Consider the following 55,710-nt stretch of genomic DNA (forward strand, 5'->3'; position numbering starts at 1 on the left):
TGGGGCGGTCGCCTCCTAAAGTGTAACGGAGGCGCGCGATGGTGGGCTCAGACCGGTCGGAAATCGGTCGTCGAGTGCAATGGCATAAGCCCGCCTGACTGCGAGACTGACAAGTCGAGCAGAGACGAAAGTCGGCCATAGTGATCCGGTGGTCCCGCGTGGAAGGGCCATCGCTCAACGGATAAAAGGTACTCTAGGGATAACAGGCTGATTTTGCCCAAGAGTCCATATCGACGGCAAAGTTTGGCACCTCGATGTCGGCTCATCACATCCTGGGGCTGGAGCAGGTCCCAAGGGTATGGCTGTTCGCCATTTAAAGTGGTACGTGAGCTGGGTTCAGAACGTCGTGAGACAGTTTGGTCCCTATCTGCCGTGGGTGTTCGAAGCTTGAGAGGATCTGTCCCTAGTACGAGAGGACCGGGATGGACGTACCTCTGGTGGACCTGTCGTGGCGCCAGCTGCGCAGCAGGGTAGCTATGTACGGAATAGATAACCGCTGAAAGCATCTAAGCGGGAAACTAACCTCAAAACAAGGCTTCGCTGAGGATCGTGGAAGACTACCACGTTGATAGGCCAGGTGTGGAAGTGGGGCGACCCATGAAGCTTACTGGTACTAATAATCCGATCGGCTTGATCGTTTCTCAGCAAAACTCATTCGATTACCTTGCAACAACGCAAGGCTGACAATGTCTTCTTCGCAATCCTTCTATCCGCCTGGTTGACCTGGTGGCTATGTCGGAGGTTCCCCACCCGATCCCATTCCGAACTCGGTCGTTAAGCCCTCCAGAGCCGATGGTACTTCGTCTTAAGTCGCGGGAGAGTAGGTCGCCGCCGGGTCTACCAGTCGGATAGAAAGTATTGCACTCGATCCCAAAAGATCGATCCTCGAAACACCTTCCTTCACACACCACCCTGCCGCGGGATGGAGCAGCCCGGTAGCTCGTCAGGCTCATAACCTGAAGGTCGCAGGTTCAAATCCTGCTCCCGCACCCAAACTTGCAAAAAGCCCCGCATGCCAAACGCTGCGGGGCTTTTTGACGTTCAGATCCAGGCCGCCGCTAAGGGCGCCGATGCCGGCGCGGCCTCACGTCGTGCCTGATAGGCATGGCATTGCCGAAGTTGCCGGAGCAACCAGAGCGATGGCAAGGGCGCACAAGCCTCACGCCAGCGGCGCCGGCCTTCCGGAGCCATCTTTCCCGGAGTTCATCCGGCCGCCCTGATCCTGACGCAATTCGCTACAAATGTAGCGCTACAGATGTAGTGGACAGGGAATGCTGCAATGATCGAGACGCTGCCCAGGCGGGAGCGCGAAGTGTTCGAGACCCTGTGTCGCCTTGAACAGGGGACGACCGGCGCGGTCCGCGCCGCCCTGACCGATCCGCTCAGTGATTCCGCTGTTCGGACCCTGCTGGCCCGTCTGGAAGCCAAGGGGCTCGTCGGTCGGGAACCAGGCGAGGGCGGGGTGGTCTACCGCCCCGCGCCGGAGCCGGAGGCGCTGGCGACGGGGGCTCTGCGTCGAATGGTCGACACCTTCTTCGCGGGTTCGGCGGCCAGCGCGGCGACGGCATTGCTGGGCCTGACCCGTTCCCTGAAACCGGAAGAAATCCAGGCTCTTCGCCGGGCGATCGACGATGCCGGGGACCGGGACGCATGACCGTCACCCTGTTTATCGAACTCCTTCTCAAGTCCGGCCTGATCGCCGGTGTGGGGCTGCTGATCTCGGCGGCGTTGCGCGGGCGTCCCGCGACGGAGGCGGTGGATATGCTGAGGGCTACCGTTTTGCTGCTGCTGGCCTTGCCGGTTTTGATGCTGGTGCTGCCCGCGCTGTCGGTGCCCCTGTTGCCCGCTTCGGAGCCGGTGACGGCAATCGCCACGGCGCCGCTGTGGAGCGGGAACATCGGTCCGGTCGGCGGCGTCGCCTTTTCCGCCTCGGTGTTCGATCCGTCGCCGAGCCTTGTGGCGCCGGCTGTCTGGGCTGTGGGTGTGACGCTGGTGCTGGGCCGCTTTGCTCTGGGCCTTCTGACGCTTTTTCACTGGACCCGGGCCGGCAATCCCGTGACCGCATCCCGCTGGACGACCACGCTGGACGCCCTGTCCAGCGGACGGCGCCCCCGTTTGATCGCGTCGGCGTCCACGCCCGCACCTCTGAGCTGGGGGCTGCCGCCCGGGGTGGTGCTCATCAGCGAGGAACTCGCCGCCCGTCCGGAATGCGCTCAGGCTGTGCTGGCTCATGAGCTGGCTCACATCCGCCGCGGGGACTGGCTGTTCCTGCTGCTCTCCCGCGCGGCCGTGGCTCTCTTCTGGTTTAACCCGTTGGTCTGGTGGCTGCATTCCCGGCTGGCGGCCCGAACGGAAGACGCCGCAGACGCCGCGGCGCTCGAGCATCTCGAACCGGGCGCCTACGCCCGCACCCTCGTCGGTCTCGCCGCCGAGTTCGGCCAGCTCCCGGCCACCTCTTCCGCTCTGGGCATGACCGGCCCCGCCCGCTCTCTTTCCAAAAGGATCGCACGCATCATGAAAACGCCTCGCTCCCTGCCGTCCCGTCCGCTGTTCCTGGCCCTGACCGTTGGTGGTCTGGTGGCTGTGGCGACGCCTCTGGCCGCCGTTGAACTGACGGAGAACGTGCCGCCTGACAGCCCGGTATCCGCATCGTCGCAGGAGACCACGACCGTGATCGTGCGGGACGGGGAGACCCTGCGGCTGGTCGCGCCTCCGGCCCCGCCGGCTCCCCCGCCGCCGCCGGCGCGGACCGCTCCGCCAGCGCCACCGGCCCCTCCGGCTCCACCCGCCCTCCAAAAGGGGGCCGCTGTCTTCGCGACGCCGCCCGCGCCTCCGGCCCCTCCGCCGCCTCCGCCTCCGCCTCCGGCGCCGGTCAGGGCCTATTGGCAGGACGGCCGTCAGGTGACACGACAAGAAGCCACCCGTGAAGCGGCTCGTTCGGTCCGCGCCGACGCCGCGCGGGCGAGAGCCGAGGCTGACCGCGCTCGCGCCGAGGCCCGTGCACAACGCCCGGAAATCGCCGCTCAGGTCCGCCGGGCCGAGGAGGCCGCCAGCCGCGCCCGTGACGCCGCGGCCGTCGCCCGTGAACACGCCGCCGCCGCTCGCGTCGAGGCGGCCAACGCTCGAGCCGATGCGCGCGTGAACATGGCTTTGGGCGCGGATCAGATGGAACAGGGCGCTCGCGAAATGCGGCGGGAGGCCGAGCGTCTGCGCGATCCGGCCTATCGTCAGCGCGTCATTGCGCGCCAGCGGGCGGATGGGCACCCGGTGACCGACGCTGAACTACAGGCCCTGTCGCCCACCCTGTTGCGGCGGGCGGACGAGATGACCGCCCGCGCCCGGGACCTGCGAGCCCGATCGCGCGAGGCCTGATCGGAAGGCCTGAAAGCAAGGCGGCCCCGCCCGGGTTCGGGCGGGGCCGTTCTGTTATGGGCGTTGTGCGTCCAGGAAGCGGACGGCGTCGGCGTCGCGGGCCGACAGATCCGGGTAGTCCGGATCGGAGCCGACGTCGGGCACCTTGCGCCAGGAGCGGGCGCACTTCGGATGGTCCGATTTCTTGAACTGGAACGAGATGCCGCCGTCGATCACAGAGTCGACGCGGATGGTCGCCATGCTGGTCCGGAAAACTTCTGCCGGATCAATCCCATCAAATGCTGCATAATCCTCGGCGGTCAGGCCGACTTCAGGCGCAGCATCCAACGCTGAACCAATGGTCTTGTCCCGGCGATACTCTTCAAGCGACCCGGTGACGAGGTCGAGCACCCGTACAACCTTGGCCCAGCGATCCGCTTCCGCCACGTTCTCCCATTCCGCCGGCGTCTGCGGGATGACGCGGGCGCAGTTGGAGCCGGCGTCGGGGAAGCGGGTGGTCCAGGCCTCTTCCATCGTGAACGGCGTCAGCGGGGCCAGCCAGGCGGTGAGGCGGGCGAAGACTTCGTCCATCACCGTGCGGACGGCGCGACGGCGGATGCTGTCGGGACGGTCGCAGTAGAGGCTGTCCTTGCGAACGTCGAAGTAGAGGGCCGACAGGTCGTTGGAGCAGAACTCCAGCACCGGGCGGACGACATCCTGGAAGCGGTACTCGCCGTAGGCGGCGCGGACCTGAGCATCCAGTTCGTGCAAGCGATGCAGGACGAACTTCTCCAGCGGCGGCATCTGGTCGTAGGGCAGGCGCTCGGCCTCGTCGAAACCGGCCAGGGCGCCCAGCAGGTAGCGGACGGTGTTCCGCAGCTTGCGATAGGCGTCGACGGTGGTCTGGAGGATCTGCTTGCCGATCCGCTGGTCTTCCGAATAGTCGACCAGCGCCACCCACAGACGCAGGATGTCGGCGCCCGACTCCTTGATGACGGTCAGCGGATCGGTGGTGTTGCCCTTGGACTTCGACTGCTTCTCGCCGTTCTCGTCGAGGGTGAAGCCGTGGGTCAGGATCGCCTTGAACGGGGCGCGACCACGGGTGCCGCAGCCTTCCAGCAGCGACGACTGGAACCAGCCGCGGTGCTGGTCCGAGCCTTCCAGATACAGGTCGGCGGGCCAGTGGGCCGGGCGATCGCCGGTGTAGCCGTTCCCGGGCAGGCGCGGGTCGAGGGTGAAGGCGTGGGTCGAGCCGGAGTCGAACCAGACGTCCAGAATGTCCTCGACCTTCTCGAAGCGCGAGGCGTCGTGGGCGCCCAGGAACTCGCTGTCCGGGGCGGTGAACCAGATGTCGGCGCCGTGCTCGGCGACGGCCGCGACGATGCGGGCGTCCACCTCGGGATCATGCAGCGGCTGGCCGGTCTGCTTGTCGATGAACATGGCCAGCGGGGTGCCCCAGGCGCGTTGACGGCTGACCAGCCAGTCCGGACGGCCTTCGACCATCGAGCGGATGCGGTTGCGCCCGGCAGCCGGGTGGAAGGCGGTGTCGTCAATGGCTTGCAGCGCGGTCTCGCGCAGGGTGTCGCCGGACTTCAGAGGCTGGTCCATGCGGATGAACCACTGGGGCGTGTTGCGGAAGATGACCGGCGCCTTGGAGCGCCAGCTGTGCGGGTAGGAGTGCTCCAGACGACCGCGCGCAAGCAGGTTGCCGGCCTCGATCAGCTTCTCCATCACCGCGCCGTTGGCGGGACCGAACTTGCCGGTCTTCTTGCCCTCGGTCTCCAGCACCTTCAGGCCGGCGAACAGCGGGACGGAGGGGTAGTAGGCGCCGTCCGGGTCGACGGTGTCCGGCACCTCGTGATGGCCGTGGGCCTTCCAGACCTCGAAGTCGTCTGCGCCGTGACCGGGGGCGGTGTGCACGAAGCCTGTACCCGCGTCGTCGGTGACGTGGTCGCCGGCGAGCAGGGGCACGGAGAAGCCGTAGCCGCTGTCCAGCGCGGCCAGCGGGTGGGCGCATTCCAGACCCGACGGGTTCAGGTCGTCCACACGCGTCCAGGCTGCGATCTTCGCGGCCTTGAAGACATCCTCGGCCAGCTTGTCGGCGACGATCAGGCGGTCACCCGGCTTGGCCCAGGGCTCGAACTCCAGCCCTTCTTCCATGGCCGTGACCTCGTAGAGGCCATAGGCGATCTCGGGGCCATAGCTGATGGCGCGGTTGGCCGGGATGGTCCACGGGGTCGTGGTCCAGATGACGATCGACGGCGTGCCGGCGCGGAAGCTCAGCAGGTCGTCTGGATGATCGTCCGAGGCGCCGGTGACCGGGAACTTCACCCAGATCGTGGGCGAGACGTGGTCGTGGTACTCGATCTCGGCGTCGGCCAGAGCCGTGCGCTCGACCGGCGACCACATCACCGGCTTGGAGCCGCGATAGAGCTGGCCAGAGTTCTTGAACTTGTGGAACTCGGCGACGATGGCGGCCTCGGAAGCGTAATCCATCGTGGCGTAGCGGTTCGCGAAGTCGCCGGTGATGCCCAGACGTTTGAACTGGTCGCGCTGCAGGTCGATATACTCGCCCGCATACTCGCGGCAGGCGGCGCGGAACTCGTCCTTGGAGACCTCGTCCTTGCGGCGGCCCTTGGCGCGGAACTGCTCCTCGATCTTCCACTCGATCGGCAGGCCGTGGCAGTCCCAGCCGGGGACGTAGTCGACATCGTAGCCCAGCAGGAAGCGGCTGCGGACCACGAAGTCCTTCAGCGTCTTGTTCAGGGCGTGGCCGATGTGGATGTCGCCGTTGGCGTAGGGTGGGCCGTCGTGCAGGACGTAGAGGGGGGCGCCCTCCGATTGCCGCTGCTTGCGCAGGGCGCCGTAGAGGTCGCCCCACTGTTCGAGGATCAGCGGTTCCTTCTGGGGCAGGCCGCCGCGCATGGGGAAGGGCGTCTCGGGCAGGAAGACGGTCTCGCGGTAGTCGCGGCCGGTGGGGGTGTTGTTGTCGGCGTCAGCCATGAAGTCGGTCTCGTCGTGTCGATCGTTCGCGTGGATTTCGATGGGATATCCCGACGTGCGCGGGGCCGACGGCCCTGCAGCGCTACGCCGGGCGGCTAATCGAAATCGGGAGACGGACGCGGACGGTCATGGTGCAGGCGGTCTAGCAGGGGCTTCGCCGCCGCGCCACTGATGAAGCGCCGCGCGGGCGTCGGCGGCGTCCTGATCGATCTGGACCTTGAGGGCGTCCAGGCCGTCGAACTTCAGCTCGCCGCGCAGGAAGGCGACCAGTTCGGTCTCGACCGTCTGGCCGTAGAGGTCCTCGTTGAAGTCGAACAGCCAGACCTCGAGCAGCGGGTCCTCGGTCGGATACATGGGACGGACACCGAGGTTGGCGACACCGTCGATCACACGGCCGTCCGGCAGGCGGGTGCGGGTCGCATAGACACCGTAGGCCGGGCGCATATAGCCGCCGAGGCTGACATTGGCGGTCGGCACGCCGATGGTGCGCCCGCGCTTGTCGCCGTGGATGACCTCGCCCTGCACCGCGAAGGGGCGGCCCAGAATGGCGGTGGCGCGGGTCATGTCCCCGGCCTTGAGCGCCTCGCGCACGGCGGAGGAAGAGAGCTTCAGCCCGTCGGCGTCATCCAGCCGCTCGGCGACAGAGACGGTGAAGCCCGCGGTCTCGCCATAGCGACGCAGGGCTTCCGGAGACCCGGTCCGGCCCTTGCCGAAGGTGAAGTCGAAGCCTACGGCGGCGTGGGCGATGCCCAGACCATCGCCGAGCACATCGCGGGCGAACTGCTCGTCCGACATGGCGGCCATCTCGCCGTCGAAAGGCAGGAGGTAGAGGCGGTCGACGCCCAGTGGCGCGAGGGCGCGGGCCATCTGGTCCGGTGTCATCAGGCGGAAGGGAGCGGCGTCGGGCTGGAACCAGCGGCGCGGGTGCGGGTCGAAGCTGACCACGGCGAGGGGCGCGCCCAGACGGGCCGCGGCCTCGCGCGCGCCGGCGATGACGGCCTGATGCCCGCGATGGACGCCGTCGAAGGCGCCGATGGCGACGGCCGCGCCCCGCTGTTCCGGGGGCAGGTCGCGCCAGCCTCGGACGATCCGGATCAACGGGCCGACGGTTTACGGCGACGCGGGACGCGGACGGTGGCTATGCCGTCCATGATCAGCTTGTCGTCGACGAAGCCTTCGCAGTTGAGCTCGACCCGGGCGCCTTCCTGATCGACCGACACGACCGTGATGCGGATGGTGACCACATCGTCGATCCGCACCGGCAGGTGGAAGGACAGGGTCTGCGAGATGTAGATCGAGCCGGCGCCCGGCAGGATGGTTCCGACCACGGCAGAGCCGAACGAGGCCGACAGCAGGCCGTGGGCGATGCGGCCGCGATAGGCGGTCCGGGAGGCGAAGGCTTCATCCAGATGGACCGGATTGAAGTCATCCGACGCCTCGGCGAACAGGCGGATTCGCTCCTCGGTCGCGTGGATCACCTTTTCGGCGATCATGCCGACGCGAAGCTCCTCGAGGATGTAGCCGCCCGAGGGATGTTTATGAACGAGATCAACCATGAATCGGTGTTAGCGCCCGTGCGACGGAATGACCATCCTCACCATGCGAGATCGAGCATGGCGTAGCGCGCATATGTCGTTTCAGCCTTCAAAAGCTCTGCCGCGCGGGCCGGATCGAGCTTTTCGTCGGCGCCGCGCGCCTTGTCGCCATGGATGCCCTGGGCGATGAAGAGGCAGTCCATCGCCTGTTTGTCCGCCCCCAGAACATCGGTGATGACCCCGTCGCCGATGCACAGGACGCGCGAACGGTTGACCGGTCCGCCGAGCAGGTCGGCGGCTTCCTTCAGCGCCCGGTCGTAGATGGGGCCGTAGGGCTTGCCCGCCATGGTGACGCGACCGCCGAGGTGTTCGTACAGGTCGGCCAGCGACCCGGCGCACCAGATCAGACGATCCCCGCGCTGAACGACGCGGTCCGGGTTGACGCAGATCATCTCCAGCCCGCGCGCGGCGGCGGCGGTGAGGCGTTCGCGGTAGTCTTCGGGGGTCTCGACCTCGTCGTCGTAGAGGCCGGTGACGGAGATGAAGGCGGCTTCGTCGCCGTTCGGAACGGTGGTCAGGCCCAGACCCTCGTACAGGGGGGCGTCGCGGTCGGGGCCGATCAGCCAGGCGGGGCCGGGCGCGCGTCTGGCCAGTTCGGCGCGGGTGGCGTCGCCGGAGGTGACCACGGCCTTCCAGCTTTCGCGCGGCACGCCCAGATCGTCCATCTGGGTGATGACGCCGGGGCCGGTGCGGGGGGAGTTGGAGATCAGGATGACGTGCCCGCCCTCGCGGTTGAAGCGCGCCAGCGCCTCGCACGCCTCGGGCCAGCTTTCGCGTCCGTTATGGATCACGCCCCAGACGTCGCAGAGCAGGATGTCATAGTCCCCGGCGACAGCGCCGAGACCGGTGAGGGCGTGGGGAGGGGTCATGTCGTCGGAGATAGCCGGTTGGGAGCCGCGGGTGAAGGGCGAGCGGCTACACGCGAAATTCCGGGTGTGAAGAGTGTAATCCGTGCAATCCGGAAACGCTGAAAAAGTGCACTCACAAAAAAAAGCAGTGCACATCGTGCACTTTTTCCCGCGGCGCGGGGGATGAGGCGAGGCGCTCAACCTGAGTGGTTTGATTGTCAAAGACCCGACTGCGCGCAGTGTAGCAGGGCCATGCGTCAAATTTGGTCGTAGGGTGCCGAAGAGGGCTCAGGCGCCGGGTCTTGCGCTCGTCCTTCCCACCCGGTGGGGGGCTGGGCGCTCAAGCTTTTCGCCGCCAGAAGACGGGCGGCGCGGTCCGGCTGGACTACGCGAGGGAAGCGTCGGTCAGCCGAAGCGGCGGCGTTGTTCGGCGCTGCGGAGGGTGGAGCGCAGGAATTCGGCGGGCGGGTCGGTTTCGGCCAGCACCTGTTCCTTGATGGCGCGGGGTTCGCCGAAGAGGTGGCCCTGACCCATGGAGACGTCGAGCTCGAGGATGTCGACGATCTGACGCTCGCTCTCGCACTTCTCGGCGATGACCTCGATGCCGTAGCGGCGGGTCAACTGGGCGAAATCGGCGGCCTGGATATCGCGCAGCGACGGGATGGCCGGGCCGTTATCGAGGTCGAGCAGTTGCTCGATCAGCAGGTCGGCCGAGACCTTGAGGAATTTGACGTCCGAGCGTTGCAGGTCGGCGAAATCGAGGTCGAGCGTCTGGACCTTGTCGATCGAGAAGCGGAAGCCGAGATCGGCCAGCTTGGCCATGTTGCGGGCCTCGACCGCGCCGCGCGCGTCGAAGACAGCCTGACCCAGTTCAAAGATCAGGGCCTGATTGAGGTCGCGGTTCTCGGACAGGAAGTCGAGGAACTGCGGGAAGAAGGTCTCGTCGCCCAGAGAGGACAGCGCCACGTTGCAGAACACGCCGACCTTGCGATCCTGACGGGCCAGACGGCGCACGATCTGGGCGCAGCGGAACAGCAGCAGGTTGTCGATGGCGGGAACCAGACCCTCGCCTTCGGCGACCGACAGATATTCGGCGGGCATCATCACCCGGTCGTCGGCGGCGCGCAGACGGGTGAAGCTTTCGTAGAAGATGGTCCGGCGCTGGGGCAGGGAGACGACCGGCTGGAGGTAGAGGTCCACGCGGTTCTCGGCGAGGGCCTCATGGATGGTGGCCAGCAGGACGTTCGATTGCTGCTGATGGCGGGCCTCGAAGGCGCTGGCAGGCGCAGGGCGGCTCATCCGCTCGTCGAGAGAGACGCTCATCTGCTGGATCAGGGTCTCCAGCATACGGACCTCGCCGGACAGCTGCTCGGTCGAGGTCAGGGCGCCGGCCTCGATGGCCTGGGCCAGTTCGGTCAGCGCGCCCTGGGTGGACTCCATCGCGTCGGCCAGCAGGCGGTGCGCCTCGCGGACCTGATCAATCTCTTTCTTGAGCGCGGCGCGCTGGGTCCGGCCGACCAGCATGACGTGGGCGGCCAGAAGCAGGCCCCCCGCGCCGAGGGCGCCGGCCACGCCCGCCCCGCCGCCGAGACCCGCGCGCCAAAGGAAGGCGCCGACGGTCATCGCCAGGAACAGGTAGCCGAAGAACAAAAAGCCGTTGGTAATGGCGCGCATGGGTTACGGAGTTTCCGCCTTCCCGGATGGAATCGCCCGAGTATCGGGGTATCACGACGATACGCATAGGGTCCGGACACGGATTCTCCCCACGCATTCGAGGTTAACGATGGAATTGTTCGATCTGACCGGCAAGGTCGCGGTGATTACCGGCTCCTCCAAGGGTATCGGCAAGGCGATCGCCGAGCGGATGGCCGAGCACGGCGCCAAGGTGGTGATCTCGTCGCGCAAGGCCGGGCCGTGCGATGAGGTCGCGCAGGCCCTGAACGCCAAGCACGGTGAGGGCACGGCGCTGGCGATCCCGGCCAACATCGCGTCCAAGGAAGAGCTGCAGCGTCTGGTCGATGAGACCAACGCCACCTTCGGCAAGATCGACATTCTGGTCTGCAACGCGGCGTCGAACCCCTATGCCGGGCCGATGGCGGGCATCTCGGACGACCAGTTCCAGAAGATCTTCCACAACAATGTGCTGGCCAATCACTGGCTGACCCAGATGGTCGCGCCGCAGATGCTGGAGCGTAAGGACGGCGCGATCCTGATCATTTCGTCGGTCGGTGGTCTGCGCGGCAACGCCCTGATCGGCGCCTATAACGTGTCCAAGGCGGCGGACATGCAGCTGGTCCGCAATCTGGCGGTCGAGTACGGCCCGTCGAATGTGCGGGTGAACTGTATCGCGCCGGGCCTGATCCAGACCGACTTCGCCCGCTATCTGTGGGAGAACGAGGAGGTGCTGAAGGTGACGGTCGAGCCGAACCCGATGAAACGCATCGGTCAGCCGGACGAGATCGCGGGCACGGCGGTCTATCTGTGCTCGAAGGCCGCGGCCTATGTGACCGGCCAGACGCTGGTGGTGGACGGCGGGCTGACGATTGCCTGGTGAGGGCGACAAGGTCGGTTTCGGCCAGGATCTGATCTGGCGGCTGGAGGGGGCGGGCTTCGCCGCCTTCGTCGGCCTGATGCGGATGCTGGGCGTGGAGCGGGCGTCGAACGTCGGCGGCGCCCTGCTGCGCGCGCTGGGCCCGAAGGTCGGCACCCACAAGACGGTGACCCGCAACCTGCGCATCGCCTTCCCCGACATGTCGAAGACGGAGCGCGAGGCGCTGGCGCTGGAGGCATGGGAACGGATCGGCCGCAGCTTCGCGGAGACGGCGGTGATGGACCAACTGACCCCCGCGAGCGGTCGGCTGGAGATCGTCGGCAAGGAACGGCTGGAGGCGATCCGCGACAGCGGCAAGCCGGTGGTTTTCGTGTCGGGCCACCTGTCGAATTTCGAGGTGATGGCGGCCGTGCTGGTGGCGTCAGGGGCGCCGGTGCAGGTGACCTATCGCGCGGCCAACAACCCCTATGTGGACAGGCAGATCCGCGATGCGCGGGCCCGCTACGGCATCAAGCTGTTCGCGCCCAAGGGCGGGGACGGGGCGCGGGAGTTGCTGGCCGGGCTGGAGCGCGGCGAGTCCGTCGCCCTGCTGAACGACCAGAAATTCTCCGAAGGGCCGGAAGTGACCTTCTTCGGTCAGCCGGTGAACGCCGCGCCGGGACCGTCGCGGCTGGCGCTGCGGTTCGGGACGGTGATGCAGCCCATCTCGGTGGTCCGTCTGCCGGGCGTCCGTTTCCGGGTGACGGCGCATGAGCCGATCGAGGTGCCCTCGACCGGTGACAGACAGGCCGACATCGCGCGCGGCGTGCAGGCGATCACCACCTTCGTCGAGGATCGGGTTCGCGAAGTCCCCGAGGACTGGTTCTGGGTGCACAAGCGCTGGCCGCAGGCGGTTTATGACGCCCTGCCGCCGGAAGACTGAACCGGGTCAGATTTCGCGCGACTGATCCAGGGCGCGACGCCACGGACCGTTGAAGCCGGGAGACTGAACCCGGCGACGGTCGGGGCCGAAATAGCCGTCGGTCTTCACGAAGGGACGCGGGCGGAAAATGACGGCCTGAATACGGTCCAGAATGGCCTTGGCCGTGATCGGCTTGACCACGAACTCGGTGACGCCCGCGTCGCGGGCCTCATAGACGCGGCTCTTCTCCGAGTGGCCGGTCATCATGATGATCGGCATATAGGGATTGGCGCTGTCCGGGCTGTTGCGGACCAGACGGGTGAACTCGACCCCGTCCAGCGGGAACATGTTGAAGTCCACGATCACCAGATCGACCGGATGCTCGCGCAGGACGACGAGCGCGGCGGCGCCGTCGGTGGCCTCGCGCACCTTGCGGATGCCGGCAGACTGGAGAACGGCGGCGGTGATCGCCCGCATGTGCTGGTTGTCGTCAACCAGAAGAACCTGAAGGGCGGCGAGCGAAGACATCGGGACGGCAGCTTGGATCGGTGACGGTGAACGCGTCGGAGTCCGGCAGGTCTAGGGACGGATTCGGCCCGCGTCCATCGACGAACGTCGTTTCAACTTCAGCGTAAATGGCCAAGCTTGTTCAGGTTTTCACCAGAAGCGATGGGTCGATGTTCCGGTCCCGCCATTTTCCGCGCCAGCAGAGATGGGGGCCGGTGGCGCGACCGGTCATGCCGACACGCCCGATCAGGTCGCCGCGCAGGACGTCCTGCCCCGGACGGACCTCGATGCGGGACTGGTGCAGATAGGCGGTGATCAGGCCCTGGCCGTGGTCGATCAGGACCAGCCCGCCCTCGAAATGCATGCCCGACCGGGCCAGGGTCACACGGCCGGGCGCCGGGGCGCGGATGGTCGAGCCCTGCGGCGCGGCCAGGTCGATGCCGTAGTGGGGCCGGGCCGGCGTGCCGTTCAGAACGCGCTGGGCGCCCCAGCGGCTGGTGACGCGGTAGGTCTCCAGCGGCCAGACGAAGCCGTCCCGGAAGCCGTCGCCGTCAACACGGCTGGAGAAGGCCTCGGTCTTGACCAGCACCTCCTCCTGTATGCGGGCCAGAAGGGCGGGGTCGGACGGCGCGACCGTCGAGGGCGGCAGGCCGTTGACGGCGGTGGAGGGAAAGCGCCCGGGGGCGACGCTGAGGGTGCGTGAGGCGCTGCGCGCTTCGGAACGGGCCTCGATCTGGACGCTGCCGGGCGCGTCGCGGTCGAAGCCGACCAAGAACCAGCCGTCGGCGGAGGCGGCGGACAGGGCCTCGCCATCGACGAAGATCAGGGCGCGGGGCCAGGTGCGGCCGATGACGTGGCCGCCCTGAACGAAGCGGCCGTCGAGATCGAGGTCGGTGGTCTGGCCATGAGTCTGGCTGCGGGCCTGGCCGGCGGCGAGCAGGGCCGCGCCGCCGGCGAGCAGACCGCGGCGGTCGAGCATCAGGGCTGCTGGCCCAGGCGCTGGAAGGCCTCGGCGGGACCGGCGTAGGCCTCCTGCAGGCTGGCGGACCAGTAGCGCAGGCTTTCCAGCGGGATCGTCTTGCCGGTGACGGCGCAGGTCACGAAGCGGCCCGGTTTGAGCACGACGAATTCGCCGTCGCCGTAGTGAAGCGTGGCCTGCGGATTGGCTGACTGGTCCATGGCCTTAACCTAGCTTGGCCGGTGGCGAGGCGCCAAGGGTTTCCCGTTTCAGAACAGGTCGCCCTGACCCGGCGCGGCGGGTTTCGGCTTCGGCGGAGGGGCAGGACGCGGCCTGGGAGCGGGCGGCGGCGTATCCTCGCCGCCGTCGATGCGGGCGCCCTTCGATCCATCCGAGAACACCAGCCGGACGGCCTGACCGTCGTGCAGCCCTGCGGCGGAGGCGATCATGGCTCCCGTCTCGTCCTCGACGCGGGCGAAGCCGGGCTTGGGCCGTTTGGGGTCGAGGCTGGTCAGGGCGCGGGACAGGGCGGCGAGGCGGGTCTGGTCGCGATCCAGACGGCGGGGAATGACCGCGTCGAGCTTTTCACTCAAGGCTTCAAGACGAGCGGCGCGTTGATCCAGCCTGCGATGCAGGGGGGCCGGCGACAGGCGACCCGTGATCTGAAGCAATCGCCGCTCGCGTCCCGCGACAGTCGAGGACAGACCGCTGCCGAGACGAGCCGTCAGCGCGGCGATGCGATCAGACTCTCGCTGTACGCGCTGGCGTAGCAGGATTGGGCTGAGACGGCCCGACGCTCCGGCCAGCTGCCGCTCATGCACCGCGACGTTGCGGTGCAGGGCCGAGCCGAGACGGCTGCCGGCCAGGTCGAGCCGCTGCTGGGGCAGGGCCAGCAGGTCCTCGGGGCGGGCGGGAAGGCCGCGGGCGGCGGCGCGCAGGCGGGTGCGGCGATCCTCGAGCAGACGACCACCCGCGCGGGCCAGACGACGCTCGAAATCGGCGACCGCGTACTGAAGGTCGGCCAGCACGGGCGTGGCGATCTCGGCGGCGCCGGTGGGAGTGGGGGCGCGGCGGTCCGAGACGAAGTCGATCAGGGTGGTGTCCGTCTCGTGCCCCACGGCCGAGATGATCGGGATGGAGGCGGCGGCGACGGTGCGGGCCAGCGCCTCGTCATTGAAGGCCCAGAGATCCTCGACCGAACCGCCACCGCGCGCGACGATGACCACGTCGGGACGGGGGATGGGGCCGTCGGGAGCCATGCTGTCGAAGCCGCGCACGGCGTTGGCGACCTGACCGGCGGCGGCGTCGCCCTGGACCACGCAGGGCCAGACGATGACGCGGCAGGGCCAGCGCTCGGAAATGCGGTGCAGGATGTCGCGGATGACCGCGCCGGTGGGGCTGGTGACCACGCCGACGACGGCGGGGAAAGCGGGGATGGGCTTCTTGCGAGACCCCTCGAACAGGCCCTCGCCCGCCAGCCGGGCCTTCAGCCGCTCCAGCTGGGCCAGCAGGGCGCCGGCGCCGGCGGCCTCCATGCTTTCGATGACGATCTGGTATGACGAGCGGGCGGGGTAGGAGGTGATCTTGCCGGTGACGATGACTTCCAGCCCCGACTCGGGCCGGACGCCGAGGCCGCGCACCACGCCCTTCCAGACGACGCCGTCGATGGCCGACTTGTCGTCCTTGAGCGTCAGATAGACGTGGCCCGAGGCGTGGTGGTTCACCTTCGAGATTTCGCCGCGCAGGCGGACATGGCCGAAGCGATCCTCGAGCGTGCGCTTCAGGGCGAAGGACAGCTCGGAGATCGACAGCGGCGGATTGTTGTCGCGTGGCGCGGGCGGTTCGTCCGCCGGGCCCTCGAAGACGTAGTCGTCGGTCATGCGGTCAGGTTAGCGAGGTCGGATGCGCCGCGAAACTCAGAACCGCTTCCTGAGGCCGATGGTGACGATGCGACCGCGCGGATCGGCGACGACCGGATCATAGCCGAGGGCGAACTGGGCCAGCGGCGGATCGGAGTCGGCGAGGTTCACCACCCCGAGCGACAGGTCCAGCGAGGGGGTGACGGCGCGGACGTAGTGAAGGTCCACGGTGGTCCAGCTGTCGATGGTGGTGTCGGTGACGCCGCTGCGGTCGTTACTGTAGCCGCCGGTGTAGTGGGCCAGCAGGGTGATGGTGTCGGTCGGACCGCTCCAGCCGACCGAGACCTCGCCCCGGTCCTGCGGCAGGGAGCGGGCGATGGTGTTCAGATTGGTCGAGCCGAGGCCCGAGGTCGCCGCCGCCCCGGGCGTCAGGCGGATTTCGTACCTGTCCACATACGTCCATGTGGCGGCGGCGGAGAGGACACCGCCCAGCAGCTCGCGGGCGTAGCGGGCGGACAGGTCCAGCCCCTGCGTCTCGATGGACGAGGCGTTGATGAAGCGCAGGTCCACGAAGGTCAGGGCCCCGTTGCCCGCGCGGGTGACGCGTTGCTGCGCCGCCGTGCCGGTCAGTCCCGCCAGATCATCGGCGGCGGCCTGATTGATGATCGCCTGCGCCGACTCCTTCACGATCAGGTTGGTGTAGTCGATCCGCCAGGCGTCGAGGCCGAGGCGCAGGCCGGGCAGGGGCGTCCAGATCGCGCCGAGGGTAAGGGTTTCGGACTCCTCCGGCTTCAGGTCGGGATCGCCGGTGGTCAGGGTGTTGACGAAGACGAAGGCGCCCCGGTCCAGCACCGACGGCTGCGACGCCTGTGCGCCCGACAGGGTGAAGACCGATGGGGCGCGGAAGCCCTGACCCCACGAGGCGCGCAGGGCGAATGCATCAGTGGCGTCCCAGCGGACGGCGAGGCGCGGGCTGAGAGCGTCGGCGCCGCCGTCATAGATTTCCTCGCGCAGGGCCAGTTGGGCCTCGATGCGCTCGCCGAGATGCAGACGGGCTTCGGCGAAGGCGGCGAAGACCTCCTGGTCGCCGTCGAAGTCGGGCGAATAGCCGGCGGTCAGCAGGTCACCGGCATTGACCAGATCGCTCCAGTCATGACGGAGGGTGCTGAGGCGGTACTGGGCGCCGAAGGCGAGGTCCAGACGACCGCCTTCCCAGCTGAAGGCGCGCCCGTCGGTCTGGACATCAACGGTGGTCAGGGTCGAGGCGCCGCGCAGGCCCGTTGAGCCGATCAGGCTGGAGACCAGCGCCGGGCTGTTGGTCGTGCCGGTTCCCAGATAAGCGCTGCCGAAGGGATTGAACCACTGGCAGGGGCCGACGCCGGGCGTTCCCGTCGCCGGATCGCAGCCCGCCCCGCCCAGACCGTTCAGGGCGTTCTGCAGGGCCGTGCCGATGGTGTCCGGCTTGTCATAGGCGATGTGCTGGCGGCTGGAGGTCGCGGACAGGTCCCAGTCCCAGCCATTGGCGAACTGGCCGGACACGCCGCCCGCGATGCGCCAGGTTTCGTAGTCGAAGGTCGCCTCGGACGCGCCCGCCTCGGCGCCCAGAAGGCGGCCCCGGAACAGCACGGCCTCGCCGAACGGATTGTCCGGGTGGTTGGTCGGAACCGTCAGGGCGCGGGCGAGGATGGGCAGGGACGGGCTCTGGCGGGCGATGGTCCCGGTCGAGGACCATGCGGCCTGAAGCCGGACCTCGACAGAACCGACCGGTCGGCGCCAGTCGGCGAACAGCTGGGTCCGGGTCTCCTCCGGCGCGAGGTCGAAGAAGTCCGAGTAGTCCAGACGGCAGAAGGCGTCTGTCGGGCTGTTGCGGAAGGCATTGGGGAAGGCCGCGTTGGTGCAGTCGGGGTCGGGGGCGTAGCCGTTCGCGCTCGGGCGGAAGTAGGAGCCCGGCTGGCCGTAGCTGGTCACGGCGGTCCAGCCCGCGCGCCCGTAGTTTTCGGCCTGGGTGAAGCCGCGCTCATTCGATCCCAGCGCCGAGCGGTGGGCCCAGGAGCCCGCCAGCGTCAGGTCGCCGCCCAGAACGGTGGCGCCGCCGATCGCCTCGATCAGGCTTTCCTCGGCGCCGTCCAAAAGGCCGTAGCGGGCGCGCAGCTCGGCGCCCTCGACCTCGGTGCGGGTGACGAAGTTGACCACCCCGGCCACGGCGTCGGAGCCATAGACGGCTGAGGCGCCGTCCTTGAACGCCTCGACCCGCTCCAGCGCGATCAGCGGGACCAGGCTGTTGATGTCGACATAGGCGGAGCCGTCGGTGGCGACCGCCGCGCTTGAGGTCCAGCGCAGACCGTCCACAAGAACGAGGGTCGAACCGAGCCCGAGATTGCGCAGGTTGAACTGGGCCGTGCCCGAACTCTGGGGCTGGTTCAGCTGGTCCACCTGGGCCTCGGAGCCCGAGTTGGCGGTCAGCAGCTGCAGCATCCGGGCCGGGTCCGTGACGGCGGCGGCTTCCAGATCGGTGCGGTCGATGACCTCGACCGGCGCCAGCCGATGGGCGCCGGACAGGCGCGAGCCGGTGACGACGACTTCATCGAGCGCGGTGGGCGACGGCGCTGTCTGGGCGTGCACGGGACCGGCGAAGGCGCAAAGCGCGGCTCCGGCGAGGAGGGTGAAGCGGCGGTCGAGGGGGGAGAACTCAAACATGGTCGGGCGGTTTAAGCCGCCTTGCGTATGAGTGACAGAGTGAAGCTTGACCTTGCGCCAAGGGGAACATCGTTCAGGTGTGGGTCGTTTGCTCAGACATGGCCGCTGACCCGCCCAACACAGACCCTATTGATCAGGACCCCGGCGAGCGCGAACTGAGCCGCCGGACCGGCTCGCCGGAGGCCGGCCTGTGGCTGGTGATCGGCGGACTGCTGATGCTGGGCGGGGTGGCCTACATCGTCTTCGCCCTGATCTGACCAAGGAGTCCCTGATGATCCGGACCACTCTCGTCGCGGCCGCCGCCGCCAGCCTGTTCGCCGTCGGCGCCTGTTCCGACACCACTGACGATGTCGTGCAGGCCCCCGCGCCGGGCGCCGCCCCCGCCCCCGTGACCGAACAAAGGGCAGAGGCCGTTCAGGACGCCGTCGCGCCGGCGTTCGGCATGACCCGCCAGCAACTCGAGGACGCTGATCTGGTGTCGTCCGCCTATACCGATCTCGGCGACGTCGAGAGCCTCGTTCTGGACGCCAACGGCATGCTGACCCACGTGATCATCGAACTGGAAGGGGCGGGCGACCGCAAGGTGTCGTTGCCTGTCAGCCAGGTCAGGGGCATTGCACATGATGACGGCAAGTTCACCGATCTGACCACGGATCTGGGCGCGGCGCAGCTGGCGGCCCTGCCGGAATGGACCCCGCCGCCCGCGCGTTGACGCGCTTTAACCGTCCTGACGACTTGACCGTCTTCGCAGGTGCGGTAGTTGCGCTGTCATGAACATCCTGCTGGTCGGATCGGGTGGGCGCGAGCACGCCCTGGCGTGGAAAATCGCCCAGTCGCCGCTCGTGAAGCGTCTCGTCATCGCGCCGGGCAATCCGGGGATGGAGACGCTGGGCGAGCTGGTGGCGGTCAAGGCGACGGACGCGGAACAACTGGCGGCGGTGGCGCGCGAGATTCGCGCCGATCTGGTGGTCGTCGGCCCCGAGACCGCTCTGGAGCAGGGACTGGCCGATCGGCTGGCCGCCGCGGGCATCCCCTGCTTCGGCCCGAGCGCCAAGGCGGCGCAGCTGGAAACCTCCAAGGCCTTTTCCAAGGCCTTCATGGAACGACACGAAATCCCGACCGCCGGTTTCGGCGTCTATGAGCGGCTGCACGAGGCGCGGCAGGCGCTGACCGTGTTCAAGCCGCCGTATGTGATCAAGGCGGACGGGCTGGCGGCGGGGAAGGGCGTGGCCATCTCGCCCACCAAGCGCGAGGCCGAGCGCGAGATCGAATGGATGCTGGGCGGCCGCTTCGGCCAGGCCGGCGCCCGTGTGGTGATCGAAGAGTTCATGGACGGTGAGGAAGGCTCGCTGTTCGCCCTCTCGGACGGCCGCAACTATGTCCTGCTGGGCGGGGCGCAGGATCACAAGCGCGCCTACGATGGCGATCTGGGCCCCAACACCGGCGGGATGGGCAGCTATTCGCCCGCGCCGGTGTTCACCCCCGAGCTGGTCGAGGCCGCCGAGCGCCAGGTGGTGAAGCCGGTGATCGACGGCATGGCCGCCGAGGGCATGCCCTATCGCGGCGTCCTGTACGCCGGGCTGATGTCGACCGCTGAAGGTCCCAAGGTCGTGGAGTTCAACGCCCGCTTCGGTGATCCGGAGTGTCAGGTGCTGATGATGCGTCTGGGCGGCGACATCGTGCCGATGCTGCTGGCCTGTGCGCGAGGCGACCTGAGCCGGGCGACGCTGCCGGAGTTTCTGTCCGAGACCGTGATCTGCGTGGTCATGGCCGCGCAGGGCTATCCGGACAGCCCGGTCGAGGGCTCGATCATCCGCGGCGCCGAACAGGATTTCGGCCCGAACGTGCAGGTCTTCCACGCGGGCACCAAGCGCCGTGAGGACGGCCAGCTGGTCGCCGCCGGCGGTCGGGTGCTGAACATCTGCGCCCGTGGCGCGGACATCGCCGAGGCCCGCGAGCGGGCCTATGCCGCGATCAGGAAGATCGACTGGCCGGGCGGTTTCTACCGCACCGACATCGCCTGGCGCGCGCTGGAGCGGGAGTAGGCGCGAGCTGAGGCTTTGCGCGTCCAGATTGAGGGCAGGTGCGGCGGTCTGGCCGGTGTGTTAGCCTTTGGGCATGGACGAGGCCGACAAACAGTTCGCCGAAGAGCCGCCAGGCTTCGACGCCGAGGACGCGCTTGTTCAAGACGCGCGCGAGCGGCAAGCCATGGCGGATGTCGCGGCCGGGCGGTTCATCAGCAATGAGGCGATGATCCGGTGGCTTCGGACCTGGGGCGATGAAACGCCATCGCCGCCACCCGAATGCGGCGAGTAGTCTGGTCGCCGGGTGCTCGGTCAGAGCTGCTCGCCATTCGTGACTATGTGCGAGCCTTCAACGTGTCCGCGGCCCGGAAGCTGGCCGAGCGTTTGATTGAAGCTGCAGGAAACCTGACCGAACACGCCGATCGCGGACGCATTGTGCGAGGGAGCGTGTGAGAGTTGGTGACGGTTCGGCCTTATATCATCCGCTACGAGATCGCCGATGAAGAGGTTCGCATCCTCACGATCCGGCACTCCGCGCGGCAGCCTGAACAAGAGCCGCCTCCCCCCACGCGAGCATCATAAGCAGCGTAGCTATACGGACTTATGCCTAACCGCTGATTAGTCGGGTTTTCAGAGAGCGATGGCATTTGGGATGTCTCCCCCTTTCTCTGCCCCGGATCGCCCCATGAAAGCCCTGACGATCGGCAAACGCATCAGCCTGCTGACCCTGCTCGCTGTGGCGGGGCTTTTGATCGTGCTGGGGCTGTCGTTGATGCAGCTGAACAGCACGCTGCGCGGCGAGGTCGCGGACCGAACCCGCAAGACGGTGGAGGTCGCCCACAGCGTGGTGGCCCACTATCACGCCCAGCAGACCGCCGGTTTGATGACCGAGGCCCAGGCCCAGGAGGCCGCCAAGGCCACCCTCAAGAGCCTCCGCTATGGCGGCGAGGACTATTTCTGGATCAACGACATGCATCCCAACATGGTGATGCACCCGACCAATCCGAAACTGGACGGCACGGACATCAGCGCCAACACCGACGCCGACGGCGTACGGATGTTCCAGAAGATGGTCCAGGTGGTCCGCGCCGACGGCGAGGGCTTTGTCTCGTATCAGTGGAACAAGCCCGGCGAAGAGCAGGCCTCGCCGAAGATTTCGTTCGTGAAGGGCTTCGCGCCGTGGGGCTGGGTGATCGGCTCGGGCGTCTATACCGACGAGATCATCGGTCTGGTGGCCAAGGCGGCGCTGGGACTGGGCGCTATGGCGCTGCTGGTGATCGCGGCCATGGGTGTGGGCGGCGTGCTGATCGGCCGTTCCGTCTCGCGCCCGGTCGTGGCCCTGTCGACGCGGATGCGCGCGCTGGCCGCCGGGGACAAGACCTCGGACATTCCGGGCCTGCAACGTCGTGATGAAGTGGGCCAGATGGCCGCGGCGCTGGAGGTCTTCCGCGAGGCCGCGATCACCGCGGATCGTCTGGAGGCCGAGGCCGTCGCCAACCGCAGCGCCACCGAGGCGGAGCGGGCGAAGAACCAGCAGATGACCGAAGCCGCCGCGCGCGAACAGGCGGTGGTCGTGGCGGCTCTGGGCGAAGGCCTGGACCACCTGATGCGGGGCGACCTGACCTACAGCCTGACCCAGACCTTCCCGCCGCACTACGCGAAGCTGCAGAACGACTTCAATGCCGCCATCGCCCAGTTGAAGACGGCCATGTCGGCGGTGGTGACCAATGTCTCGGCGATCCGTTCGGGCTCTGGCGAGATCAGCATCGCGGCGGACGACCTGTCGCGCCGTACTGAACAGCAGGCCGCCTCGCTGGAGGAGACCGCCGCCGCGCTGGACGAGATCACCGCCACGGTGAACCGCACCGCCGCCGGCGCCCGTCAGGCCTCGCAGACCGTGCAGGCGGCGAAGGATGACGCCGAGACCAGCGGCAATGTCGTGCGCGACGCGGTCGGCGCGATGGGCGCGATTGAAAAGTCCTCGCAGGAGATCAGCCAGATCATCGGCGTGATCGACGAAATCGCGTTCCAGACCAATCTGCTGGCCCTTAACGCAGGCGTTGAGGCGGCGCGGGCGGGCGACGCCGGGCGTGGTTTCGCGGTGGTGGCCTCGGAAGTCCGGGCTCTGGCCCAGCGGTCGGCGGACGCGGCCAAGGAGATCAAGACGCTGATCTCGGCCTCGACCCAGCAGGTGAACGCGGGCGTCAATCTGGTCGGCCAGACCGGCGAGGCCCTGCAACGGATCGTCAGCCGAGTGGCCGAGATTGACGGACTGGTGTCCGAGATCGCCGCCTCGGCGCTGGAGCAGGCCACGGGTCTGCAACAGGTCAATACGGCCGTGAACCAGATGGATCAGGTGACTCAGCAAAATGCTGCGATGGTCGAGGAATCGACCGCCGCCAGCCATTCGTTGTCGCAGGAGGCCGAGGTGCTGGCCGGGTCCGTGTCACAGTTCAAGATCGGCGGACCGCAGGCCCCGTCACGCGCTCCGGCCGCTCGCCCGGCCCCCGCGCGTCACGCGCCGGTCCCGCAGATGCGGACCGTTGGACACGGCGGTGCGGCGCCGCAGTCTCACCCGGCCGAGGACGGCTGGGAGGAGTTTTGAAGTCCCACTACGGACTGAAGCGAAGTGAAGGGCCGGGTTGGACGATGTCCGACCCGGCCTTTTGCTGTCAGGCCCAGGCGAACAGCAGGCGGCCGTCGCCCATGCGCTCGCGCAGGCGGGGCAGGTCGGTGTGGGCGACCGAGAAGCAGCCGTAGCTGCGGCCCAGCTTGCCCTCGCGGGCCAGGAAGTCCGGATCGGCGTAGTCGGCGCCGTGGACGATGATGGCGCGCTCGCGGGCGTTGTTGTTGGTGTACTCCAGCCCGTCCAGCAGGACGTTCGGGCCCTGCTGGGCGCCCCAGCCGGCGCCGGCGGTGGCGAAGGCGCCGACCGAGGACTTGTAGCTTTCCGGGGTGTTGGAGAAGGTCCGGGCATAGCCGGAGTGGTCCGGGTCCGAGCCGCGGCCATGGCAGGTGCGCATCAGGGTGACGGCGCCGCCCTCGAGATCGACCTCATACAGGCGCTCGTCGCCCGAGAATTTGGTGAAGTCGACCAGATACATGCGGTCGCGCCTGGTGATCTTGTGGCCGTGGATGTCCATGGCGGCCAGGGCGCGTTCCATAAGTTCGGGGCGAACCTGACCGCGCGGATCGAGCAGACGGGTGGAGTTCAGCTGGGCCGTGATGGCCTCGGGCTCCGCGGCGCCGACGACGATCCGGGGCGCCGGGACCTGCGCGAGCTGCGCGGAGGTCTGGGGCAGGAGGGCAGCCGTCGGCCGGGTCGCCGCCGCCGAGGCGCAGCCCGAAAGGAGAGCAGCGCCGCCCAGAATGAATCCACGTCTTGCCAGCCGCATGCGACGCCCCTCGCACGTTTCACAGGAAGCGACAGTTTGTTTCAAAGCGGACAGGAATGGCAACCTCAGCCTTGGCGTCCGGTGGTGGACAGGGCGGGTGATCCGGGGACGGATCCCGAAATCGGGCGCCGGGGCGGTCGCGGACGGTCACACATGAGGCCTCAAGCCTTGCCGCTCAAAGCCCCACGACGAGGGTGCTTTATCCTTGCGGGGGAACGGCGTTCCCCTAACTGCGGCGGCTTTGCGCGATCAGATCACGCAAATTGTGCGCTGCGATAAAACTCTCGTGATCAGAGGGAACCGAGCAAGGACCGGAACCCCGTCTCGTCCTCGAAGGTCGCCTTGACCGGCCAACTGACCACGCGCGCGCGCCATTCGGGGGGCAGGCGGGACCAGTCCTTTTCGGTGGTGACGAGGGTGGCGCCGAAGGTTTCCGCCCGGTCGGCGAGGAAGCGCAGGTCTTCCTCCTTGAAGGCGGCGTGATCCGGGAAGGGGGCGAAGTCGGCCAGTTCGCCGCCCGCGGCCTTCAGCGAGCGTTCGACCTTCCACGGCTTGGCGATGCCGGCGAAACCGAGCAGCGGGCCTGATGGCGGCGGACCGGCGGGCTCCAGCCGGGCGATGAAGACGGGCAGGGCGCCGAAGGTCTCCACCAGTTCCGGATCAGGCTCGGCCAGATCGGACGGCATCAGGATGACCACGGCGTCGGCGCGAGCCAGCCCGGCCTTCAGCGGTTCGCGCATGGGGCCGGAGGGGAAGACGGAGCCGTCGCCGAAGGGCCATTCTTCATCGCGCGTCTCGCCGTCCACGACGATCAGGCTGAGGGTCTTCTTCAGGGCCGGATTCTGATGACCGTCGTCCAGCACCAGCGCCTGCGCGCCAGAGGCGGCGGCGGCCTTCGCTCCGGCCACACGGTCACGGGAAATCCACGCCGGGCTGTCCAGCGCCAGCATCAGGGGTTCGTCACCCACATCGGCGGCGGTGTGGGTGGTCAGGTCGACACGGACGGGGCCTTCCAACTTGCCGCCGTAGCCGCGCGACAGGGCCTGGGCGTCGACGCCGGAGGCGCGCAGCAGACGCAGGACCTCGCGCGCGATGGGCGTCTTGCCCGATCCGCCCACGGTCAGATTGCCGATGGAGATGATCGGCACGCCGGGATCAACCGGCGTCGCCTTCGCGATCCGGTTGGCCGTGACGCCTGCCCAGATCCACGAGACGGGTTTGAGCAGCATCCGCGTCATGGCCGCGTGCTTGCGGTCGCGCAGGTACCACCATCTGGGGGTGCTGAGGCTCATCGGCGTTTCCGGGGCGCGGGCGGCAGCAGGGGATGCAGGCTGTCGATGAGCCGCTCCAGACCCGAGCCGGCCTCGGCGGCGGCCCGGCGGCCGCGTTCCCCCATGGCGCGGGCGGCCTTGTCATCGGCCAGCAGGGGCGTGAGAGCGCCCGGCAGGTCCCACGGGGCGGCGACGATCTGGAGACCGCCCGCCTCGACCAACGCCTCTGTGACAGCGGCCCAGTTGGTCATGTCCGGCCCGGTGATGGCGGGCTTGCCCAGACGCGCGGGCTCCAGCGGGTTGTGACCGCCGACCGGGGGCTTCTCCAGCGCCGCCGAGAAGCTGCCGCCCATGACGACGACGTCGGCCAGTCGCAGGAACAGACCCATCTCGCCAAGGGTGTCGGCGACGTAGAGGTCGGTGTCGTTGTCCGGCTGACGGCCCTGGGAGCGCAGGGCGAAGCGGTAGCCGTCCCGGGTCAGGGCGGCGGCGATGGCGGCGCTGCGTTCCGGGTGGCGGGGGATCAGGATCAGGCAGAGGCGGTCGGTCAGCTTGTCCAGCGCGCGGACGATGGCGATTTCCTCGCCGTCGTGGGTGCTGGCGGCCACGACCACGGGCCGGTCGCCGATGGCGGCGCTGAGCCTGGTGAAGGCCGCGCCGTCATGCGGCGGGGCCTCGCCCGCCAGCTTCAGGTTCACATGGCCGTCGATCCGGGCGCCGAGGCTTTCCAGCCGGTCGGCGGACACGCCGTCCTGCGGCAGGACCACGTCGAAGGCCGACAGGATTTCACGCGCCGCGCCGGGGAAGCGCCGCCAGCCGGCGACGGTCTTTTCGGTGATGCGGGCGCTGGCCAACACCAGCTTCACCCCGCGACGACGCGACTCCAGGATCAGGTTCGGCCACAGCTCGCTTTCGACGAAGATTCCGACGACAGGCTTCCATTTCGTCAGGAAGGCGTCGACGGCGCCGGGGGCGTCGACGGGAGCAAACTGGTGGATCACGCCCTCGGGCAGGCGGCGGGCCAGCAGGTTGGCGGACGTCAGCGTACCGGAGGTGACGAGGATGTTCAGGTCCGGACGGACGGCGCGCAGCCGCTCGACCACGGGCAAAAGCGACAGGGTCTCGCCGACGCTGACGCCGTGCAGCCAGACGACCTCTCCGTCCGGGCGGGGGACGCGTGTGGTCCCCAGCCGTTCATCGACGCGAACGGGGTCTTCCTTGCCCTTCTTCGCCCGACCGTCGAGCAGGCGGGGGGCCAGAGGCTCCAGCATCCGGGTCAGGAGCCGGTAGAGGATCAGGGCGGGGCTCAAGGTCAGACCCGCTTCAGGCCGGTGATGGCGTCGGCCTCGGCCTCCACCGCATTGAGACGCTCGGTCCAGGCGGCGACGACGTCGGCCATTTCGGCGCCTTCGGGATAGTCAGCCACGTCCCAGACAATGGCGCCCTTGCCGAAGGGCAGGGGCAGGACGGCCTTGTCCCAGCTGTTCAGGCGGATGGCCGGATTGCAGCTCAGGCCGATGAACAGGGCGGGGGCGCCCGAAATCTTCGCCAGCATGGGCAGGCCCTCGGCCATCTGGCGGGCGGGGCCGCGCGGGCCGTCAGGGGTGATGGCCAGACCGCCGACCTTCAGCTGCTTCAGCCCGTCGCGCAGGGCCTGTGTTCCGCCCTTGGCCGCCTTGGCCTTGTCCTTGTTGGTCGAGGAGCCGCGCACGGCGGGGAAGCCCTGACGGGCGACGGCCTTGGCGATGAACTCTCCATCCGCGCTGAGCGAGATCAGGGCCTTGGCGGGCGTGGCGCGATCCAGCGGCCAGCAGGCGGGGCTGAGGCCGATGCGCGAGTGCCAGAAGACGGCCAGCACGCCGCCGCCCTGTTTCCAGACCGCCTCGGCCGCGCCCTCGTTCTGATGGGTCCAGCGGATGGTGGCGAAGCAGAAGCGCATCCATGCGGCGAGCACCCACGCCAGGGTGTTCTGGATGAAAGGAATGCGCAGGGGTCTCATGAAAGCCCTCCCCTCGAGGGGGAGGGTTGGGTGCGGTGGGGGCAGGTCATTGCAAGGCGAGCCATAAAGGCTCCGTCGTCTCGCGCGCCATACTCCGTGACAGTGTGCCGCCACCCTATCCCCCGGCTCCTTCCCCCTCGAGGGGAAGGGGAGATGTTCGACGCGACACTCACGACACCACCTCGACCGGATCACCGTCGAGCGACTGCTGCCTGGCCAGACGGGCGTAGAGGCCGCCCTTCTTCACGAGGGCCGAATGGGAGCCCTTTTCGACCACCTTGCCCGCCTCGATCACATAGATGCGGTCGGCGTTGCGGACGGTGGACAGGCGGTGGGCGATCATCAGGGTGGCGCGGCCCTCCATCAGACGCTCCAGCGCGGCCTGAACGAGGGTCTCGCTTTCTGTATCGAGGGCGCTGGTGGCCTCGTCCAGCAGCAGGATCGGCGCGTCCTTCACGAAGGCGCGGGCGATGGCGATGCGCTGGCGCTGGCCGCCGGACAGGCGCAGGCCCGCTTCGCCCGCGCGGGTCTGGTAGCCTTCGGGAAGGGCGGTGATGAAGTCGTGGGCGGCGGCGCTGGCGGCGGCGGCCTCGATCTCGGCCTGGGTGGCGCCGGGGCGGCCATAGGCGATGTTGGCGGCGATGGTGTCGTCGAACAGGAAGGGCTCCTGCGTCACCAGCGCGATGCGGCTGCGCAGGTCGTGCAGCTTCAGCTCGCGGATGTCCCGACCGTTCAGGGTCACGGCGCCGGCGGTCACGTCATAGAAGCGGGGCAGCAGGGACAGGATGGTGGACTTGCCGCCGCCGGAGGGGCCCACGAGGGCTATGGTCTCGCCCGGCTTCACGGTCAGGGAGACGTCCGACAGGGTCGGGGCGCCGCCCTCGGCCGCCGGGGCGTAGGCGAAGCTGACGTGGTCCAGCGCCACGGTGACCGGCCCGGCGGGCAGGTCGGCGGCGTCGGGCGCCTCGCGGATTTCCGGCTGGATGTCGAGCGAGCCGAACAGACGACGCGCGGCGGTCAGGCCCTCGGTCATCACGGTCTGGAGGTTGGTGACCTGACGCAGCGACTGGCCCGCCGACATCAGCAGGCCGATGTAGGCGGCGAAGGCGCCGACGCTCATCTGGCCCTGACGCGCCTGCCAGCCCGCATAGGCCATGACGGCGGCGACCACGATCATGGCGACCAGATTGGAGAAGGGACCGGCGAAGGCGCGGCTGTCGGCGGACTTGATGACGTGACGCTGGCGGCGGGCGACGACCTCGCCGACGCGGGCTTCCTCGGCCGCCTCCCGGTTCTCGATCTTGATCAGGCGGACGCCGTCGAGGTTCTCCATCAGGGCGGTCGACAGGTTGCCGGTCTCGACCATGGCGCCGGTGGTGGCCTTGCGCATCCGCTTGCCGAAGCGTTGAAGGACGTAAGCGATCAGGGGCGCGCCCAGCAGGACGATCAGGGTCAGCTTCCAGTCCGACCACGCCATGTAGGCGATGACCGCGATCAGGGTCAGGCTGTGCTGGGTGTAGTTGACCACGCCGTTGGTGAAGGCCTCGCGCACCAGATTGGCGTCGAACAGGACCGAGGCGACGAATCCGCCCGAATGCTGGCTGCGCAGGCGGGCCAGATCGGCGCGGATCATCGAGCCGAACAGCTTGACCTGAATGTCGCCGACGATGCCGTGGCCCAACCGGTTGACCAGCGCCGCCTGACCCAGCGCCGCGATGGTCCAGATCACCCCGGCCCCGACGATGATGGCGGGAATGCCGATCAGGGCATGCTCGGGCTGAATGGTGATGACGCGCCAGATGGTGACCGGCTTGCCCAGGAACAGGCCGTCGATGGCGGGTTGCAGCAGTTGCAGCACGGTCGCGGCCATGACGCCGACCACGGCGGCGCAGGCGATGGACAGGAACAGCGGCGTCCGGTGGTGCGAAAGATAGTCCCGCCAGATACGCCCCAGCAGCGGGCGCAGGGCTTCCTTCTCATCGTCGGCGGGGGCGGGCGTCGTCATCGCACCGAGGTCGGACGACGGGGGAAGGAAGTCAAGCCGCCTATGACTTGAGTGATGTCCGGGCGTCCTCGTCGGTGATCAGAATAACGCCTTCCGCGCCCTCGATGCGTTCGGCGGGCGCGACGGTGGGATTGGAAGGATAGCGTGAACCGTCGAACTTGAGCCGGGCTTCATAGCCGTTGATGAGTCCGCCGCCGCCGACACGCACACCGATGTCTGGCAAGCCGTTTGTTCGGGTTGAAAGCACCCGGACAGGGGCGCGAGTGACCGACGTGTCGCCCAGCACCGCATAGGTTCCGCCGGTCTTGCGCAGGATCAGCAGTTTGCAGCCTCCGCTGCCGCAGAATTCCGGTCCGACCAGATAGACCAGTGTCAGGGCCTGCTCGCCTTCGCCCACCTCGCGCGCGACGTACCCGAGCGGCGCCATCGCATCGGCCGTCCGCTCTTGCAGAAACGCCGTGAGAGCCGGGTCGGCGCCCGGTGCGGGCGTTGCGGCAGGCGCGGGGCGCTGCAGGTCAGCTGCGGAGCTTGCCTCGGTCGGCGTCCCCGTCCCGGCGCCGGGCCGGCAACCCACGATCAGAAGGGCCGTGGCGACAAGGGTGACAGCTTTCATGGCGGCTCTCCTGTGGTCGGTAGCGTAGACTCAAACCGCCAGATGACGATTGGCTCCAGACCCTCTATCTCCACACTCATGTCGTCCTACGATCTCTCCACCCGCGCCGGCCGCTTCAAGGCGCGCTGGGACTATGTCTGGAAGGACCACGCCTTCCTGCGGCGGTGGTTCATGAACGCCCACTGGCTGGGGCCGGATCTGGTGCGGACGAACCAGCCGTCACCGCGACAGCTGGCCTACTGGAAATCGCAGGGGATCAAGACGGTCATCAACCTGCGCGGGGCGCGGGATGAGGCCTATTATGCGCTGGAGAAGGATGCGTGCGAGCGGCTGGGCCTGACCCTGATCGACGCGCCGCTGGACAGCCGCGATCCGCCGCAGACGGATCGCATCCACCGGGCGAAGCGGCTGTTCGAGACGATCGAATATCCGGTGCTGATCCACTGCAAGTCGGGCGCGGACCGGGCGGGGATGATGGCGGTCTTCTATCGCCACTTCCATCTGGGCGAGCCGATCAGCGAGGCCATCGGCCAGCTGTCGAAGAAATACCTGCACCACCGCGAGGGGCTGACGGGGGTGCTGGACTATACGCTGGAGAAGTATCTGAAGGAGGTGGAGCCGACGGGCGTCAGCTTCCTCGATTGGGTCGACAGCCCGGCCTATGATCCGAAGGCGATACGAGCCGAGTTCAAGGGGCAGTGGTGGGGCACCCTGCTGACGGAAAAACTGCTGAAGCGGGAGTAGGGCTCAGCCCTCCGATCAGCCCCAAGGGCCGCGCGGGCCGTCCGGCGAGGTGGGATTGGATCCGCGCTCCTGCGCCAGTTCGGCCTCGCGGCGAGCCTTGCGCCGGGCTTCCCAGTTCCGGAACCAGCGGGTCCAGGCCATTTCATTGCGCAGGGCCATGACCCAGATCGCCAGAGACATCAGCAGGAAGACCAGCATGCTGATCTCCTCGACGCCGAGGGTGCGGCCAAACAGGGTCATGGCGCGGTCTCCGGTTCCTGAGGCAGGCACAATGCCTGCCCCGGCTTAGTGTTCCGCCGCGTCGCCGCGCGGGTCGATCAGGCGGTGGGCGTGCAGGATGAAGTAGCGCATGTGGGCATTGTCGACCGAAGCCTGGGCCTTGGCCTTCCAAGCCTTGCGCGCTTCCTCATAGTTGGGGAAGGCGCCGACGAACTCGATCTGGCTGACATCGCGGAAGACGGGCGCGTCCAGATGGCGCAGCTCGCCGCCGATGACGATGTGAAGAAGTTGGGCCGGATCGGCGTTCGTGGTCATGTTCTCGTTCCCGGGGGGAGGGCAGTCAGGGGTGTCACCGTCCCACGAGCAGGTTGAGATCACCTGAAGAGACGGATCAGCGGGGCGCGAGCGGAATAGGCCCTGTGCGCTTCAGGATCAACGGGTGGAGGCCCGGAGCGGCGCAGATCAGGCTGGTTTGTCGCGGATCGGGCTGGTTGAACCGCCACGGAAGACCGTGGTGGTCGCTGACCTTGGCGCCGGACTCCTCGGCGATCAGGGCGCCGGCGCAGACGTCCCAGTCCCATTTCGGCGTCAGAGCGATGGCGGCGTCGAAGGCGCCCGCGGCGACCAGGGCCATGCGGTAGGCGAGGGCGTTGCGCTTCTCATAGCGCATGGGCGGCCAGGGCTCGGGCCACAGCGGGCCCTCCATCAACCGGGCGTCGGCCAGCACCGAGGCGTCATCCAGATCGGTGGTGTCGGACGGGGTGATCGCGTGCTCATTCAGGCTGGCCCCGCCGCCGAGTGTGGCGACGAAGGTCTCGTTCAGCATCGGCGCATGAATGACGGCCGCGACCGGGCGGCCGTCCTCGACCACGGCGATAGGGATACACCACCACGGCTTGTCCTTCATGTAGGCAACGGTGCCGTCGATGGGGTCGACCACGAAGATGCGCCGCTTCGTCAGACGCTCGGCGGTGTCGGCGGTTTCCTCGGACAGCCAGCCGTAGTCGGGCCGGGCGGCCAGCAGCCGGTCGCGCAGCAAGGCGTCCACCGCCAGATCGGCGGAGGTGACGGGCGAGCCGCCGGACTTGGACCAGATCTTCAGACCGGCCTCGCGCTCGGACAGGGCCAGTTCGCCGGCGGCGAGGACCGCCTCGCGGATGAGTTCGAGATCGTCCGCGTAATCCGTCATTTGCCCGCGATGGCCACCGCGTCGAACAGCAGGGACGGGCTGTTGAAGCCGCCCCGGAACTCAAGGTCCGAGGCGGGGATCAGACGGGCCCACAAATCCTTCAGATTGCCCGCGACCGTGACTTCACTGACCGGATAGGCGCGCTCACCGTTCTCGAACCAGAAACCCGAGACCCCGGCGGACCAATCGCCCGTGTTGCCGTTCAGCGAGGGGCCGAACATGGAGGTGATCAGCAGGCCGGTCCCGGCGGCGCCCATCAGACCATTCAGGTCCTGCTCGCCGGCTTCGAGGTGCAGGTTGTGCGTTGAGACGCCGGGAGGACCGGCGAGGCCGCGCGAGGCGTGCCCGGTCGAGGCGAGACCCAACTGGGCCGCGCTGGAGCTGTTCATCAGCCAGGTGGTCAGAACGCCGTCCTCGACGATGGATTGCTTCCAGACCGCGACGCCTTCGTCATCGAACGGGGTGGAGCCGAGGCCGCGCGGACGGAAGGGATCGTCGATCAGGTTTACGCCCTTCGGCAGAACAGCTTGGCCGAGCCTGTCCTTCAGGAAGGAGGTGCCGCGGGCGATTGATGCGCCGGAGATGGCGCCCAGCAGGGGCGACAGGACCTGGGTGGCGATGCGGTTCTCGAAGATCACCGGTGCGGTGGTCGAGGCGATCTTGCGCGGGCCGGTGCGTTCGACGGCGCGCTTGCCCGCATAGGCGCCGATGGCTTCGGCGGAGGGCAGGTCGGAGAGGTGGCGCACGGCGCGGTGCTCGCCGCCGCGTTCCATGGCGCCGTCCTTCTCGGCGATGACGCCGACGCCCAGCGAGAAGGCCGAGCCCTGATAGGCGCCGTCGAAGCCGTGCGAGGTGACCAGACGCCAGCGGCTGGACGAGGCGGCGGCATGACCGCCTTCGGACTTCGCGACACCTTCCACGGACAGGGCGGCGGCCTCGGCGGCGGCGGCGGCGGCCTCCAGCTCGGCGGCGCTGCGCTCGGCCGGATCGTAGAGGTCGAGATCGGGGAAGGGGCCCTTGGCCAGACGATCCTGCGGCGCGAGACCGGCCCAGGGGTCTTCCGGGGCGAGACGGGCCATGGCGACCGCGCGTTCGACCAGACGGGCGCGGGTCTTGTCCGACAGGTCCGAGGCCGAGACGGTGGCCTGACGCTTGCCGATGAAGACGCGCAGGCCGAGATCGCGGCTTTCCTCGCGTTCCACATCCTCCAGCGCGCCGTTGCGCACGCCGATGGAGAGGGAGGCGCGTTCGGAGGTCACCGCCTCGGCGGCGTCCGCGCCGGCCTTGAGGGCGGCGGCGATCAGATCGGGCAGGATGTCGGAGGCGGCGGCGTCACGCGGGGAGGTCATGCCCCGATATGGCCGGGCCTCCGTCCGCGCGCAACCGCCGTCAGAAGACGGCGGCGAAGATCAGCAGGCCCGCAGAGCCGATGAAGGTCAGATAGGTCAGGATCATGCCGAGCATCCGGCCGACGGCGGGCTGCTTCTCCTGACCCATGCCCCAGGCGTGCAGGGCTCGGCCGATGAAAAAGGCGCCGCCCACGGCGTGAACGATGGCCGCGCTGTAGAAGACCGCGACCACGGCGAGGGCGATCAGAGCCAGAGGGATATACTCAATGGCGTTGCCGAAGGCGCGGGTGGAGGCGGTCAGGGCGGGATTGCCGCCGTCGCCGACAGAGACCTTCAACTTGCGCCGTCCGGCGCTGATCCGCATCGACAGCCACAGGATGAACAGCAGAGACAGGCCGGTCCAGAGGGCGACGGCGCGGAACGCCTCGGTATGAAAGGCCAGGGCCTGTTCGATGCTCATGGTGTCCCTCCCCGGGGATATGGTCAGTTTTCGCGCGCGATTGGATAGAGCCGGTAGTGATCATCATAGAACGGCGTGCGCTCGTAGAACCACTGCAGGCGGGCGTCGCCGTTGGCGGCGAAGTCGGGCTCGGCTGCCAGCTTGGCCTCGAACTCGGCCTTCAGCGCCGGATCGGCGGCCATCATGCGTTCGGCCAGCGGGGCGATGGCGTAGCCTTCGATGTATTCCACACGGCTGAGGACCTCGGGGAACATGCCCCAGGCGAAGAAGCTTTCGGACGACTGCGGTTCCAGCAGCAGAACGACGATGTCGCCCAGCGGCTGGTCGGTCGGCACGCGGACCGAGCCGGTCGGGAAGGTCCAGTCGCGCTGGAGCGGCGTGACCTGCGTCACGGTCGTCTGGACGTGGCCCTCGTTGGCGCGCGTGGCGAGGCGCGGATCGTTCAGGCGCAGCATCTCGACGGGGACTGTGCGCGGGGCCGAGAGGGGCTCCATGGTCACGCCGTGGATGCGCAGGCGTTCGATGATGTCGGTACGATAGGACGGCACCCAGTAGGCCTCGGGCCGGCGCAGGGTCAGCGTCGGGTGCGAGGAGTAGAAGGGCATCTGCCAGACCTGCGGGTCCGGTTGGCCCAGCCAGCGGATCTCCCGGCGGCCCGAGGCGGGGCTGTCGTAAGTCTCGTAGGTGATGCCCTTGAAGGCGCGCGTCGAGGACGGCTGTTCGTCAGACGCGAAGTTGGCCGGTATCTCGGCGGGACGCAGGGCGCTGTCGGCGGCGATGGCGGTGCGCAGGCCCGCCCCCTCGGTGGCCAGCAGTTTCAGGGTGCGCTCAAGGAAGACATAGGTTCCCAGAACGCGCTGTTCGTGCGGCTTGAGGCTGTGGTTCTCGATCAGGATGGTCGGGACGTGAGCCGCCGAGCCCCAGCCGTTGGAGAACCGCTCGCCCAGCCCGCCGTCGTTCAGGCCCGCGCGCGGGTTCTGGTCGTCGATGCCGAACACCAGTTCGCCGGGGATGTGGCCGCGGGCCTCGAGCGCCGCATTGATCGCGGGCTTGAAGGCGTCGTCCAGCCAGCGGGCCGTGGCGGGCGAGCGGGAATACAGGCCGTTCTCGCCATTGTAGCCGTAGGTGACGTCGTACTGGTAATCCATGCCGTCGGTGACGTGGATGTCGACGTAGAGGTCGGGCCGGTACTTCACGATCAGGCCGCGCACCGCCCGCATCTCGGGCTGGTCCAGCTTCAGGTAGTCGCGGTTGAGGTTCTGGTTGGTCGCCGTGTTGCGCCAGCCCTGAATACGGGGCCCGCGCTGGTTCGGGCGGCTGTAGGCGCTCGCGCGCTCGTGCCCGTCGACGGACAGGATCGGGATCAGGATCAGGTTGACCCGGTCCAGCAGGTCATCCTTGCCGTAGAAGGCGATGTCGCGCAGCAGCATCATGCCCGCGTCCTTGCCGTCGATCTCGCCGGGGTGGATGCCCGCCTGCGCCAGCAGCACCGACTTGGACGGATCGAAGGTCGCGCCGTCCTTCGAGGCGATGACGGCGTAGATCGGGCGGCCCTCGGGCGAGACGCCGAACTGTTCAATGCGGATCAGGTCCGAGGCGGCGTCCAGCCGGTCGAACCACGCGCGGGTGTCAGCATAATCGGGGCTGAAGTCGTGGTCGGGATCAGCCTCGAACGCGGTGACCCACGGGTCGGAGGCGTCGCGCAGCAGGTCGCGGCTGGCGCCGTTCCATTCCGGAGCCGGGGGCAGGAAGGGTTGATCCCACGGCGCGGTGTTGGAAACAGACTGGGCCATGGCGGGACTCGCGAACAGGAGGGCGGCTGCGATCAGAAGGGGCGTGCGCATGGCGCCCTTCCTCGACCAAATGACGGGTTGCCGCAAGCGGGTCAGGCTTAACCGGTGACCCCGAGCGCGGGCGACCAGGCGCCCGAAGCCATCAGGTGGATCGCGGCCTGAGACGCGCTCCACAGGCTGTAGGCGAGCACGATCAGAAGGGCGGCGATGACGACGGGGCGCCATGGCGCGAACGCCGCGACGGCGGTGGTGCTGAAGAATATGCCGAAGCCCACCCACAGGCGGACGGTGGACAGGGCGGCGAAGCCCGTGTTGACGCTCATCAGTCCGAGGAACAGCAGGCCGACGCAGAGGTTGGCGGTCATGATGCAGCCGAACACCAGCCTGCGGTGCTTCCAGAAATGCTGGTCGAGATCTATCCGGCCGTGTTGGCCCTCGGCCGTAAGGCGCGGGAAGGTCACGCTGGCGGCGACATAGAAGGTGGAGGCGATGATCAGCCCGACGATCAGCAAGGCCGAATTGAACGGCGCGCCGCGGAAGATCACCCAGGCCTGGTTCCAGAAGGTGACGACATCCAGCGCGACGAAGGCCGCCAGCACGGGGGTCAGCCAGCCGAAGCGAACACGCTCCTTCTCATGCAGCACGCGGGCGAAACCGCCGACGAGTTCGGCAACGCACAGGCCCAGCAGAAGGCCGTAGAAGCTGAAGAAGAACTCGAACGCGCTCATGGCCCCACCCTTGTTCCGGGCAACCTATGCCTTGGGGCGCCGTCCGTCACCCTCTCCGCCCCCGCAAACGCAAACAGCCGGCGCCGCTCCCGGAGCAGGGGCGACGCCGGCTGTTAAAAAGCCGGATTGGCCTTGCGCCGTCAGGCGCCGCGCTTGGCGACCAGGCGGTCGACGGTGGCCTGGGCCTCGTTGCGACGGGTGGTGTGCCCGGCGATCTCGGCGCGTTGGGCGGCGCTGAGGCCACCGGCGGCGGCGCCCTGCTCCTGGATCGCTTCGATCTGGGCGTTCAGGTCGGCGACGGTGTCCTGGGCGTCCCAAAGCTGCTGTTGTTCAGCGGGGGTGAGGCGCGGCGGCTGCACGCGACGCGGACGCGAGGCGCCGCGGGCCGAATTGCGACCGGTCAGGACCTGCGCGTCGGAAATGGTCGGAATGCTGATCACCGGCATGGCGGTGGCGACGGCGAGAACGGCGATGAGTGCGCGCATGAGGGGCTCCGTGTCCAAGCGAAGCCCGGACGTTAGATTACAAGACTGTCATTTGGGAAGCGTTTTTCTGACACAGATGTTGCACTGCATCGTGAACAGCGGCGCCGGGAACACAACGGGCGCGACTACCTCCAGATCGGCGTCTTGTCGCCGGGCAGGCCGAGGCGGTCCCACATGTCTGAGACGCGGTCGATGACCTCGGTCTCCATGCGGATTTCCTCACCCCACTCGCGCTTGGTCTCCGGCTCCCACTTGTCGGTGGCGTCCAGACCGATCTTCGAGCCCAGCCCGCTCTCCGGGCTGGCGAAGTCGAGATAGTCGATCGGGGTGTTCTCGATCAGGGTGATGTCCCGCGCCGGGTCCATCTTGGTCGAGATGGCCCACATGACGTCCTTCCAGTCGCGGGCGTTGATGTCGTCGTCCACGACGATCACCCACTTGGTGTACATGAACTGGCGCAGGTAGCTCCACACGCCCAGCATCACGCGCTTGGCGTGGCCGGGATAGGCCTTCTTCATCGACACCACGGCGATGCGATAGCTGCAGCCCTCGGGCGGCAGCCAGAAGTCGGTGATCTCCGGGAACTGCTGACGCAGCAGGGGGATGAAGACCTCGTTCAGCGCTTCCCCCAGCACCGAGGGCTCATCCGGCGGGCGGCCGGTGAAGGTGGTGAGGTAGATCGGGTCCTTCCGCATGGTGATGGCGGTGACCTGGAAGACCGGGAAGGTCTCGACCGAGTTGTAGTAGCCGGTGTGGTCGCCGTAGGGTCCCTCGGCGTGGTGCTCGTCCAGCAGGACATGGCCTTCCAGCACGATCTCGGCCTGGGCCGGGACCATCAGCGGCACGGTCTTGCAGGGCACCAGCTCGGCCTTGGCGCCACGCAGCAGGCCGGCGAACTGGTATTCCGACAGGGTGTCCGGCACCGGGGTCACGGCGGCGAGGATGGTGCCCGGATCGGCGCCGAGGACGATGGCGGCGGGCAGGGGCTCGCGCGAGCCGGTCTTCTTGTGACGGGCGTAGTGCTGGGCGCCGCCGCGGTGGGCCAGCCAGCGCATGATCGCCTTGTCCTTGCCCAGCACCTGCATGCGGTAGATGCCGAGGTTGAAGTCGTCCTCGCGGGCGTCGGACGGCCCCTTGGTGACGACCAGACCCCAGGTGATCAGCGGCGCGGGCTCGCCGGGCCAGCAGCCCTGGATCGGCAGCGAGGTCAGGTCGATCTGGTCGCCCTTCAGCACCACCTGCTGCACGGGCGCGGTCTTCACCGTCCTGGGGCGCATGGCCATGACGGTCTGGGCCAGCGGCAGCATCTCCATCGCGTCGCCGAAACCGCGCGGCGGGGTCGGGTTGCGAAGGAAGGCCAGCAGTTCGCCGACCTCGCGCAGTTCGGCGGCGGTGGTGCGTTGCTTCTTCTCCAGCGTCACCCCCATGGCGACCCGCTTCACCGTCCCGAACAGATTGGCGAGGCAGGGGATGGGGCTGATCGTGCCGTCCGGCATGACCGGCTTTTCAAAGATCACCGCCGGGCCGCCGTTGCGCAGCAGCCGGGTCTGAATCTCGGTCATCTCGAGATGAGTGGAGACCGGCTCGCTTACCCGAACGAGCTCGCCCTCGGCTTCGAGGATTTCGATGAAGTCGCGCAGCGATTTGTAGGCCATGGGCGGAGGCTTAGGCGGACCGACTGGTTCTGTCACGCCGCCTTTGCCGTGTCGCGTCAGCGCAGACCCGACCTCAAGCCCATTCTTCGTCCCACTGGAAGGCCTTGTCGAGCCAGTCGCCGAGGCGGCCGTCGGGACGGGCGAGGGCGTGGATGCGGTCCATCTCTTCCGCCGACAGTGCGAAGTCGAAGATGTCGAAGCTTTCCTCGGCGCGGCTGACCTTGCTGGTGCGGGGGATGGCGATGATGTTCTGCTGGATCAGCCAGCGCAGGGTGACCTGACCGGCGGACTTGCCGTGCGCCTTGCCGATCTCGATCAGGGTCGGATCGGTGGCGATGTTGCCTTGGGCCAGCGGTGACCATGCGGTGATCGACGAGCCCAGTTCCTTCGCCGTGGCGATCAGCGACGTGAGTTTCAGGTAGGGGTGATACTCGACCTGGTTGGTGACCAGTTTCGCCTTCGACAGGCTCTGGGCGCGGGCGAAGTCGAACGACGGGAAATTCGACAGGCCGATGCTCTTCGTGAAGCCCTGCTCCAGCGCCTCATTGAGAGCGCCCAGCGTCTCCTCGAACGACGGCTCGGGTTTGGGCCAGTGCAGCAGCAGCAGGTCGGGCGTGAAGCCCAGCGCCTCGGCGGACTCCTTCGCCTGCTTCAGCAGGTCGGCGCGGTGGAAGTGCGCGACCCAGATCTTGGTCGTCAGCCAGATGTCCTCGCGCTTCACATGGCCGGCGGCGATGGCGTCGCGGATGCCGTCGCCGACCGCCGCCTCGTTCTTGTAAATCCACGCCGTGTCGATGTGGCGGTAGCCGATACGCAGGGCCTCGGCGACCATCTTGCGGGCGTCGGCCGGCTCCAGATTCCAGGTCCCGAAGCCGAGCAGGGGGATGGTGTGGCCGTCCACGGTGATGGCGGGCTGGTCGGTCATGGGAAGGCTCCGGGAATGGGAGGCGCTTACCTATGCCGTGACGTCGCCGGTTCAAGCAGCCAGTCCGCCATTTGATCCCAGAACGGCTCCATGCCCTTCCGGAACGCGCCCTCGTGGCCGATGCGCTTCAGGCCGAAATCGACGGGCGCGAGCACGGTCATGTCGCGCGGGGCGTTCGGGTAGACCTGCATCAGGATCGGCCCGGTCACGGGTGTGGCGATGGGGTCGTCGGTGAATATCCACGAGTGGATCGGGGCGGTGACGGCGTCGAAGTGATGCGGCCTCAACTCATGCTTCAGCTCATCGAGGAAGTAGGGCTCCTTCAGGCACCAGCGTCGCCAGGTCTCGAAGACGCCGCGTGGCAGGTCGGTCCCGGCCCACAAGCCGCCGCCCTTGATATAGCCGTGCCGGGCCAGGCTGAGCGGGCCGAAGCCGAGCCAGAAGAATAACTCCATGGGATTGTAGGACCGGTGGTGGCGGCCCCAGTAGCCGCTGCCGACCGAGACGAAGGCGTGTTTCGAAATCCGGTCCTGATTGGGCATGAAGCCGAGGAAGTGGCCGCCGACGCTGTGGCCGACATGGACGAGCGGCCGGTCCGGCGCTGCCTCGATAAGGGCGTCCAGCGCCGCGGGCATGTCGAGACGGCCCCAGTCGACATAGTCCATCTGCATCGCCGCCAGATCGTCTGGGCGCGAGCCCGCGATGCCGCGGAAGTCATAGGTCAGGACCGCCGCGCCCTTGCCCGCCAGATACCGGGCGAACCGGTCGTAGAACCCCTTGGGGAAGCCGGTGCCGGAACTGACCAGAACCGCCACGATCGGCTCGGAGGCGGAGACCAGCCGCATCGACAGCGGATAGCCGTCGGCGGCCGGGGCGGTGAAGTCGCGGATCGTCAGGTCGGTCACGATTGAGGTCCGTAGTGATTTGAAACGAACCTAGTGGATTGACCCGGCGTCAGGTCAAGAGCTTGGAGCCGGGCGACGGAACCGCTAAAGGCGTCGGCTGATTTGCCGAAGAGCCATTCCATGACCGACCTTCCCGACCGCCTGTCCGTCGATCCCGACAGCAAGTTCCACGATGCCGACCTGCTGGCGCAGGGCATCGGCGTCCGCTTCAAGGGCGAGGAAAAGACCAACGTCGAGGAATACTGCATCTCGGAAGGCTGGGTCCGTCTGGCCGTCGGCAACCGTGTCGACCGCCGCGGCAAGGCCCTGACCGTGAAGCTGCAGGGGCCTGTCGAGGTGTGGATCAAGGGCGACGCCTGAGCCCTGTGACGACCGTTGAGGGCGCTGCTGACACGCGGCGCCCCGACATGCTTCCCGGTGCGACAATGTGGGTCTAGGGTCCGGCTCCATCGTTGAGTCCCCCCGGAGCCGTCATGCGTTTGTCCGCCCGTCTTCTCGCCGCCAGCGCGCTGGCGCTGGGCTTCGCCCTTCCGGCCGCCGCACAGGACGCCGCGACGATCCAGCGGGCCGAGCGTATTCGCGACGCGGCGCTCGAACAGAATATCGCGCTGGACTACGTCACCCGCCTGACCACGACCTTCGGCGCGCGCCCGGCGGGTTCGCCCTCGGAGCAGGCCGCCGCCGAATGGGCGGCCGGCTATATGCGGGAGCATGGCTTCCAGAACGTGCGCATCGAGACCTTCCCGCTGATCGGCTGGGAGCGGGGGGAGGAGAGCGCCTCCATCGTCGGCGCGCATCCGCAGCGTCTGGTCGTCGCGGCGCTGGGTCATTCGCCCGGCACAAACGGCGTCATCGAGGCCGAGGTGGTGCGCTTCACCAGTCTTGAAGCCCTGAACGCCGCCCCGGCCGGATCCCTGACGGGCAAGATCGCCTATGTCGACGCGGGCCAGATGGTGCGCATGCAGGACGGCGCCGGTTATGGCCCGCTGACCCGCATCCGCGGCGCCGGCCCCGCCGCCGCCGCGTCCAAGGGCGCGGTCGCCTTCATCATGCGCTCGGTCGGCTCGGATGAGCATCGCATGCCGCACACCGGCACCACCCGTTATGTCGAAGGCCGCGTGCCCCTGCCGGGCTTCGCCCTGTCGGCGCCGGACGCCAGCCAGCTGTCGCGCCTGATCGCCAGCGGCGAGACGGTGCGTCTGCGCCTGTCCTCGACCGCCCATACCTATGAGACCGTGTCCCAGAACGTGGTCGGCGAGATCACGGGCGCCTCGCGTCCGAACGAGGTGATCGTGCTGGGCTCGCACATGGACAGCTGGGATCTCGGCACCGGCGCCATCGACGACGGCGCGGGCGGAGCGATCACCCTGGCCGCCGCCAAGGCCATCGCCGAAAGCGGCCGTCGTCCGGCGCGCACGGTGCGCGTGGTCCTGTACGGCTCGGAGGAAGTGTCCCAACCAACCGATACAGGCAACGGCGGCGGCGCCTATCTGCGCGGCATCGGCGCGGCGGTGGACCAGCACATCATCGCGGGCGAAAGCGACTTCGGCGCTGACCGGGTCTATGCCCTGCAACTGCCGCCCGGCGCCCAGAACGGCGCCTTCCAGCGCGCCGCGACGCAGGTGCTGTACCCCATCGGCGTGCTGGCCTCGCAAACCCCGGAACTGCATGGCGGCGCCGATGTCGGCCCGCTGGCCGAGGCGGGCGTGCCGGTGTTCGGCCTGAGCCAAGACGGCACCCGCTATTTCGACCTGCACCACACCGCCGACGACACCCTGGACAAGATCGATCCGGAACAACTGAGCCAGAACGTGGCCGCGTGGGCCGGGCTGGTGTACCTGATCGCCGATTCCGACGTGGACTTCCGGGCCCTGCGCTCGGCGGCGAGTGCGCCTGCTCACTGACGGATCGCCGCGAGCGTGGCGAAATTGGTAGACGCAGGAGACTTAAAACCCACTACCGTAGATTTACGTATCTAAATCAATGGGTTAGGAGGAGTAGAGACTTACACATGCCTTACACAGTTGCCGTGAGCGGCAAGGAGGTCATGTGTCGGAGTCTCACTCCCTCATGGATGGAAAGCTCCATGTGTACCGTCGCGAGAACAGCCGCTTCTGGCAGTGCGCGACGTACCTGAGCGGTCGCAACTATCGTCAGTCGACGAAGGAAACGAACATCGCCTACGCGCGAGAGTTCGCCCGAGACTGGTATCTCGATCGCGTAGCCGAGGACCGGTTGCGGAGGCACGGCGTGTTGCCGACGGCTCCAAATTCGATGGTCGTAATTCCGGAGCGGATCGCCCCGCGCCGAAGCGGCGAGAAGACATTCCGCGAGGCTGCCGCGGCGTTCGAGAAGGAGTACGCGGCGATGACGCTGGGCGAGCGCAACGCTCAGTACGTCGCGAGCAAGGGTAGGGTGATCCGGCTCTACCTGAACCCGTTCTTCGGCGACCTGCCGATCTCCGAGGTCTCTGCAGGTCGGATTCAGGACTATCGGCTTCAGCGGGTTACACCTCCCGAGGAGCCACAGCGGGTGCGCTTCGTCTCAGACGGTCGGGAGCGGATCGGCAAGGCCAAGGCCTGGAAGCGTCCGAGCCGGCAGACGCTCCACAACGAGATGGTCTGCCTCCGACAGATCCTGAAGAGCGCCAACCGCAAGGGTTGGATTTCGGCCCTCCCCGATATGAGCAACCCCTATCGTGCGTCCGGGAAGATCAGCCATCGGGCCTGGTTCTCCCCCGAGGAATACAAGCGGCTCTACGAAGCGACGCGGGAGAGGGCAAAGAACCCGAAAAAGGAACGGTGGCGCGAGGAGTGCGAGCAGTTCCACGACTTCGTCCTGTTCATGGTCAACACCGGCCTTCGTCCCGACGAGGCGCAGCGTCTTGAGTTCAGGGACGTCTCCATCGTCGAGGACGAGGCCACCGGCGAACGGATCCTGGAGATCGAAGTCCGGGGAAAGCGGGGCGTCGGGTACTGCAAGAGCATGCCGGGCGCCGTGCGTCCCTTCGAGCGGGTCCTGAAGCGCAAGAACGGCCAGCCGACCGATCTGGTTTTCGGACTGGTCCAGCGCGAGCTCCTGAACGCCATCCTGGACGAACTCGGGCTCAAGAAGGACCGGGACGGCAAGCCGCGAACTGCCTACAGCCTGCGGCACACCTACATCTCGATGCGACTAATGGAGGGGGCGGACATCTACCAGGTCGCCAAGAACTGCCGGACCAGCGTGGAGATGATCGAGAAATACTACGCCTCGCACATCAAGAACGTGCTCGACGCCTCGGCGATCAACGTCCGCAAGGCGAAGCCGGCCAAAGGGCGGGCAGGGACGGCTCAGGCGGCGAACGTCGACTGACCTCGCCTTGGCGATAGCGGCCGAACGCGGCTATAGAGCCGGTTCGGCTCGCGGGCGTGGCGAAACTGGTAGACGCAACGGACTTAAGCTGAGGATTGAGTGCGCCGGGGGAAATCCCGGACGTAGAACCGCTCAAAGTCGGGGAACCCTGTCAAATGGCGATCCCGAGCCAAGCCCGTCTCTCGACGGGAAGGTGTAGAGACTAGACGGGCGGCGTCTAAGGCCTTCGGGCTATGACGAAGGGATAGTCCAGACCACGAACGCCCTCGGGCGGCGGCGAAAGTCGAAGTGGTATGAAAATCCGTCGGGCTTTGCCCATGCCGGTTCGACCCCGGCCGCCCGCACCAACCCGAATTCGATGAACGCTGCGCCTTGAACTGGTGGTGTCCGGTTCCGATGTCTCAGGCCCCCCTGAGAACGGAGAATAAGAAACCATGGGAGAAGCCCGCACGCCGCTGTTCGCCTACGTCGATGAATCCGGAAACACCGGAAGGAACATCTTCGACACGGCGCAGCCCGATTATTACACCGCCGCCCTGGTCAGCCGGGGCGACTTCGACCGGAACTACGGCGACAAGGTCCGGGCCATCGCCGGGAAGGTCGGCGCTACCGCCATCCACGCGAACGAGCTCGGTCTCGGGCGACTGGAAACGATCGCTGACGACCTGCTCCGGTTGCTGCATCGCGCCGGAGCGACCTTCTTCGTCTCGAGGGTCGAGAAGAAGTACCTGCTGGCGACCAAGATGTTCGACACCCTGTTCGATTCCGGGGAGAACGCCGCCGTCCCGTGGCACGCCTATAATCTGAAGCCGCTCAAGATCATCGGAGCGTTCAAGCTCGCCGGCGTCATCACCGATGATATCGCCCGGGATTTCTGGACGTGCCTGCTGATGCCCAAGGAAGCGGACGCGCGCGCAGCGCTTCCGCCGATCTGCGAGGCGATCAAGGCCCGGCTCGACATCCTGCCCGATGCGCGTTCGCGCGAGTTGCTGGGGCAGGGGCTGGACTGGATCATCGCTCACCCGGAGTGCGTCCAGTTCGCCACCGAGCAGAAGCTCGCCAAACAAGGCCACTTCCCCAATCTGGTGGCCTTCGCGAACCTTCTGGAAGGGCTTCAGTCCATGTCCAGCCGCCTGAACAAGAAGATCGCGTCGATCATCCACGATGAGCAGAACGAGTTCGGCCGTACGCTGAGCTCCTGGCACGGTCTGTTTTCCAACGCCTCGCCGGATGTCATCGAATGGGCTGGCGAGCGATACTCCCTGCAGCGGGCTCCGGGCAGTCTCTTCGTCATGAAGCCCGACGATCAGAGCGCCGGCATCCAGATGGCTGACGTCGCGCTCTGGCTTTACGGTCAGTGGCTGAAGGGGAAGGACCTGCCGGAGAACTGCGAGCGTCTGCTGCTCTTTATCCTCGCCAACGGCTGGCACAACGACTTCTCCTTCAAGGGGGTCGAACACTCGCTGCTCAATCAGTTCGGAGAGGTGATGTTCGGCGACATGCCTGAAGAGAAGCTGGAAGCGGGTCGAGCGCTTGTGAAGATGACCATCACCTCCGGGGCGCGGCGCGCGACGCGCTGAAGCCTGGCGGTCGCCGGCTCGCTTCCCTTCCCTCGCGTTACACGCAGCACCGCGTGCGCCAGCCTCGCCCGCCGCATGCGGACGGGAGGACGCAGCGCCTCCTCGAACCCTGACGGGAGGCGAAAGTCGTTCATGGGTCGGGCGTCCAGTACGACAGATTACCCGCGAAGGCGTCCCGCACCCCGACCAGGTGCGCGCGGATTTCGTGCGCATAGGCGTCCAGCTGGGCGACCTCCAGGTCCAGCACCGCGCCCTCCATCACGGCCGTGTTCAGGGCCCGGGCGATCTGGTTGATGTTGACGCCGATCCGGCGAAGTTCGCGCTGCACCTCCAGAAAAGCGATCGCCTCGCCACGGCTGAGCTGAGGTCGGCCATGCAGCCGCGCGCGGATCAGAGCTACGGTCCATTGTGTCCGGGACTGGCCTCTCCGGGCCGCCTCGCGCTCCAGGGCGGTCATATCCTCGATGGTCAGCCGCAGGCCCAGTTTGGCCTTCAGGCGCGCGGGCGGCGTCGCCGGGGCCTCCGGAAGCGGCGCCTGGGCCGCCGCTTCCATCAGCCGTCGCAGGAGCCGCGCGCGTCCGCCGCGCGAGGCCGCGGCGGCGTCGAAGCGGCGGATCAAATCGGGAGGGAGGCGAAGGGTGAGGCGATCCATGGGCGAGTGGGTCTGTCAGACATTGCCGGCGCAAAGCCTATCCTGCCCTAGACCCTCACCCCCTTCGCCCCGTAGGCTTACGGGGCTGCCCGACCTCCCCTCGGCGGCCGGTTCCGGCCGCTCGCCCGCCGCCCTGAAGGGCGCCCCAACCAGGCGGGAAGAGGAAGACCTCGCGGCGCGCCCGCTCGGAGGGTGGGTCTTTTTCCCGCCCTACCGGTGGGGCTCGTGCGAACCCCACCTGGGTCCTCAGTCTGCCGCTGAATCAGCGGGACGTTAAGCAGCGCATCTGGCGTAACGATCGTAAGCATACCCAGTCAGGTAGGTCATGACGGTGCCATACTTCCGCAACCCCGGAACCTTGTTCGCCGCCCATCGCACCCATAGGTTCGTGGGGAAGGAGTTTCCGCCATGTCCACCCCCGCCTCACCGAGCGTTGTCCCGTTCCCGCCGCTCGCCCCCGCCCCGCCCCCCGCCAAGACCGCCGCGTCGCAGGACCGGATCTGGGGCAAGGCCGTCATCGCCAACGGTTATGCCGGCATCCCGTCGATCCTGATCCAGGCGCAGTCGCGACTGGGGCTGACCGCAATGCAGTTCAACATCCTGGTTCAGCTGCTGGACTATTACCGGGACCCGAACCGCGCTCCCTTCCCGTCGCGGGCGGAGCTCGGCCGCCGCATCGGTGTGAAGCCGAAGACTATCCAGACCAATATGCGGCAGCTTGAGCAGGCCGGCCTGGTGCGTCGCGAGATGCGCAAGACGGCGGCCGGCGACTGGGCCTCCAACATCTACCATCTCGATGGTCTGATCGAACGGGTCCGCAAGCTCGAACCCGAGTTCACCCAGGCGCGCAAGGATCGGGAGGCCGCCCGGCTTCGTGTCTCCACTCCGGTGGGACTGCGTCAGCCGTAAAGTCCGGGCCCAGAAATGATTTACCCCGGGGGCATGCTTTGCAGCAGAGGCGATCCCGGGGTGTACGCAGGTAGAGATAATCCATGACCCACCCTGATGCAAGGCCGGCGGCCGACGCCGATGCGGTGGAAGCCGCGCTCTCTCTCGAACGCTTCGCCCGCTATGTCGCGTGGGCGGAAGGCGACCGCGAGCGCGCCGTGGCCCTCTATACGCTGAACACCCAGGTCTCCGAAGCCCTCTATGTGCCCCTCCAGGCCCTGGAGGTGGCGCTGCGCAATCGCATCCATACGGTGATGTCCGAGGCCCATGGCCCGGGCTGGTTCCAGCCCGAGGCCGGTCACGTCACCGACCGTCAGGCCGAACAGGTGCGCACGGCGATCGCCGAGCTGACCGAGGCGGGCAAGCCGATCGAGGACGGCCGCGTGGTCGCCGCCCTGACCTTCAGCTTTTGGACCTCGATGTTCGGGCGGGAGCAGGACGATCTGTGGAAGCGCACCCTGCACCGGATCGCCACGCGGGAAGGCCGCTTCCTGGCCAGGAAGGACTTCACCGCGCGCCTGACACAGGTGCGGCTCCTGCGGAACCGGATCGCCCACCACGAACCCATTCTCTACTGGAACCTGCCCAAGCTGCATCAGGCCATGCTGGAGATGACCCGCTGGCTGTCGCCGGCGATGGACGACTGGCGCGGGACGGTCGACCGCTTCCCCGAGGTCCACCCGGCCGAGCGTCTCGCCCTGCCCCGCCCCGGGAAGGACGAGGCGTGAGCGAGCCTTCCGGGACGACGAGCCCGGTCATCGACGTGAACATGCTGAGGCGGACGGCCATCGAGGCGCACGGCCTGATCCACGCCGACCGGGCCTACTGGCTCTACTACGACGAAACGAACAATGTCCGGCGACTGCATCTCCAGGCCGACGCCTTCAACGTCCCGGATCTGAACTGCTGGGTGCTCGGCGGTCTCGGTCGTCGGGATTCGACCCCGATCGATGTCGCGCCGCTGAGGGCGCGGGCCTTCATCCAGCCCAACGCCGAGGAGCTGCATTTCGCGCTCTTCGGCCGGGGCGAGTTTCCGAAGGTCCTCGGGTCGAGGAAGCTGGAAACGTTTCTCGACTGGGCGCTGGAGGAAGACTTCCTCGTCCACTACCTCGCGCTCGACCCCTTCTACTGGTCCGTCGTCGATGTCGTCGACTCGGTGCTGGCGGCCGGGAAAATGCCGGATGGCTTCGGGGAAACCCTGAAGTCGGACCTCTGCACCGTGCTTCGCGCCGACCGGGCCCGGACCGCGGCCCTGATGGCCCGGTTCGACTATCCCGACCTGAAGCCGGAAAACCGGCACGCCTTCATGACCGAGTTGATCGCCTTCGCGGAAGATCACGCCGGTCTGCTGGATCATTTCGGCTACCAGATGCTGCGGGGCCTGCTGCAGATGGGCCGCCACCATCCCTTGCCCTTCATAGAGGGCGGGGAAGCGCGGGTTCTGATCGACGGCTTCCGGGATTTCTTCCTGGAGCGCATCTGCATCCTGAAGAATGCGAGCCACATCTTCGACGCCGAGGACGTCGTCTCCGGCGAGCTCGCCCGGATGACGTTGACCGACGGCGACTCCCCCTTTTGCAACTATCGCTTCGTCGAGAGGTCGCATGACGATCCCGGCGTCCAGGTCGTCGAGCTTGACCGAGAGGTAGTCGCGGTCTTGCTGGCTCTTGCGCTTCCAGGCGGCACCGAACTCGGTCTGGCCGGCGAAGATCCGGAAGTCGGGGGCCTTGTCGTCGTTCTTCTCGTTGGGCCGAAGAACCGCCGCCTTGACGTTCAGGGTGAGGGTCTTGATCGAACCGGTGTAGCCGTCGCCTTGGGCGGTGAAGGTGCCGATGGTGGCCATGACAGTCTCTCCTTTGCTTCGGGCCACGCCTGCCGCGGCCTCGATGGCGATCGGGAGACCGGGGCCCGGGCGGCGCGCAGGGAGAGCGGAGCGAGCCCCCGCAGCGAAGCGGAGGACCGCGACAAGAGACTTTCTTGTTTCGCGAGGAAGGCCGTCAGGCCGGGGATGAAAGTCGCGCAAGCGGTTGCGCCAGCCGACCGGGTTTCGGTCAGATCCGCCTCATCGAGAGGCCGCGCCGGCTGGCGCGAAAAGGATGCGAGACCCCGGCCGCCCCGAACACCCCGTCACCGCTATCGGTCCCCGGCATGGTCGGTCAGGCCCCGACCCGCCCAGGCTCAAACCGGCGCTCAGGCGGCGGCGGGGAAGACCTTCTCGACGTCGAGGCTCCCGGCGGGCAGAGCCCGCAATAGTTCGGTCTGGGGCCGCTGAAGGTCGAGCCAGGCCGCACCATCCTCGGGCCGAAGCACCACGATCTGCCGGTCGTGATAGGGGGCGATATCCTTCCCCGGCTCGGTGGTCAGCATGGCGAAGGCGCCCTCCTTGATCAGGCCCGCCACCCAGAAGAGCCGCTGGCCGGACAGGGTGAAGCGCCATTTGGTCTTTCGCTTCTGTCCGGGTTCGGGGTCGGTGAACTCGAAGAAGCCGTCCGCCGGGATCAGGCACCGGTGCGACCCCTCGAAGGATCGCCCGTCGGATCGGAAGTTGAAGACCGGGCGTCCGCCCTGCCCCTTCCAGGCCCAGGGGGTCATGACGGCTTCGGGCCCCTCCGCCCCCATCTGGATGATCGGGGCCCGATCCCCGATGCGGATCGAGGCCATCGGGCCGAAGTTCGGCATGCCGCCGGGAAAGACGAGCCGATTTCCCGTCAGATTGAACGCCGCGATCACATCGTCGAACGGCAGGATGAGTTGGTACTCGTTGCACATGACCTGAGCTCCCGTGACGTCGCGCCAAGGATTTCACGGCTCCGGGGTCGCCGCAAATCCCGGGGGAAAAGGCGCCGGCCGGATTGACTCCGGCCTCACCTTCGAACCAGAACATTTCAGGAACATTATAGAGACGAGGAGGAGTTCGTCCATGCTGGCCGCCCGCTCGGCCCACTTCGACGATCTGCGCGCCAAAGTTCGCGCGCTAGAGCAGGTTGACCGTCGCGCGGCCGGCGTGCTGCCGTTCGAGGTGGCGACGCTGGACGCCGCCCTGCCGGGCGGAGGTCTCGCTCTCGGGGCGCTCCACGAGGTGGCCGGGGGCGGCGACGATGCCGTCGGCGGCGCGGCGGCCGCCCTGTTCGCAGCGGGCATCGTCGCCCGTCTGCCCGGACCGATTCTGTGGTGCATCACCCGCCCCGACCTGTTCGCCCCCGCGCTCAACCATGCAGGGCTGGGACCGGACCGGGTCATCTACGTCGAGGCGGGCGACGAGAAGGCGCTGATGGCCTGTTTCGAGGAAGGCCTGCGCCATGGCGGGCTGGCGGGCGTCGTCTGCGAAACGTCCCGCCTGACCATGACCGCCTCACGTCGGCTGCAGCTGGCCGCCGAGGCGTCGGGCGTCATCGGCCTTGCGGTCCGGCGATGGCGCCGGGCGGCGGAGGCCGCCGACTTCGGCCAGCCGACCGCCGCCGCCACGCGCTGGCGCGTCAGCGCCGAGCCATCGGCGCCCTTGCCGGTCCCCGGGATCGGTCGGGCGCGATGGCGGATCGAACTTATGCGTTGCCGCGGCGCCGACGCGGCGGACTTCATTCTGGACGCTTGCGATGAGACGGGTCCCATTTCTCGTTTCTGCGCGGCGCCAGTGGTTGCGACGAGCTGTTCGCCCAGGCCGCCGCCTGCGGCCTGGAGGCGCTCGCCATCACCGACCGGAACAGCGTCGCCGGCATCGTGCGGGCGCATGAGGCCGCCAAGGCGACCGGGGTCAGACTGGTGATCGGCTGTCGTCTCGAACTCGTCGATGAGACCGCCATACTGGTCTACCCGACCGATCGGGCGGCCTATAGCCGCCTGTGTCGATTGCTGACCCTCGGCAAGGGGCGCGCTGGCAAGGGCGCGTGTCGCCTCGACTGGTCCGATCTGGCGGACCATGCCGGAGGCCTGATCGCCGTGCTCGTCACCGATCGCGCCGATGCGTCGTGCCGCCGACGCCTCTCGGCCCTGGCCGACATCTTCGGCGCTGACGCCTTTTGCGCCCTGACCCTGCGGCGACGCCCCCGGGACCAGATGCGGCTGCATCAGCTGTCGGAGCTGGCGCAGGATCTTGGGGTGAAGACCGTCGTGACCAACGACGTCCTCTTCCACCACCCGGACCGCCGCATCCTTCAGGACGTGCTGACCTGCATTCGCGAGGGCTGCACGATCGACGATGTCGGCTTCAAGCGGGAACGATCGGCCGATCGTCATCTGAAGCGCGCCGAGGAGATGCACCGGCTATTCGCCCGCTATCCGGACGCTCTGCGCCGGGCGGTCGAGATCACCGAGCGCTGCCGGTTCAGCCTCGACGAGCTGTCGTATCAGTATCCCAGAGAGGCCGCCCTGCCCGGCCTGACCCCGCAGCAGGCGCTGGAGCGACTGACGTGGGAGGGCGCGGCCGATCGCTACCCGGACGGTCTGCCGGACAAGGTCCGCGCCAGCCTGAAGCATGAGCTGACGCTGATCGAGGCCCTAGGCTATGCGCCCTATTTCCTGACGGTGAACTCCATCGTTCGCTTCGCCAGAAGCCGGGACATCCTCTGTCAGGGCCGGGGATCGGCCGCCAACTCGGCGGTCTGTTTCGTGCTGGGCATCACCTCGATCGACCCGGGCCGCAACGACCTGCTGTTCGAACGCTTCGTCAGTCAGGAGCGGAAGGAGCCGCCGGACATCGACGTCGATTTCGAGCACGAACGACGCGAGGAGGTGATCCAGTGGGTCTATGAGACCTACGGCCGCGATCGCGCGGCGCTGTGCGCCACCGTGATCCGCTACCGGTCGCGCGGCGCCTTGCGCGACGTGGGAAAGGCGCTCGGCCTGTCCGAGGATCTGATCAAGACGCTGTCGTCCCAGGTCTGGAGCTATTCGAGCGAGGGCGTCGAGGATCGACACGCCGAGGAACTGAACCTGAACCTCCAGGACCGCCGCCTCCGGCTGGCGCTCGACCTGTCCCGCCAGTTGATCGGCTTTCCCCGGCATCTGAGTCAGCACCCGGGCGGCTTTGTCCTGACGGACGACCGACTGGACGATCTCGTCCCCATCGAACCCGCAGCCATGAAGGACCGCCAAGTCATTGAATGGGACAAGGACGACATCGATGCCCTGAAGTTCATGAAGGTCGATGTGCTCGCGCTTGGCATGTTGAGCTGCATGCGGCGGGGCCTGGACCTGCTGCGAGACCACAAGGGCGTCGGGCTCGACCTGGCCTCTATCCCGGCCGAGGATCCGAAGACCTATGCGATGATCCGCAAGGCGGACACGCTGGGGGTCTTCCAGATCGAGAGCCGGGCCCAGATGGCCATGCTCCCCCGGATCAAGCCGCGCACCTTCTATGACCTCGTCATCGAGGTGGCGATCGTTCGCCCCGGCCCGATCCAGGGCGACATGGTCCACCCCTATCTGCGACGACGCGAGGGCAAGGAACCGGTCGACTATCCCAAGCCGGAGCTGGAGCGGGTGCTGGGCAAGACGCTCGGCGTCCCCCTCTTCCAGGAACAGGCGATGCGGGTCTGCTATCTGGATCAGGACAACATCGACAGCGCCTTCTTCCATCTGGAAGAGGACGCAGAGTTCTATCTGCGCCTGAAGAGTCGCGACGTGATCCGGTACGTCATCGGATATCACGACGAACGGGTCGCCGATCTCGAGGCCGAACTCGATCAGCTGCGCGCCAACCGCACGGCCCGCGCCTCCGCCATCGAAAGCCTGACCCGAACCCTCGACGAAGTGGGCGCCGGCTCGGAAGCGCAGATCGCCGAGCGCGAAGCGTCCCTGAAGGCGGCCCTGGCCGAGGCGGAGACCAGCATCGTGGCCCTGCGGGAGCTGAAGCGGGTGGGCCAGACGGAGCATGCCGTCGATATCCTCGCACGCCGGACCCGCCGTCTCGGCGTGGGCATCGCCCGCCTCGACGTTGCTGCCGATGAACTGCTTGCCGCGCGCGAACGACACGTGCGCCATCGAAACGAGATCGAGACCCTCGGCCTGAAGTTCCGGCGCTCCGCCGTGGCGCGCGAAATCCTCGGCGACGTCGGGTTTGCGGACTGCCCCCGATGCAACCAGAGCCTTCCGGCGCGCCCGGCTCGTTGTTGCGAGGTCTGCGGCCAGGATGACAGGCTCGAACTGACCGACGCGACGGAGCAGGCCGCCCTGGAACTGGACATCGCCTCGCGCCGGGCGGACCTCGACAGCGCGATCGAAGAGATCGACCGCAGTCTTACCCGCATCCGACTGCGTCGGGAGCGCGCGCTGGATCGGAAGGCGTCTCTTGAAACCGCGCGCAACCGCGCGAGCGAGGAGGCGGACTCGGCGTTCCTGTGGACGGTCCTGTTGAAGGAGCGCGAGCGCGCGGCGCTCGAGGCCGAACTGCAGAGCCTCGCATGGCTGCTGCGGCTTCCCGACCTCCTGCAGCAACAGCGCGACGCGCTCGCCCAGATCATTGCCTTGGAACTCACGCTAAAGGAGGCCCTGAAGGACGCCCGCACGTCGGCCGAAGCCGACCGGACCAGTCTGACCCGGCTCGGCGACTATTTCCTCGACGCTCTGGTCCAGTCCGGCGTGCCGGGCATCCAGCGCGACGACCGCGTCGCCCTGGAGCCGCCGACCTTCTACCCCGCCGTCTTCAGTAGCGACCCATCCGATCTGACGGCCTCGACCTTCACATCCATGAGCAGCGGCGGGAAGAAGACCCTGTTTAAATGCTGCTTCGCCATCGCCGTCCACCGGATAGCGGCCCTGCTCGACGCGCCCCTGCCGGAGCTTCTGATCATCGACTCCCCGATGAAGAACATCAGTGAACGGGAAAACAGGGCGCAGTTCGAAGGCTTCTACCGGATGGTCTACGCGCTGAAGGCCGGGGAGTTGTCCGAGACCCAGATCATCCTGATCGATAAGGAGTACCTACCACCTGATCCGGCACTTGGACTGGATATTCGCAGCCGGCACATGCAGCCCGACAGCACCCAGCACGAGCCGCTGATCCGTTATTACCGGGGCAAATAGAGGGCGGCAGCCGTCGCCCGGTCAGTCGCGCGCCGAGTAACGAGTGTGGTGACCATCGCACTGCGTGTGGTTTCCGAGCGCCTCGATCACCCGGCAATCGGAGATCCGCCCAGCCGAACAACTCGCCGCCTGAATCCGGGCGAGCTCGGCGTGGAGCGTCTGAAGCCCGGCGATGCGAGTCTCAACCGCCGCAAGCTGGCGCTCGGCGATCCGGTTGACCTCCGTGCAGGGGCGGTCGGGTTCGTCGGACAGCGCCAGCAGGGCGCGAATGTCGTCGATCTCGAAACCCAGCTGTCGCGCGTGACGAATAAAAGCGAGCCGCCGCGTCGCCGCGCCGTCGTAGAGGCGCCGATCGCTTGCCGTGCGGGGCGCTTCCTTCATCAGGCCAATCTGCTCGTAGAACCGGATCGTCGGAACCTTCACGCCGGTCTCGGCTGAGAGGCGACCGATCGTCCGGAGCGGGGGAGGGGATGGGTCTCTGGCCATTCGCTAAATATAGGGCTTGATCCTCTAGTGGCTAGAGGATGCATGAAGGTCGCATGACGACGCCCGCCCCGACAGAATCCTGCGCCCCGTCACGAGGCTGCTGCGGCCATCAGGTCCGGTTCGACGGGGCCTCGCCCGCCTATCGGCGCGTGCTGGTGGCCGTCATCGCCCTTAATCTGGGTGGGTTCTTCGCGGTCGCCGCGGGTGGTCTCATGCAGGGATCGGCGGCTCTCGCCGCCAATGCGATGGACTTCCTGGCCGACAGCGCCACCTACGCCATCAGCCTCTGGGCCATCGGCAAGTCCGTGCAGGTACGCTCCGGCGCCGCAGTCTTCAAGAGCGCAAGCCTCCTCATCATGGCCGTGAGCATTCTCGGCTACGCCGTCTGGAGAGCGGTCACGGGGCAGCCGCCCGAAGGCGTCGTCATCACCGGTCTGGGACTGGTCGGCTTCGCCGCGAATCTAATCGCCGCCCTGCTGCTCGTACGTTTCCGTGACGGTGACGCCAACGTGCGCTCCGTCTGGCTTTGCACACGGAACGATCTGATCCACAGCCTGGGCGTCGCCGCGGCCGGCGGGCTGGTCTGGCTGACTGGATCCCGGTGGCCGGACTTGCTGGCGGGCCTTCTGCTGGGCGGAGTCTTCCTCCAGTCCGCCATTTCGATCTTGGTGCAGGCGAGGGCGGAGAGTCGCGCAGCCAACGCCGTTGCTCGGACACTGTAACGCATTGCCTGACTTCGAGAACGAAAGTATGCAGCGCGCGATGACCTGGTCGATGACGACATGGGCGAAGCTGATCGTGGCGATGACTCTTGTCTTCGCCGCCTTCTTCTTTGCGCCCGCCGTCGACGCCGCGACCTGTCTGCCGGAACCGCCCGCGGCTCACGCGGTGGTCGATCATGATCAGAGCGACGGTGACCACAGCGGCAAGAGCGGCGGTCACGGGATTTGCTCGCATGGCCATTGCCATCACACTTCAACGGCCCGCGGTCCCGCCGTGGACGCCATTGCTCCGTCGTTCGGCGAGCCTCCCCTGCAAAGCGGCCGACAGGATGACTTCCGGGCGTCCATCACGCCTGACGGCCTGAAGCGTCCTCCCAGAGTCTGACCGAAGACCTGCGCCTTCGCGCGCCTCTTCGTCCTCAGAAACTCTGGAAATGAATCATGTCTCCCACATCTCGCAGGCGGCCGCGTTACGCGGTCGGCTGCGCCCTCGCTGCGATCGCGGCGACCCTGGCTAGTCCCGTATGGGCTGACCCAGCTCCGACCTATGCCCAACTCCTCGCTCAACTCGGGAATGCGCCTGCGACCCTTGAGGCGGGCGCCAACTACGACGCAGCGGAAGCCCGTGTCCGTCAGGCGCGGGTGCGTCCCAACCCTGTCCTCGGCTTCGATGTCGAGAACGCCTATGGCTCAGGCCCTTATTCGGGTCTGAACAACGCGGACATGACCCTGGCGATCAGTCAGGATCTCGAGCTGTGGGGACGTCGTTCGACGCGCATCGCCGCCGCTCGCGCCGAGGCCGGCGCAGTGGGCCTTCAACGAGACCTTGCGGTCATCGACGCCGCAGGCCGCCTGGCCCTGGTCTATGCCGAAGCGGAGGCCGCGCAGAGGCGAGCCACGCTCGCGGAAGAAACCCTCA

51 protein-coding genes, 1 tRNA gene and 2 rRNA genes (2 of these 54 cut by a window edge) are annotated in these 55,710 nt (G+C 67.6%); 23 read left to right on the plus strand and 31 right to left on the minus strand.

Annotation, left to right across the window (positions count from 1 at the left end; genetic code table 11):
* From ACODRV_RS02445 to ACODRV_RS02465, 5 genes are all read left to right on the plus strand, one after another.
* Window positions 1-638, plus strand: a 23S ribosomal RNA gene (locus ACODRV_RS02445) (it extends 2,150 nt beyond the left edge of the window).
* 84 nt (window positions 639-722) lie between these two features.
* Window positions 723-837 (plus strand): 5S ribosomal RNA (gene rrf / locus ACODRV_RS02450).
* A gap of 79 nt (window positions 838-916) precedes the next feature.
* Window positions 917-993, plus strand: a tRNA-Met gene (locus tag ACODRV_RS02455).
* Between the two features lie 286 nt (window positions 994-1,279).
* Entirely contained in the window at window positions 1,280-1,654 is a 375-nt protein-coding gene (locus tag ACODRV_RS02460) for a BlaI/MecI/CopY family transcriptional regulator (protein WP_141626086.1), read from the plus strand.
* A complete protein-coding gene (locus ACODRV_RS02465) occupies window positions 1,651-3,372 on the plus strand; it encodes a M56 family metallopeptidase (protein ID WP_488907284.1) in 1,722 nt (573 codons plus the stop codon). The genes ACODRV_RS02460 and ACODRV_RS02465 overlap by 4 nt, the downstream gene beginning before the upstream one ends.
* Window positions 3,373-3,426: 54 nt before the next feature.
* Here the strand turns inward: ACODRV_RS02465 and ileS are convergent, their stop codons facing one another.
* The 5 genes from ileS to tipF form a co-directional block, all read right to left on the minus strand.
* Window positions 3,427-6,354 carry an isoleucine--tRNA ligase gene (gene ileS / locus ACODRV_RS02470; RefSeq protein WP_488907285.1) on the minus strand — a complete coding sequence of 976 codons (2,928 nt, stop codon included), beginning with the start codon at window positions 6,352-6,354 and terminating at the stop codon, window positions 3,427-3,429.
* Between the two features lie 126 nt (window positions 6,355-6,480).
* Window positions 6,481-7,449, minus strand: a complete 969-nt coding sequence (locus ACODRV_RS02475; RefSeq protein ID WP_141628231.1) for a bifunctional riboflavin kinase/FAD synthetase — start codon at window positions 7,447-7,449, stop codon at window positions 6,481-6,483.
* Window positions 7,449-7,910: a MaoC family dehydratase gene (locus ACODRV_RS02480; RefSeq protein ID WP_141626089.1), complete on the minus strand. Its 462-nt coding sequence runs from the start codon at window positions 7,908-7,910 to the stop codon at window positions 7,449-7,451. The genes ACODRV_RS02475 and ACODRV_RS02480 overlap by 1 nt, the downstream gene beginning before the upstream one ends.
* 38 nt (window positions 7,911-7,948) lie before the next feature.
* Window positions 7,949-8,818, minus strand: coding sequence for a TIGR01459 family HAD-type hydrolase (locus ACODRV_RS02485; protein WP_488907286.1), 870 nt, complete (start codon window positions 8,816-8,818; stop codon window positions 7,949-7,951).
* A gap of 384 nt (window positions 8,819-9,202) precedes the next feature.
* Complete coding sequence (gene tipF / locus ACODRV_RS02490) at window positions 9,203-10,471, minus strand: flagella assembly cyclic-di-GMP phosphodiesterase TipF (RefSeq protein ID WP_488907287.1); 1,269 nt, start codon at window positions 10,469-10,471, stop codon at window positions 9,203-9,205.
* Window positions 10,472-10,580: 109 nt separating this feature from the next.
* On the opposite strand from tipF, the gene ACODRV_RS02495 reads away from it, so the two are divergent.
* Together ACODRV_RS02495 and ACODRV_RS02500 are read left to right on the plus strand one after the other, a co-directional pair.
* On the plus strand, window positions 10,581-11,351 hold the full coding sequence (locus ACODRV_RS02495) for an SDR family NAD(P)-dependent oxidoreductase (protein ID WP_488907288.1): 771 nt from the start codon (window positions 10,581-10,583) through the stop codon (window positions 11,349-11,351).
* On the plus strand, window positions 11,341-12,270 hold the full coding sequence (locus tag ACODRV_RS02500; RefSeq protein ID WP_255431449.1) for a lysophospholipid acyltransferase family protein: 930 nt from the start codon (window positions 11,341-11,343) through the stop codon (window positions 12,268-12,270). Before ACODRV_RS02495 ends, ACODRV_RS02500 begins: the two co-directional genes overlap by 11 nt.
* A 6-nt stretch (window positions 12,271-12,276) precedes the next feature.
* Here ACODRV_RS02500 and ACODRV_RS02505 read toward each other — a convergent pair whose 3' ends face one another.
* The 5 genes from ACODRV_RS02505 to ACODRV_RS02525 all read right to left on the minus strand — a co-directional run bounded on the left by ACODRV_RS02505 (window position 12,277) and on the right by ACODRV_RS02525 (window position 18,270).
* Window positions 12,277-12,777, minus strand: coding sequence for a response regulator (locus ACODRV_RS02505; protein WP_141626093.1), 501 nt, complete (start codon window positions 12,775-12,777; stop codon window positions 12,277-12,279).
* 121 nt (window positions 12,778-12,898) lie between these two features.
* Window positions 12,899-13,735, minus strand: a complete 837-nt coding sequence (locus ACODRV_RS02510) for a M23 family metallopeptidase (RefSeq protein WP_488907289.1) — start codon at window positions 13,733-13,735, stop codon at window positions 12,899-12,901.
* Complete coding sequence (locus ACODRV_RS02515; RefSeq protein ID WP_488907290.1) at window positions 13,735-13,935, minus strand: DUF2093 domain-containing protein; 201 nt, start codon at window positions 13,933-13,935, stop codon at window positions 13,735-13,737. The genes ACODRV_RS02510 and ACODRV_RS02515 overlap by 1 nt, the downstream gene beginning before the upstream one ends.
* A 48-nt stretch (window positions 13,936-13,983) precedes the next feature.
* Window positions 13,984-15,594 carry an exodeoxyribonuclease VII large subunit gene (xseA, locus tag ACODRV_RS02520; protein WP_488907291.1) on the minus strand — a complete coding sequence of 537 codons (1,611 nt, stop codon included), beginning with the start codon at window positions 15,592-15,594 and terminating at the stop codon, window positions 13,984-13,986.
* 36 nt (window positions 15,595-15,630) lie between these two features.
* Window positions 15,631-18,270: a TonB-dependent receptor plug domain-containing protein gene (locus ACODRV_RS02525; RefSeq protein WP_488907292.1), complete on the minus strand. Its 2,640-nt coding sequence runs from the start codon at window positions 18,268-18,270 to the stop codon at window positions 15,631-15,633.
* 98 nt (window positions 18,271-18,368) lie between these two features.
* Between ACODRV_RS02525 and ACODRV_RS02530 the strand changes: the two genes are divergently transcribed.
* From ACODRV_RS02530 to ACODRV_RS02555, 6 genes are all read left to right on the plus strand, one after another.
* Complete coding sequence (locus ACODRV_RS02530) at window positions 18,369-18,527, plus strand: hypothetical protein (protein WP_168196792.1); 159 nt, start codon at window positions 18,369-18,371, stop codon at window positions 18,525-18,527.
* A 14-nt stretch (window positions 18,528-18,541) separates the two neighbouring features.
* The gene (locus ACODRV_RS02535; RefSeq protein WP_488907293.1) at window positions 18,542-18,982 is read left to right on the plus strand and encodes a hypothetical protein; all 441 of its coding nucleotides are present in this window, start codon (window positions 18,542-18,544) and stop codon (window positions 18,980-18,982) included.
* 58 nt (window positions 18,983-19,040) lie between these two features.
* Entirely contained in the window at window positions 19,041-20,315 is a 1,275-nt protein-coding gene (gene purD / locus ACODRV_RS02540) for a phosphoribosylamine--glycine ligase (RefSeq protein WP_488907294.1), read from the plus strand.
* Between the two features lie 73 nt (window positions 20,316-20,388).
* Window positions 20,389-20,586, plus strand: a complete 198-nt coding sequence (locus tag ACODRV_RS02545; RefSeq protein ID WP_488907295.1) for a CopG family transcriptional regulator — start codon at window positions 20,389-20,391, stop codon at window positions 20,584-20,586.
* On the plus strand, window positions 20,574-20,747 hold the full coding sequence (locus ACODRV_RS02550) for a type II toxin-antitoxin system RelE/ParE family toxin (protein ID WP_488907296.1): 174 nt from the start codon (window positions 20,574-20,576) through the stop codon (window positions 20,745-20,747). The genes ACODRV_RS02545 and ACODRV_RS02550 overlap by 13 nt, the downstream gene beginning before the upstream one ends.
* Before the next feature lie 232 nt (window positions 20,748-20,979).
* Window positions 20,980-22,899: a methyl-accepting chemotaxis protein gene (locus tag ACODRV_RS02555; protein WP_488907297.1), complete on the plus strand. Its 1,920-nt coding sequence runs from the start codon at window positions 20,980-20,982 to the stop codon at window positions 22,897-22,899.
* Between the two features lie 67 nt (window positions 22,900-22,966).
* Here ACODRV_RS02555 and ACODRV_RS02560 read toward each other — a convergent pair whose 3' ends face one another.
* The 6 genes from ACODRV_RS02560 to ACODRV_RS02585 all read right to left on the minus strand — a co-directional run bounded on the left by ACODRV_RS02560 (window position 22,967) and on the right by ACODRV_RS02585 (window position 29,577).
* The gene (locus tag ACODRV_RS02560; protein ID WP_488907298.1) at window positions 22,967-23,689 is read right to left on the minus strand and encodes a murein L,D-transpeptidase catalytic domain family protein; all 723 of its coding nucleotides are present in this window, start codon (window positions 23,687-23,689) and stop codon (window positions 22,967-22,969) included.
* Between the two features lie 290 nt (window positions 23,690-23,979).
* Window positions 23,980-24,981, minus strand: coding sequence for a tetraacyldisaccharide 4'-kinase (lpxK, locus tag ACODRV_RS02565; RefSeq protein WP_488907299.1), 1,002 nt, complete (start codon window positions 24,979-24,981; stop codon window positions 23,980-23,982).
* The gene (locus ACODRV_RS02570) at window positions 24,978-26,270 is read right to left on the minus strand and encodes a 3-deoxy-D-manno-octulosonic acid transferase (protein WP_488907300.1); all 1,293 of its coding nucleotides are present in this window, start codon (window positions 26,268-26,270) and stop codon (window positions 24,978-24,980) included. Before ACODRV_RS02570 ends, lpxK begins: the two co-directional genes overlap by 4 nt.
* A 2-nt stretch (window positions 26,271-26,272) precedes the next feature.
* Complete coding sequence (locus ACODRV_RS02575; RefSeq protein WP_488907301.1) at window positions 26,273-26,959, minus strand: lysophospholipid acyltransferase family protein; 687 nt, start codon at window positions 26,957-26,959, stop codon at window positions 26,273-26,275.
* Window positions 26,960-27,128: 169 nt separating this feature from the next.
* Entirely contained in the window at window positions 27,129-28,964 is a 1,836-nt protein-coding gene (locus tag ACODRV_RS02580) for an ABC transporter ATP-binding protein (protein WP_488907302.1), read from the minus strand.
* A gap of 40 nt (window positions 28,965-29,004) precedes the next feature.
* The gene (locus ACODRV_RS02585; protein WP_141626107.1) at window positions 29,005-29,577 is read right to left on the minus strand and encodes a hypothetical protein; all 573 of its coding nucleotides are present in this window, start codon (window positions 29,575-29,577) and stop codon (window positions 29,005-29,007) included.
* Window positions 29,578-29,655: 78 nt separating this feature from the next.
* Here ACODRV_RS02585 and ACODRV_RS02590 point away from each other — a divergent pair, with 78 nt between their 5' ends.
* Window positions 29,656-30,321, plus strand: coding sequence for a fused DSP-PTPase phosphatase/NAD kinase-like protein (locus ACODRV_RS02590; RefSeq protein ID WP_141626108.1), 666 nt, complete (start codon window positions 29,656-29,658; stop codon window positions 30,319-30,321).
* A gap of 15 nt (window positions 30,322-30,336) precedes the next feature.
* Here ACODRV_RS02590 and ACODRV_RS02595 read toward each other — a convergent pair whose 3' ends face one another.
* The 11 genes from ACODRV_RS02595 to ACODRV_RS02645 form a co-directional block, all read right to left on the minus strand.
* Window positions 30,337-30,561, minus strand: coding sequence for a hypothetical protein (locus tag ACODRV_RS02595; protein ID WP_141626109.1), 225 nt, complete (start codon window positions 30,559-30,561; stop codon window positions 30,337-30,339).
* Between the two features lie 45 nt (window positions 30,562-30,606).
* On the minus strand, window positions 30,607-30,855 hold the full coding sequence (locus tag ACODRV_RS02600; protein WP_141626110.1) for a DUF4170 domain-containing protein: 249 nt from the start codon (window positions 30,853-30,855) through the stop codon (window positions 30,607-30,609).
* 76 nt (window positions 30,856-30,931) lie between these two features.
* Window positions 30,932-31,729, minus strand: coding sequence for a 3'(2'),5'-bisphosphate nucleotidase CysQ (locus ACODRV_RS02605; RefSeq protein WP_141626111.1), 798 nt, complete (start codon window positions 31,727-31,729; stop codon window positions 30,932-30,934).
* The gene (locus tag ACODRV_RS02610; protein ID WP_488907303.1) at window positions 31,726-33,078 is read right to left on the minus strand and encodes a TldD/PmbA family protein; all 1,353 of its coding nucleotides are present in this window, start codon (window positions 33,076-33,078) and stop codon (window positions 31,726-31,728) included. Before ACODRV_RS02610 ends, ACODRV_RS02605 begins: the two co-directional genes overlap by 4 nt.
* 40 nt (window positions 33,079-33,118) lie before the next feature.
* A complete protein-coding gene (locus tag ACODRV_RS02615; protein ID WP_488907304.1) occupies window positions 33,119-33,538 on the minus strand; it encodes an MAPEG family protein in 420 nt (139 codons plus the stop codon).
* Between the two features lie 23 nt (window positions 33,539-33,561).
* A complete protein-coding gene (locus ACODRV_RS02620; RefSeq protein ID WP_488907305.1) occupies window positions 33,562-35,382 on the minus strand; it encodes a M14 family metallopeptidase in 1,821 nt (606 codons plus the stop codon).
* Between the two features lie 47 nt (window positions 35,383-35,429).
* Entirely contained in the window at window positions 35,430-36,059 is a 630-nt protein-coding gene (locus tag ACODRV_RS02625; protein WP_141626115.1) for a hypothetical protein, read from the minus strand.
* Between the two features lie 140 nt (window positions 36,060-36,199).
* Complete coding sequence (locus ACODRV_RS02630) at window positions 36,200-36,544, minus strand: hypothetical protein (protein ID WP_141626116.1); 345 nt, start codon at window positions 36,542-36,544, stop codon at window positions 36,200-36,202.
* Between the two features lie 125 nt (window positions 36,545-36,669).
* Window positions 36,670-38,199, minus strand: coding sequence for a UbiD family decarboxylase (locus ACODRV_RS02635; RefSeq protein WP_141626117.1), 1,530 nt, complete (start codon window positions 38,197-38,199; stop codon window positions 36,670-36,672).
* A 73-nt stretch (window positions 38,200-38,272) separates the two neighbouring features.
* The gene (locus ACODRV_RS02640; RefSeq protein WP_488907306.1) at window positions 38,273-39,124 is read right to left on the minus strand and encodes an aldo/keto reductase; all 852 of its coding nucleotides are present in this window, start codon (window positions 39,122-39,124) and stop codon (window positions 38,273-38,275) included.
* A 26-nt stretch (window positions 39,125-39,150) separates the two neighbouring features.
* Entirely contained in the window at window positions 39,151-40,029 is an 879-nt protein-coding gene (locus tag ACODRV_RS02645) for an alpha/beta hydrolase family protein (RefSeq protein ID WP_488907307.1), read from the minus strand.
* A 120-nt stretch (window positions 40,030-40,149) separates the two neighbouring features.
* Here ACODRV_RS02645 and ACODRV_RS02650 point away from each other — a divergent pair, with 120 nt between their 5' ends.
* The 4 genes from ACODRV_RS02650 (at window position 40,150) to ACODRV_RS02665 (ending at window position 44,963) form a co-directional block, all read left to right on the plus strand.
* On the plus strand, window positions 40,150-40,389 hold the full coding sequence (locus ACODRV_RS02650; RefSeq protein WP_141626120.1) for a DUF3297 family protein: 240 nt from the start codon (window positions 40,150-40,152) through the stop codon (window positions 40,387-40,389).
* A gap of 113 nt (window positions 40,390-40,502) precedes the next feature.
* Window positions 40,503-41,933: a M20/M25/M40 family metallo-hydrolase gene (locus tag ACODRV_RS02655; protein ID WP_488907308.1), complete on the plus strand. Its 1,431-nt coding sequence runs from the start codon at window positions 40,503-40,505 to the stop codon at window positions 41,931-41,933.
* Window positions 41,934-42,099: 166 nt separating this feature from the next.
* Entirely contained in the window at window positions 42,100-43,383 is a 1,284-nt protein-coding gene (locus ACODRV_RS02660) for a site-specific integrase (RefSeq protein ID WP_488907309.1), read from the plus strand.
* Between the two features lie 434 nt (window positions 43,384-43,817).
* Window positions 43,818-44,963 (plus strand): DUF3800 domain-containing protein, encoded by a 1,146-nt coding sequence (locus ACODRV_RS02665; protein WP_488907310.1) that lies wholly within the window; start codon window positions 43,818-43,820, stop codon window positions 44,961-44,963.
* Between the two features lie 130 nt (window positions 44,964-45,093).
* Here the strand turns inward: ACODRV_RS02665 and ACODRV_RS02670 are convergent, their stop codons facing one another.
* Window positions 45,094-45,615, minus strand: a complete 522-nt coding sequence (locus ACODRV_RS02670) for a MobC family plasmid mobilization relaxosome protein (protein WP_488907311.1) — start codon at window positions 45,613-45,615, stop codon at window positions 45,094-45,096.
* A gap of 408 nt (window positions 45,616-46,023) precedes the next feature.
* Between ACODRV_RS02670 and ACODRV_RS02675 the strand changes: the two genes are divergently transcribed.
* Window positions 46,024-46,524 (plus strand): helix-turn-helix domain-containing protein, encoded by a 501-nt coding sequence (locus tag ACODRV_RS02675; protein ID WP_291834314.1) that lies wholly within the window; start codon window positions 46,024-46,026, stop codon window positions 46,522-46,524.
* A 634-nt stretch (window positions 46,525-47,158) separates the two neighbouring features.
* Here the strand turns inward: ACODRV_RS02675 and ACODRV_RS02680 are convergent.
* A complete protein-coding gene (locus ACODRV_RS02680) occupies window positions 47,159-48,406 on the minus strand; it encodes a DUF736 domain-containing protein (RefSeq protein WP_488907312.1) in 1,248 nt (415 codons plus the stop codon).
* Between the two features lie 347 nt (window positions 48,407-48,753).
* Entirely contained in the window at window positions 48,754-49,332 is a 579-nt protein-coding gene (locus ACODRV_RS02685; protein ID WP_488907313.1) for an SOS response-associated peptidase, read from the minus strand.
* Window positions 49,333-50,181: 849 nt separating this feature from the next.
* On the opposite strand from ACODRV_RS02685, the gene ACODRV_RS02690 reads away from it, so the two are divergent.
* Window positions 50,182-53,583, plus strand: coding sequence for a PHP domain-containing protein (locus tag ACODRV_RS02690; protein ID WP_488907445.1), 3,402 nt, complete (start codon window positions 50,182-50,184; stop codon window positions 53,581-53,583).
* 21 nt (window positions 53,584-53,604) lie between these two features.
* Here the strand turns inward: ACODRV_RS02690 and ACODRV_RS02695 are convergent, their stop codons facing one another.
* Window positions 53,605-54,069: a MerR family transcriptional regulator gene (locus tag ACODRV_RS02695; protein WP_488907314.1), complete on the minus strand. Its 465-nt coding sequence runs from the start codon at window positions 54,067-54,069 to the stop codon at window positions 53,605-53,607.
* Window positions 54,070-54,122: 53 nt separating this feature from the next.
* Here ACODRV_RS02695 and ACODRV_RS02700 point away from each other — a divergent pair, with 53 nt between their 5' ends.
* The 3 genes in view from ACODRV_RS02700 to ACODRV_RS02710 are tightly spaced (at most 56 nt apart) and all read left to right on the plus strand, a layout consistent with a single transcriptional unit that may run on beyond the window.
* Window positions 54,123-54,791, plus strand: a complete 669-nt coding sequence (locus ACODRV_RS02700) for a cation efflux transmembrane domain-containing protein (protein WP_488907315.1) — start codon at window positions 54,123-54,125, stop codon at window positions 54,789-54,791.
* 28 nt (window positions 54,792-54,819) lie between these two features.
* Complete coding sequence (locus tag ACODRV_RS02705; protein ID WP_488907316.1) at window positions 54,820-55,176, plus strand: hypothetical protein; 357 nt, start codon at window positions 54,820-54,822, stop codon at window positions 55,174-55,176.
* Window positions 55,177-55,232: 56 nt separating this feature from the next.
* Window positions 55,233-55,710, plus strand: the beginning of a protein-coding gene (locus ACODRV_RS02710; RefSeq protein ID WP_488907317.1) for a TolC family protein. 776 nt of this gene lie beyond the right edge of the window; the window shows 478 of its 1,254 coding nt (coding positions 1-478); its start codon is at window positions 55,233-55,235; its stop codon lies beyond the right edge, outside the window.

Source organism: Brevundimonas sp. FG8 (genome assembly GCF_057808845.1).

Excerpts from the sequence above, each read along its gene's own strand:
- ACODRV_RS02515 (WP_488907290.1), bottom strand. The coding sequence starts at position 13,935 with ATGGACCAGTCAGCCAATCCGCAGGCCACGCTTCACTACGGCGACGGC.
- tipF (WP_488907287.1), bottom strand. The coding sequence starts at position 10,471 with ATGCGCGCCATTACCAACGGCTTTTTGTTCTTCGGCTACCTGTTCCTG.
- ACODRV_RS02605 (WP_141626111.1), bottom strand. The coding sequence starts at position 31,729 with ATGACGGATTACGCGGACGATCTCGAACTCATCCGCGAGGCGGTCCTC.
- ACODRV_RS02625 (WP_141626115.1), bottom strand. The coding sequence starts at position 36,059 with ATGAGCGCGTTCGAGTTCTTCTTCAGCTTCTACGGCCTTCTGCTGGGC.
- ACODRV_RS02620 (WP_488907305.1), bottom strand. The coding sequence starts at position 35,382 with ATGCGCACGCCCCTTCTGATCGCAGCCGCCCTCCTGTTCGCGAGTCCC.
- ACODRV_RS02610 (WP_488907303.1), bottom strand. The coding sequence starts at position 33,078 with ATGACCTCCCCGCGTGACGCCGCCGCCTCCGACATCCTGCCCGATCTG.
- ileS (WP_488907285.1), bottom strand. The coding sequence starts at position 6,354 with ATGGCTGACGCCGACAACAACACCCCCACCGGCCGCGACTACCGCGAG.
- ACODRV_RS02685 (WP_488907313.1), bottom strand. The coding sequence starts at position 49,332 with ATGTGCAACGAGTACCAACTCATCCTGCCGTTCGACGATGTGATCGCG.
- lpxK (WP_488907299.1), bottom strand. The coding sequence starts at position 24,981 with ATGAGCCTCAGCACCCCCAGATGGTGGTACCTGCGCGACCGCAAGCAC.
- ACODRV_RS02535 (WP_488907293.1), top strand. The coding sequence starts at position 18,542 with ATGATCCGGACCACTCTCGTCGCGGCCGCCGCCGCCAGCCTGTTCGCC.
- ACODRV_RS02700 (WP_488907315.1), top strand. The coding sequence starts at position 54,123 with ATGACGACGCCCGCCCCGACAGAATCCTGCGCCCCGTCACGAGGCTGC.
- ACODRV_RS02510 (WP_488907289.1), bottom strand. The coding sequence starts at position 13,735 with ATGCTCGACCGCCGCGGTCTGCTCGCCGGCGGCGCGGCCCTGCTCGCC.
- ACODRV_RS02655 (WP_488907308.1), top strand. The coding sequence starts at position 40,503 with ATGCGTTTGTCCGCCCGTCTTCTCGCCGCCAGCGCGCTGGCGCTGGGC.
- ACODRV_RS02505 (WP_141626093.1), bottom strand. The coding sequence starts at position 12,777 with ATGTCTTCGCTCGCCGCCCTTCAGGTTCTTCTGGTTGACGACAACCAG.
- ACODRV_RS02550 (WP_488907296.1), top strand. The coding sequence starts at position 20,574 with ATGCGGCGAGTAGTCTGGTCGCCGGGTGCTCGGTCAGAGCTGCTCGCC.
- ACODRV_RS02665 (WP_488907310.1), top strand. The coding sequence starts at position 43,818 with ATGGGAGAAGCCCGCACGCCGCTGTTCGCCTACGTCGATGAATCCGGA.
- ACODRV_RS02580 (WP_488907302.1), bottom strand. The coding sequence starts at position 28,964 with ATGACGACGCCCGCCCCCGCCGACGATGAGAAGGAAGCCCTGCGCCCG.
- ACODRV_RS02480 (WP_141626089.1), bottom strand. The coding sequence starts at position 7,910 with ATGGTTGATCTCGTTCATAAACATCCCTCGGGCGGCTACATCCTCGAG.
- ACODRV_RS02545 (WP_488907295.1), top strand. The coding sequence starts at position 20,389 with ATGGACGAGGCCGACAAACAGTTCGCCGAAGAGCCGCCAGGCTTCGAC.
- ACODRV_RS02640 (WP_488907306.1), bottom strand. The coding sequence starts at position 39,124 with ATGACCGACCAGCCCGCCATCACCGTGGACGGCCACACCATCCCCCTG.
- ACODRV_RS02555 (WP_488907297.1), top strand. The coding sequence starts at position 20,980 with ATGAAAGCCCTGACGATCGGCAAACGCATCAGCCTGCTGACCCTGCTC.
- ACODRV_RS02615 (WP_488907304.1), bottom strand. The coding sequence starts at position 33,538 with ATGAGCATCGAACAGGCCCTGGCCTTTCATACCGAGGCGTTCCGCGCC.
- ACODRV_RS02590 (WP_141626108.1), top strand. The coding sequence starts at position 29,656 with ATGTCGTCCTACGATCTCTCCACCCGCGCCGGCCGCTTCAAGGCGCGC.
- ACODRV_RS02595 (WP_141626109.1), bottom strand. The coding sequence starts at position 30,561 with ATGACCCTGTTTGGCCGCACCCTCGGCGTCGAGGAGATCAGCATGCTG.
- ACODRV_RS02630 (WP_141626116.1), bottom strand. The coding sequence starts at position 36,544 with ATGCGCGCACTCATCGCCGTTCTCGCCGTCGCCACCGCCATGCCGGTG.
- ACODRV_RS02695 (WP_488907314.1), bottom strand. The coding sequence starts at position 54,069 with ATGGCCAGAGACCCATCCCCTCCCCCGCTCCGGACGATCGGTCGCCTC.
- ACODRV_RS02635 (WP_141626117.1), bottom strand. The coding sequence starts at position 38,199 with ATGGCCTACAAATCGCTGCGCGACTTCATCGAAATCCTCGAAGCCGAG.
- ACODRV_RS02525 (WP_488907292.1), bottom strand. The coding sequence starts at position 18,270 with ATGTTTGAGTTCTCCCCCCTCGACCGCCGCTTCACCCTCCTCGCCGGA.
- ACODRV_RS02650 (WP_141626120.1), top strand. The coding sequence starts at position 40,150 with ATGACCGACCTTCCCGACCGCCTGTCCGTCGATCCCGACAGCAAGTTC.
- xseA (WP_488907291.1), bottom strand. The coding sequence starts at position 15,594 with ATGACCGACGACTACGTCTTCGAGGGCCCGGCGGACGAACCGCCCGCG.
- ACODRV_RS02465 (WP_488907284.1), top strand. The coding sequence starts at position 1,651 with ATGACCGTCACCCTGTTTATCGAACTCCTTCTCAAGTCCGGCCTGATC.
- ACODRV_RS02600 (WP_141626110.1), bottom strand. The coding sequence starts at position 30,855 with ATGACCACGAACGCCGATCCGGCCCAACTTCTTCACATCGTCATCGGC.
- ACODRV_RS02705 (WP_488907316.1), top strand. The coding sequence starts at position 54,820 with ATGCAGCGCGCGATGACCTGGTCGATGACGACATGGGCGAAGCTGATC.
- ACODRV_RS02670 (WP_488907311.1), bottom strand. The coding sequence starts at position 45,615 with ATGGATCGCCTCACCCTTCGCCTCCCTCCCGATTTGATCCGCCGCTTC.
- ACODRV_RS02575 (WP_488907301.1), bottom strand. The coding sequence starts at position 26,959 with ATGAGACCCCTGCGCATTCCTTTCATCCAGAACACCCTGGCGTGGGTG.
- purD (WP_488907294.1), top strand. The coding sequence starts at position 19,041 with ATGAACATCCTGCTGGTCGGATCGGGTGGGCGCGAGCACGCCCTGGCG.
- ACODRV_RS02675 (WP_291834314.1), top strand. The coding sequence starts at position 46,024 with ATGTCCACCCCCGCCTCACCGAGCGTTGTCCCGTTCCCGCCGCTCGCC.
- ACODRV_RS02530 (WP_168196792.1), top strand. The coding sequence starts at position 18,369 with ATGGCCGCTGACCCGCCCAACACAGACCCTATTGATCAGGACCCCGGC.
- ACODRV_RS02680 (WP_488907312.1), bottom strand. The coding sequence starts at position 48,406 with ATGGCCACCATCGGCACCTTCACCGCCCAAGGCGACGGCTACACCGGT.
- ACODRV_RS02560 (WP_488907298.1), bottom strand. The coding sequence starts at position 23,689 with ATGCGGCTGGCAAGACGTGGATTCATTCTGGGCGGCGCTGCTCTCCTT.
- ACODRV_RS02460 (WP_141626086.1), top strand. The coding sequence starts at position 1,280 with ATGATCGAGACGCTGCCCAGGCGGGAGCGCGAAGTGTTCGAGACCCTG.
- ACODRV_RS02585 (WP_141626107.1), bottom strand. The coding sequence starts at position 29,577 with ATGAAAGCTGTCACCCTTGTCGCCACGGCCCTTCTGATCGTGGGTTGC.
- ACODRV_RS02485 (WP_488907286.1), bottom strand. The coding sequence starts at position 8,818 with ATGACCCCTCCCCACGCCCTCACCGGTCTCGGCGCTGTCGCCGGGGAC.
- ACODRV_RS02660 (WP_488907309.1), top strand. The coding sequence starts at position 42,100 with ATGGATGGAAAGCTCCATGTGTACCGTCGCGAGAACAGCCGCTTCTGG.
- ACODRV_RS02495 (WP_488907288.1), top strand. The coding sequence starts at position 10,581 with ATGGAATTGTTCGATCTGACCGGCAAGGTCGCGGTGATTACCGGCTCC.